Here is a 55,887-nt window from a genome sequence, read left to right on the forward strand (position 1 = left end):
TTCATCGAAGACAGCAAGGCCAGCCTCGGCCTGCGCAACTTCTACATCAACACCGACAACCGCAACGGCCCCGCCTCGCCCAGCAAGCAGGAAGAATGGGGCCAGGGCTTCATGCTCAACTACGCCTCCGGCTTCACCGAAGGCACCGTCGGCTTCGGCGTCGACGCCCTGGGCCTGCTCGGCCTGCGCCTGGACGGCGGCGGCAAGTCCGGCAAGAGCGGCATCGACCGCCAGCCCGGCACCATCTTCCCGCTGGAGAGCGACGGCAGCGCGGTGGACGAGTTCAGCAGCCTGGGCCTGACCGCCAAGGCGAAAGTGTCGAAGACCGAGTTCCGCTACGGCACCCTGCAGCCCAAGCTGCCGGTGGTGGTCTACAACGACGCGCGCCTGCTGCCGATGACCTACGAGGGCGGCCAGGTCACCTCCAACGAGTTCAAGGACCTGACGCTGATCGGCGGCCAACTGACCCACACCAAGGGCCGCAACTCCACCGACTGGCGCAGCATGTCCATCGCCGGCGCCAACGGCAGCAGCGCCAGCTCCCGCGACAGCAACAAGTTCTACTTCGCCGGCGGCGACTACAAGGCCACCAAGGACCTGACGCTGCAGTACTATTACGGCCAGCTGACCGACTTCTACCAGCAGCACTTCCTCGGCCTGACGCACAACTGGGCGGTCGGCCCGGGCACCCTGAAAACCGACCTGCGGGTGTTCATCAGCGATTCCGACGGCAAGAACGGCAGCGCCTCCGGCCGCGCCGACGGCTACGTCAGCAGCGGCTACTACGGCAACAACCTGACCAAGGGCGAGGTGGACAACAACGTCTACAGCGGCCTGCTCACCTACAGCCTCGCCGGCCACAGCATCGGCGCCGGCTACCAAGTGCTCACCGGCGACAGCGACTTCCCCTACCTGAACCGCGGCGACGGCGAAGGCACCAGCACCTACCTGCACACCGACGCCCAGCTGCTGAAGTTCAACCACGCCGGCGAGCGCACCTGGATCGGCCGCTACGCTTACGACTTCGCCAAGCTCGGCGTGCCCGGCCTGACCTTCAGCGTGCTCTACCTCAACGCCGACGACATCAAAACCGGCCGCGGCGACCAGGGCGAGTGGGAACGTGACATCGCGGTGGGCTACGTGGTCCCCGAGGGCACCTTCAAGGGCCTGGGCCTGGCCTGGAAGAACGCCACCATGCGCAGCGGCCTGCCGGTCAGCGGCTCGGGCACGGCGACGCAGCGGGACCAGGATGAGAACCGGTTGATCGTGAGTTATACGTTGCCGTTGTTCTAGGTCAGGTTGGGGGCTGTTGGAGTCAAGAGCCAAGAGCCCCTCTCCCTAACCCTCTCCCTGAAGGGAGAGGGGACCGTTCGGAGTGAGTGGATGTTTCGGCGTCAGCCGGAGATGACGGTTCAGGTTGAAACCATTCCTATCCGCCGGCACGGACAAGCTCCCTCTCCCTTCAGGGAGAGGGAGCGGAGCCAACCCAAGGCACGAAAGCCACCGGGCCGCGCCAGGATGCTCTTCGTAGGAGCGAGCTTGCTCGCGAACCGCATGGCACCGTATTTGTTCGCGAGCAAGCTCGCTCCTACGAGAAGCCGTGCTCGCCAGCAACACCCTCTTGCTGGAGCACACAGTGCGGCAGCAGGTCCAAAGGTATCTGCCCACCCTGAACGACCCGCGCAGCCACTCCCCCATCCTCCATCACCGGCGCTATGACAGCGCCGGGCCGCAGCTGGCGGATACGCGGAAGGTTCCGCGAGTCATTGACCGTCACCACCGTGAGCGCACTGCAGGCGAGCGCCTGCAATGCCCGCAGCACGGCCAGGTTGTGCGAATCGTCGTCGAGCATCGCCAGTATGGCCACCGCTCTCTCCGCGCCCGCCCGCCGGAGCACTTCCACGTCCTGAGGATCGCCCAGCACGGCGTCCGGGGCTGCCGTCGAGGTTCGGCTGGGCAGCAGGCGGATCGCGGCCTGGCCCCTTGCGTTCAGTTCCCGCCAGGCGTTGTAGGCCAGGGCGTTGTCGCCGATGACGATGTAATGCTCAGCGCGCGTCATTCGCCGCGCCCCAGAGCCCGTCGAACGGCAGGAAGTCCAGCCATTCCCCCGCCGCGAAAGTCCTGCCTGCCGGGACTTCCAGCAGGCCGTCGGCCACTGCCGCGCTCAGCAGGGTGCCGGAGCTCTGCCCCGGCAGCAGCAGGGCGACACCGTTCTCGATGCGCACCCGCAGGTATTCCTGGCGGGTACCCGCCGAAGGCCAGTCGAAGCCCGCCGGCAGCGGGTAGCGCCTGGGCCGGACCGCGGCCACGCCCATCCGCCGCAGCAGGTAGGGCCGCACCAGCAGCAGGAAGGTCACCAGGGACGAGCCGGGGTTCCCCGGTAGCCCGATGAAGGGCGTTGCGTCCAGTTGGCCGAAGGTGAACGGCTTGCCCGGTTTGATGGCCAGCTTCCAGAGCAGCACCTCGCCCTGCTCGCGCAGGAGCTGGCCGATGAAATCGGCCTCGCCCACCGAGACGCCGCCGGAACTGAGGATCAGGTCGTTCGCGCGGCCGGCGTCGAGGGCCGCGCGGATCGCCTCGGGGTCGTCTCCCACGCGGCCCAGCTCCACGACCTCGCAACCCAGGCGCTGGAGCAGCGCCCGCAGCAGCGTGCGGTTGCTGTCGTAGATTTGCCCGGGCGCCAGCGCCTGGCCCGCGGCGACCAGTTCATCGCCGGTGGAAAGCAGCGCGACCCGGGGGCGCCGCACGACCGGCGCGCGCTCATAGCCCTGGGAAGCCAGAACCCCCAGGGATACCGGCCCCAATACCCGGCCGGCTTCGAGCAGAGGTTCGCCGGCGGCGATCTCGTCCGCCCGCGGCCGAACGTTGGCGCCGGCCCGCGGCTGGCCTTCGATCAGCACCCGCTGGTCGTCGAGCAGCCTGCAGTTCTCCTGGATCTGCACGCAGTCGGCCCCTTCCGGCAGCGGCGCGCCCGTGTAGATGCGCGCGCAGGTGCCGGGCTCCAGCGGCGCCGGCGCCTGGCCGGCGAAGATCGTCTGGGAGATGCGCAGCGCCCGCCCGTCCAGGTCCGCAAGCCTGAAGGCATAGCCATCCATGGCGCTGTTGGCCCAGGGCGGCGAGTCGGTCCGCGCGAACAGGTCGCGCGCCAGCACGCGGCCATCGGCCAGGGCCAGCGCCAGTTCCTCGATATCGGCGATGGGCGAGCCTTGCGCCAGGTCGAGCAGGCGGCCCAGGGCCTCGTCGACCGGCATCAGCGCCGCGCCCTTCATTGGCGCGGCCCGCAGGCGTTGCCGGGCTTGAGGTGCGCGACGAAGTTGCAGGGGCGGTGCCGCGAATCGAGCTGCTCGACCAGGATGCCCTCCCAGGCCGTCCGGCAGGCCCCGGTGGAGCCCGGCAGGCAGCACACCAGGGTGCCGTTGGCCAGGCCGGCCAGGGCGCGGGACTGCACGGTGGAGCTGCCGATGTCGAGGATCGACAGCGCGCGGAACAGCTCGCCGAAGCCCTCGACCTGCTTGTCCAGCAGGCAGGCGACGGCCTCCGGAGTGCTGTCGCGGCCGGTGAAGCCGGTGCCGCCGGTGATCAGCACCACCTGCACGTCATCGTCGGCGATCCAGGCGGCGACCTGCGCGCGTATCCGGTAGAGGTCGTCCTTGAGCAGCACGCGCGCCACCAGGCGGTGGCCGATCTCGACGCAGCGGCTCGCCAGCAACTCGCCCGACGTATCGTTTTCGAAAGTTCGCGTATCGCTGACGGTCAATACCGCGATGTTCAGCGGAATGAATTCCGTATTCGGTTTGACACTCACGGGGCATCGCTCCAGTTGGAAGTTTCCGTGGAAACTAGAGACAAAGACCGGCGTCGTCCAATCGATATGGCAAACCCTCCGATCGGAGTCTTCTATCGACAAGAAGAGTGTTCCCGATAAGGCGCATCTATCTTCCGGTAAGCATTTGCAATTGGACGCATCCGCTGCAAGTTCTGTAGTTTTCCGCCTTCGATTCCGAGCCTTCGGATACAACGAGCATGAGCACTATCGAAATACCCTGTTCCATACTTCTGCTCGCCGGTGGAAAAGGCCAGAGAATGGGAGGAAAGGACAAGGGACTGATGCTCTTCCGCGGCAAGCCGTTCATCGCGCATATCCATGCCGTGGTGCGCGAACTGACCGACGACCTAATCATTTCCTGCAACCGCAACCAGGCTGTCTACGCGACCTATTCGGACCGCTGCGTGAGCGATTCGGTCGACGGCTATCCGGGCCCCCTGGCGGGTGTGATCGCGGGCCTGGAACAGGCCAGGCACGCGTGGATGCTGGTGCTGCCCTGCGATGCGCCGCTGGTCGACCAGGCGCTCGTCCGCGCCATGCTGGCGCACCTCGGCAAGGGCCTCGGCTACCCGCTGATGCTGCGCCAGGGCAGCCAATGGCAGCCGATGTTCAGCCTGCTGCCCAAGGCCCTGTTGCCGACCCTGGAGGCGGCCTGGGCGGCGGGCGAGCGAAGCCTGCTGCGGCTGCTCCTGGCCGCCCGGGCCAAGGGCCTGCCGTGCTCCTGCCAGGACCTGCGCCTGCAGAACCTGAACAGCCCCGAAGTGCTGCTGGCGGCGCAGAGCGGCACCATCGAAACCCGGCCGTGAAAGCAACTTCCGGCCTGCATCGAATGCGTTGTTTCCGTCATAGAGGAGTCTTATTGACGGATCGGAACAAGCGATTGGACGTTATTTGATCGCCTGCGTAACCTGAAAACAGGCAACAAGACACAAGGTGCCGTGATGGAGCTGATCGACGAAGCTCGAACCGATATATCCGATATCAATGCGCCGCCCGCGCCCGCGCAAACCTATAGTTATGTCGAGTTGGGCGAGAACTGGATAATCGGTGAGGCCGTACTTGCCCGGGAAACGGCATTGGCCATCAGTTATAACGGCATCAACCAGGCGGTGATGATGGTATCGCCGGGTAATATGGAAGACTTCGTCAGGGGTTTCAGCCTGACCAATGAAATCGTCACTTCCCTGGATGAAATCCGCGATATAAAAATCACCGGTTCCGGCGAGTCGTACCTGGCCCAGGTCGAAATAACCAACCGCGCCTTCTGGGCGCTGAAGGACCACCGCCGGCAACTGGCCGGCACCAGCGGCTGCGGCATCTGCGGGGTCGAGGCGCTGGACCAGGCGCTGCCGGCGCTGACCCCGCTGCGCCTCGCGCCGCTGCCGGAAGCGCGCCTGCTGGAGGGCCTGCGCGAGCGCATCAACGCCGCCCAGACGGTCGCCCGCGACAGCGGCGCCCTGCACGCCGCCCTGTACCTCGACGCCCAGGGCGAGGTGCGCCTGTGCCGCGAGGACATCGGCCGGCACAACGCCCTGGACAAGCTGATCGGCGCCATGGCCCAGGCGCGCTTCGAACCCGCCGAGGGCTTCGTCGTCGTCACCAGCCGCTGCAGCCTGGAACTCATTCACAAGGCGGTGCGGGCGCGCATCGGCACCCTGGTCAGCCTCTCGGCGCCCACCGCCCTGACCGTGGAATGGGCGCGCCGCAACCAGCTCAACCTCATCCACCTTCCCCACCACAGCCTGCCCAGGCTCTACAGCCCGGCGCCCTGACCCGCGCGCCCCGGAGTCCCGATGAACCAAGCCCATGAGTCGGCGGCAACGCTGACCCACCTGGACAATCGCGGCCATGCCCGCATGGTCGACGTCACCGCGAAGCAGGACAGCCAGCGCGAAGCCGTGGCCGAAGCCTGGATCAGGATGAAACCTGAAACCCTCGACCTGATCCTCGAACAGGGCCACCCCAAGGGCGATGTCTTCGCCACCGCGCGGATCGCCGGGATCATGGCGGCCAAGCGCACCCATGAACTCATCCCGCTGTGCCACCCGCTGCTGCTCAGCGCGGTCAGCGTCGAGCTCAAGCCGGTGCTGCCGGACTCGGTGCGCATCGTCGCGAGCTGCCGGCTGAAAGGCGCGACGGGCGTGGAGATGGAAGCCCTGACAGCGGCCAGCGTCGCGGCCCTGACGCTCTACGACATGTGCAAGGCGATCGACCGCGGCATGCAGATCGACTGGGTGCGGCTGCTGCGCAAGGCCGGCGGCCGCTCGGGCCTGTACCAGGTGGAGGACGCGCGATGATCCGCCTGCAGTACTTCGCCCGCTACCGCGAACTGCTCGGCAGCGAGGGCGAGCCCCTGCCCTGGCAGCCGGCCCTGGCCACGCTGGGCGACCTCCGCGACCACCTGGCCAGCCGCGGCGGCGCCTGGGCCGAGGTGTTCAGCCAGGGCAACCTGATGTGCGCGCGCAACCAGGAGTTATGCAGCCTGGACGAGCCCCTCGCCGATGGCGACGAAGTGGCGTTCTTCCCGCCGGTGACGGGAGGCTGAATGAGCATCTGCGTGCAACAGCAGGGCTTCTATGCCGGTGAACTCATCGAGCGGCTGCGCGGGCGCTCCGGCGGCGCCGGCGCCCTGGTGAGCTTCGTCGGCTACGTGCGCGACCTGGACGGCGGCGCCGAAGTCAGCGAGCTGTTCCTGGAGCACTACCCGGGCATGACGCAAAGGAGCCTGGAGCAGATCGCCGCGGCGGCGCGGGAGCGCTGGGCGCTGCTCGACCTCGAAGTGCTGCACCGCGTCGGCGCCCTCGCGGCGGCCGAGCCGATCGTCTTCGTCGGCGTCACCAGCCGGCACCGGCGGGACGCCTTCGAAGCCTGCGAATACATCATGGACCAGTTGAAGACCCGCGCCCCGTTCTGGAAGCGCGAACGCACGCCCCACGGCTGGCAATGGGTGGCGGCCCGCGAGACGGACAGCCAGGCCGCCGCGCGCTGGTGAGGGCACGGGTAGCGCCCGGGGTGAGCGCTACCCGTCCGCCCGTCTTCAGGTTCCGGTCTGCTCCGCGTCGGCCGGCGGCGCGGGCGGCTCGGCCGCCGGGGGCTGGGCGCCGCCCTTCTCCAGCGTCACCTTGCCGGCCTCCTTGTCGTAGCCCAGGGCGATGCTGTCCCCGGAAACCACCTTGTCCCCGAGGATTTCCCGCGCCAGGCGCGTCTCCACTTCCTGGCGTATCTGCCGCTTCAGCTCGCGGGCGCCGAACTCGGGCTGGTAGCCCACGTCGACCAGGTGATCGACCAGGGACTCATCGACCGTCAGGGTGATGTCCTGCGCGGCGGCCGTGCGCACTACCCGCTGCAGCTGGATGCGGACGATGGCGCGGATGTCGTCGCGGGACAGCGCATGGAACACGATGATGTCGTCGACGCGGTTGAGGAACTCCGGACGGAAGTGTCCCTTGAGCACGCCCATCAGCTCGTCGCGCAGCGCCTTGTCGTCCATGCGCTCGGCCTCGGAGCGTTCGAGGTTGTCCATGATGATCGAGGCGCCGAGGTTGCTGGTGGCGATGATGATGGTGTTGCTGAAGTCCACCACCCGGCCCTTGCCGTCGGTGAGCCGGCCGTCGTCGAAGACCTGCAGCAGCACGTTGTTGACGTCGGGGTGGGCCTTCTCGATCTCGTCCAGCAGGATCACGCTGTACGGCCGCCGGCGCACGCGCTCGGTCAGCTGGCCGCCCTCGTCGTAGCCGACGTAGCCGGGCGGCGCGCCGATCAGCCGGGCCACGGCATGGCGCTCCATGTACTCGGACATGTCGATGCGGATGATCGCCTGCTCGTCGCCGAACACGCTCTCCGCCAGCGCCTTGGCCAGCTCGGTCTTGCCCACCCCGGTCGGGCCGAGGAACAGGAAGGTGGCGATGGGCCGGTGGGCCTGGCCGAGGCCCGCGCGGGACAGGCGCACCGCATCGCTGACCGCCACCACCGCGTGCTCCTGGCCGATCAGCCGCTCGCGCAGCGTCTCTTCCATCTTCAGCAGCTTCTGGCGTTCTTCCTGGGTCAGCTCCGCCACCGGGATGCCGGTCAGCCGCGAGACCACCTCAGCGATGGACGAGGTGGTGACCTCCAGGGTCTCGGAACCGGTCTTGCGTTCCCAGGCCTCGGAGCGTTCCTCCAGCTGCGTCTGTTTCTCGCCGATCAGCTCCTCGAAGCTCTTCGCCTCGTCGAAGCGCTTGCGCGAGGTCGCGTAGTCCTGCTCGCGCTTGAGCTGGGCGATCTCCGCCTCCAGCTCCTGGATGTCCGCCGGCCGCGAGGTGGCGCCGATGCGCACGCGGGCGGCGGCCTGGTCGATCAGGTCGATGGCCTTGTCCGGCAGGAAGCGGTTGGTGATGTAGCGGTCGGCGAGTTCCGCGGCGGCGACGAAGGCATCGTCGGCGAAGGTCACCTGGTGGTGGGCCTCGAGCTTGTCGCGCAGGCCCCGGAGGATGACGATGGTCTGCTCCACCGTCGGCTCGGGGACGAACACCGGCTGGAAGCGGCGTTCCAGCGCGGCGTCCTTCTCGATGTACTTCTGGTACTCGTTGAGCGTGGTGGCGCCGATCAGGCTCAGCTCGCCGCGGGCCAGGGCCGGCTTGAGCACGTTGGCGATGTCCAGCCCGCCCTCCTCGCCGCCCTGCCCGGCGCCGACGATGGTGTGCAGCTCGTCGATGAACAGCACCAGCTCGTCGTGCTTGGCGGTGACTTCGTCGATCAGCTGTTTGGCCCGCTCCTCGAATTCGCCGCGGTACTTGGCGCCGGCGACCATCGAGTTCAGGTTCACCTCCACCAGGCGCTTGCCGCGCAGCACTTCCGGCACGTCGCCGTTGACGATGCGCTGGGCCAGCCCTTCGACGATCGCCGTCTTGCCGACGCCGGGCTCGCCGATCAGCACCGGGTTGTTCTTCTTGCGCCGGGCCAGCACCTCGATGGCGTTCTCGATCTCCTGGGCCCGCCCCAGCACCGGGTCGAGCTTGCCCTGGCGCGCCAGCTGGGTGAGGTCACGGCCGAACTTGTCCAGCGTCGGCGTGCCGCTGGGGGTATCCACGCGGCCGTCTTCGGCGCCCTTGCCGACGATCTTGACCACCTTCTGGCGCAGCGTCTCGGGGGTCACGCCGTACTTCTTCAGCAGCGTGCCGGCCAGGCTCTCGGGCACCGAGGCCAGGCCGATCAGCAGGTGCTCCGGGCCGACGTAGGAATGCCCCAGGTCCCGCGAGGCCTGGAAGGCCAACTGGAAGGCCTTCTTCAGGCGCGGCGAGATGGTCATGCGGTCCACCGGCGCATCGGCGGAGGCGTTGCCGGTCTGCGCGTGCTGGTCGATATAGCCCTTGATGTCCTCCGGCGACAGCTTCATCTCCTTGAGCAGGGCGACCACCACGTCGGTGTCGGCCAGCACGTACAGCAGGTGCTCGGTGTCCAGCTCGTTGCGCCTGAGTTCGTGGGCCTTTTCCGCGGCGCGCTGGAGAATCTCCAGGGTCTGGGCGCTGAAGGCATCGGTGGCGTCGACCGACTCGCGGGGCACTTCGGCGGCCATGCCGAAACCATCGCCCTCCTCGCCCGCGCCGCCGAACCTGTCGAAGAAGCGTGAAAGCCCGCCGCCTCCGAGCAGCGAGTCGAACGGATTGAGCATGCTCTGGTGCCGCATCAACTGACGGTAGTCGTGGTCGCAGATCGACATCGACTTGCGCTCGCCATTCTGTACGACGGTCACGCGGGCAACGGCGGGTCGCGCATTACAGATTTCACAGAGAGTCGCCATGATGAACTTTCTCCACGCAACAAGTGGGCGCTTGTAATCGAGCGGCCGCATCTCCAGCAGCGCATAGCCATGGATGAGTTCAATAACGAACCCGGAGACTTGGCATGCACTGTTTTTTCGAAACGAAAGAGACAGGAAAACTCGAAAAGCCGGAACGGTTATTACACCGTCCGTTCACCATAGTCCGGGAAGTGGAAGAGCGCCAGACGAAATCGACCACGGCCAAACAACGAAAAACGCTAAGCGGCGGCGCCATAGTTACAAAACAATGACACGCCGGGAAAAAACTCATCGGAATATGCCGGAACAACTTCCGAACAGCGGCGCAATGAGTGAATCGCAGTACGACGGAAGGCCGGAACTATTGCGGCGAAGTGAGTCGACGCAATAGTCCGGGGAAGTTATCGGGAAAATCGCCCGGATAGGGGAAGTTATTCGCCGAGCTGTTCCAGCAGGTCGGCGGAAGGCACGAAGAACAGGCTGCCGGTCACCGCGCGGCTGTAATCCAGCAGGCGGTCGTAGTTGCCCGCCGGGCGCCCGACGAACATGTTCTGCAGCATTTCCTCGATGGGCTCGGGCGAGCGGGCATAACCGATGAAATAGGTGCCGAACTCCCCCGCCCCCGGCCGGCCGAAAGGCATGTTGTCGCGCAGGATCTTCACTTCCTTGCCGTCCTTGACCAGGGTGGTGAGGGAGCTGTGCGAGCAGCTCGGCTTGACCGATTCGTCCAGCTCGATGTCGGACAGCTTGGTGCGCCCGATGATGCGCTCCTGGGCCTCGATGGACAGCCGGTTCCAGCCGGCCATGTCGTGCAGGTACTTCTGCACGATGACGTAGCTGCCGCCGGCGAAGCCGGGGTCTTCGTCGCCGATCAGGGTGAAATGGGCCGCCTCGCGGCCCGCAGGGTTCTCGGTGCCGTCGACGAAGCCGACCATGCTGCGCATGTCGAAGTAGCGGAAGCCCTGGACTTCGTCGACCACTTCCACCGCCTTGCCCAGCCGGGTGACCACCTGGGTCGCCAGTTCGAAGCACAGGTCCATCTGGTCCGCGCGGATGTGCAGCAGGATGTCGCCCGGCGTGGAAACGGCCACGCGCTCACCGGAACCCACTTCGCGGAAGGTGTGCAACGCCGCCGGGCGAGGCGCGCCGAACAGCCTGTCCCAGGCCTCGGAGCCGAAGCCGACGACGCAGGAAAGATTGCCCGCCGGCGCCCGCTTGCCGACCGAACGCACCAGGGCGGCGATATCCCCGCACAGTGCGCGCACGGCATCGCGGTTTTCCTCGCCGGAAACCAGCGTCATCACGAGAAAGATCGCGCTACTGGTGATCGGACTGTCGACTGCCTGGGGATTGGGGAGTTCTTCTGTCATTTTGCTTGGCAACTACCATCACGGTTGGGCGTTCGAGACTACCAGATAATAGCGGGCGCATGACAATCGTCATCGCGCGTGCCGAATGGTTTTATTCCGAACTGCAAGTAAGGCTGAAAAAGAAAGGGGTGCCATTGGCACCCCGGTTATATGTTGGGCAACTTGGCTCAGTTGACTTCCGAGCGCATCACCCGAACCGGCACGGATTTATAGGAGGGCGTTCCGCTGTCGACGTCTATGTAGTCCAGCGGCACCAGTCTATTGGCTTCGGGATAGTACGCGGCGACCGAACCCGCGGCGATCTTGTATTCAATGGCGGTGATCTTCTCGTAACGCAGTTTGCGCCCCGCGGTAATTGTTTCTATATCCACCAGGTCGCCATGTTCCAAACCCCTGGCCGCCAGGTCGTCCGGGTTCATGAAGAGCACGTCGCGCCGCCCGAATACGCCGCGGTAGCGATCGTCCAGCGCATAGATGGTGGTGTTGTACTGGTCGTGGCTGCGGATGGTCACCAGGCGCAGGACGTCTTCGCCCTCCACCACCTTGTCTTCGTGCAGGCCGGGGAAGACGAAGAACTCGGCCTTGCCCGAGGGCGTGTCCCACTTGCGCTCGGTCGGCGGCAGCGGCATGCGGAAGCCGCCCGGGACGCGGATGCGGGCATTGAAGTCGTCGAAGCCGGGCACCGTCTTCTCGATCAGGTCGCGGATGCGGTCGTAGTCGGCGACCAGCTCCAGCCAGGGCACCTTGCTGTCCGGCAGGGTGGCGTTGGCCATGCCGGCGACGATGGCCGGCTCGGAGAGCAGGACGTCGGAAGCGGGCTTCAGCTTGCCGGCCGAGGCATGGACCATCGACATGGAGTCTTCCACGGTCACCGATTGCGGCCCGGTTTCCTGCACGTCCAGCTCGGTCCGCCCCAGGCAGGGGAACAGGAAGCTGTGCTTGCCCACCAGCAGGTGCGTGCGGTTCAGCTTGGTGCCGATGTGCACGCTCAGCTCCAGCTTGCCCATGGCCGGGAAGCACTGGCCGGGGTCGGGCAGCGCCACGGCGAAGTTGCCGCCCAGGCAGATCAGCGCCTTGGCCGTGCCGTCGATCATCGCCTGCATCGCCTGCACGGCATCGTGGCCATGCTGCGCCGGCGGCTTGAAGCCCAGCACCTGTTCGATCTTGCCGAGGAAGGCGCTCGACGGCTTCTCGGTGATGCCCACCGTGCGGTTGCCCTGGACGTTGGAGTGGCCGCGCAGCGGGCAGATGCCGGCCCCGGGCTTGCCGAAGTTGCCGCGCAGCATCAGCAGGTCGCAGATGAGCCGGACGTTGGCGGTGCCCTCGTTGTGCTGGGTGATGCCCATCCCGTAGGTCACGATGGTGGCGTTGGACTTCGCGTAGGCCGCCGCGACCATTTCCAGGTCGGATTTCTTCAGGCCGCTGGCGGCTTCGATGTCCGGCCACTGGGTGGCGTGCAGGTCGGCGACCAGCGCGTCGAAGCCGACGGTGTGCTGCTTGATGAACGCGTAGTCGAGCGCACCGCCCAGGCTGTCCTCGATCTCCAGCAGCGCCTTCATGATGCCCTTGATCGCCGCCGCGTCGCCGCCTGCCTTGACCATGAAGTAGGAGGACGCGATGCGGGTGGAGCCGTAGGTGGCCATCTCGATCATGTCCTGCGGGTCGGCGAAACGCTCCAGCGCGCGCTCGCGCAGCGGGTTGAACACCATGATCGGCACCTTGCGCCGCGACGCCTCGTGCAGCGTGCCCATCATCCGCGGGTGGTTGGTGCCGGGGTTGTGGCCGATGGAGATGATCAGCTCGCAGGCCTCGAAGTCATCCAGCGATACCGTGCCCTTGCCGATGCCGATCGAACGCGGCAGGCCGACGCTGGTGGGCTCGTGGCACATGTTCGAGCAGTCCGGGAAGTTGTTCGTGCCGTATTCCCGGGCGAACAGCTGGTACAGGTAGGCCGCCTCGTTGGAGGCCCGCCCGGAGGTGTAGAACTCCACCTCGTCGGGCTCCAGGCCACGGAGAATCTCGCCGATGCGGGCGAAGGCGGTTTCCCACTCGATGGGCTGGTAGGTGTCCGAGGCGCGGTCGTAGACCAGCGGGTGGGTGATGCGCCCGAGGTCTTCCAGTTCGTAGTCGCTGCGGTGCAGCAGGGAAGCCACCGGGTGGCTGGCGAAGAACTCGGGGGTGACGCGCTTGCTGGTGGCCTCCCAGGTCACCGCCTTGGCGCCGTTCTCGCAGAACTGGAAGGTGGACCTGTGCTCCTTGTCCGGCCAGGCGCAGCCGGGGCAGTCGAAGCCGTCGGGCTGGTTGGTGCGCATCAGGGTGATGGGCGCCTTGAGGGTATCCATCTGTTCCCGGACGGCCGTGGCCGTCGCCTTGAGAGCGCCCCAACCACCAGCGGGACCATCGTATTTACGAACACCAGGTACCTTGCGTCGAATAGTCATGATCGCTCCATATATACGAGCAGGCCGATAGTTGGGCGTGGCTCGACAGTTTTATATGTTCAGACGCTATAGCGATTATCTTTCTCCGCTATAGCGATATTGCCTTGCGCTCTACCCTCCCGAAAAAACAAAACTTCTTTCTTTCAAGAAGAAACCATCGTCGCCAGCCAACGAAAAACTGGCGCCTGTTACATGACTTGCCGGATGAGATCAACAGGAAGTTGCGAGAAAAAATAGCTTGCTCATGCCGCTCGATCGTGTTCTAGAATCTAAGCGGCGCACTTCCGAGATGTCAAGGCAAAGAACGAGAGTTGCACAGGCGCAAGCGCTCACTTAGTTAGCTTGCTTTGTGCCCGACACTCTCCGGCGAACTTTCCCTCCACTCCACAAGGCAGAGAAAGCATGGACACATACAGCTCGACCGCAATTGATCTGGCTCGTCTGCAGTTTGCCTTCACCGTTGGCGTCCATATAGTCTTTCCGGCCATCACCATTGGTCTCGCCAGTTTCCTGACGGTACTCGAAGGTCTTTGGCTTAGAACCGGAAGAGATGTCTACCGGGATCTTTACAGCTTTTGGGTGAAGATTTTCGCCATCAACTTCGGCATGGGTGTCGTTTCCGGATTGGTAATGGCCTATCAGTTCGGCACCAACTGGAGCCGCTTTTCATACTTTGCCGGCGGTATTACCGGGCCCTTGTTGACTTATGAAGTTCTGACCGCGTTCTTTCTCGAGGCGGGCTTTCTCGGTGTGATGTTGTTCGGCTGGGAGCGCGTAGGCCGGGGCCTGCACTTCTTCGCCACCGCCATGGTCGCGCTGGGCACATTGATTTCCACCTTCTGGATATTGTCTTCCAACAGTTGGATGCATACGCCGCAAGGCTTCGAGATCGTCGATGGCCGGGCGGTGCCGGTCGACTGGCTGGCCGTCATCTTCAACCCGTCGTTCCCCTTCCGGCTCGCGCACATGGCCATCGCCGCGTTCCTCGCCACCGCCTTCTTCGTCGGGGCCTCCGGGGCCTGGCACCTGCTGCGCCGGAGCAACGACGAGGCCGCGCGCACCATGCTCTCCATGGCGGCCTGGATGGCGCTGCTGGTCGCGCCCATCCAGGCCGTGGTCGGCGATGCCCATGGGCTCAACACGCTGGAACACCAGCCGGCGAAGATCGCGGCCATCGAAGGGCACTGGGAGAATGTTCCGGGCGAACCTTCACCGCTGATATTGGCCGGCTGGCCCGACATGAAGGCGGAAAAAACCCACTTCGCCATAGAAGTTCCTCTGTTGGGAAGTCTTATTCTCACCCACAGTCTGGATCGCCAGATTCCCGCACTCAAATCATTCCCGCCGGAAGACAGGCCGAACTCCACGGTTATCTTCTGGACGTTCCGGATAATGGTAGCCATGGGACTCCTGATGATACTTACCGGCCTCTGGAGTCTATATCTGAGATGGCGCGGAAAACTCTACGATTCCCGCTTTTTCCTCAAGTTCGTGCTCTGCATGGGCCCTTCGGGACTCATTGCCCTGCTGGCCGGCTGGGTAACTACCGAAATGGGCCGGCAGCCCTGGGTGGTCTACGGATACATGCGCACCGTCGATGCCGCCTCGGCGCAAACCACCGCGCAAATGACCATCAGCCTGGTACTTTTCGTTCTTGTCTACTTCGCACTCTTCGGCACCGGCATCGCCTATATGCTGAAACTCGTACATAAGGGGCCGCAACCCCACGATGCGGAACATCCCATCGAAGGCGGTGCAGGCCAGATGCGTACGCCCGCACGTCCATTGTCGGCATCCGACGACCGTTAAGCGCAAGCACTGCAAACTTGAGGAGCGAATAACATGGGCGTCGATCTCACACTCATCTGGGCATTGATCATCATCTTCGGCATCATGATGTACGTCATCATGGATGGCTTCGACCTGGGCATCGGCATTCTTTTCCTTGCAATAAAGAACAAGGAAGAACGCGACGTCATGATGAATACTGTCGCCCCCGTATGGGACGGTAATGAAACATGGCTGGTATTGGGCGGCGCGGGATTGTTCGGCGCCTTTCCCCTGGCCTATTCGGTATTGCTCAGCGCGCTCTACCTGCCCCTGGTGCTCATGCTGCTGGGGCTGATCTTCCGCGGCGTGGCCTTCGAGTTCCGCTTCAAGGCCAGCGACAGGAACCGCCACTGGTGGGACAAGGCCTTCATCGGCGGCTCCATCGTGGCGACCTTCGCCCAGGGCGTGGCGCTGGGCGCCTTCATCGACGGCATCCCGGTGGCCAACAACGCCTATGCCGGCGGCAGCCTCGACTGGCTGAGCCCCTTCCCGATCTTCTGCGGCTTCGCCCTGCTGGTGGCCTACGCGCAGCTGGGCAGCACCTGGCTGATCATGAAGACCGAAGGGCAGCTGCAGGCGGAGATGTACCGCTATTCCTCCTACTTCATCTGGATACTGCTGTTCGCCATCGCGATCATCAGCATCTGGACGCCCCTGTCGCACCCGCAGATCGCCCAGCGCTGGTTCAGCCTGCCGAACCTGGTCTACTTCCTGCCGGTCCCGGCGCTGCTGCTGTTCAGCTTCTTCGCCACCCTGATCACCCTCGCCCACCGGGCCACGGTGACACCCTTCATGCTCACGCTGCTGGTCATCTTCCTGGGCTACAGCGGGCTGGGCATCAGCGTCTGGCCGAACATCATCCCGCCGGCGGTCTCCATCTGGCAGGCGGCCTCACCGGTGCAGAGCCAGCTGTTCGCCCTGATCGGCGCGCTGTTCATCCTGCCCTTCATCCTGATGTACACGTCCTGGAGCTATTACGTGTTCCGCGGCAAGGTCAAGGTCGGCGAGGGCTACCACCACTGAGCAACGGGTGGCGGCATGGGATGGAATGCGAACCGGCAGGCGACCCCTGCCGGTTTCGGCCAGCCGATCTAGGCAACCGGGGACGCCACGCCCCTGCCCCGCTCCGAGGACGGCAGCGCCCACTGGAAGCAGGACTTGCCCAGGGCCTTGGCGACCAGCATGGCCGAATCCGCGGCCAGGACCAGTTCGTCGGCCTGCCGGCCGTCGCGGGGAAACTCGGCGACACCGATGCTGACGCCGATCTGCAGGGCCGGGAACTCTTCCAGCAGGCTGGCTTTCGCCACCCCCAGCAAGCGTTCGCAGAGCGCTTCGACCTCCGCGCCGGTGGCGCCGGTGATCAGCGCGAACTCATCCCCACCCAGCCGCGCCAGCAGGTCGCCGCCGCGTATGGTCCTGCTCCACTTGTTCGCCACCACCTGCAGCAGGCGGTCGCCCACGGCGTGGCTATGCAGGTCGTTGACCTGCTTGAAGCCATCCAGGTCGAGGTAGAGCAGGGTCAGCGACTTCTTCTGGTGCCCCGCCGCCGACATCGCCTGGCGCAGCGACAGGTCGAAACCACGGCGGTTGAGCACGCCGGTCAGCACATCGTGGCCGGACTCGTATTCAAGGCTCGACAAGAGTTTCGAACGGGTTTTCATGGTGCGGTGCATGCGCACCGCGACCAGTACCAGAAAGAACAGTTGCACCGAACTCAGGCAGGCTCCCAGAACGAAACAGGCGAATGACTTCACACCCAGGGCCTGGCCATGTAGCCAGATGAATATCAATAGCCCGGCCATCGTCGCCCAGGAGAACAGTGATACGCCCAGAAGTGCATTGAACTGATGACGAAGATGGCGAACCAGACTTTCCTGACTAATCTGCAAGACACAACCCCTGGCAAAAATTTTCTACCGCAATGAATCGTCAGCCAATTGAAATACTTGAGCCATACGGACGGACGGCAGTTCCCTGCGTGCACACTAATGGCGCAGCGGAGAAATACCGCCGAAATTCTGGAATAAGAACGCGCGGAAACTCAGTGGCGGGCACTGAATCGGTGATCGAGCGCGGCGCTTTGGCTAACTCTGCGTAAAGTGGTTACTTCTTCTGCAGCCAGGAGTCCACGACATCGCTGCCATATTCCGCCTTCCAGGCCTTCAGAACTTTATGGTTGCCGCCCTTGGTTTCAACGACCTCGCCACTGTGCGGGTTGCGGTAGACCTTGACCGCCCGCGCGCGCCGCTTGGCGCGCACGCCCCGCCCCGCGCGCGCAGGCGCTTCGCCATGGGCCCGGGGGTCGAGGATGGCGGTCACGTCGCCCAGGGACTTGCCGTATGCCTGCATGAGTTCATTCAGTTTCTGCTCGAACTCGATTTCCTTCTGCAGATTGACATCGTTCTTCAGCGACTCCAGGTGGGCCATCTGTTCTGCGAGCGCTTTCTCGACAGCGCGAAACTCTGCCAGCTTGGACATGGGAAACTCCTTCAGCAAAAGTTTTTCCAACCGATGAATATACCGGACAATTTCTGCGAATCCAAACGCCCGAAGTCCTGAAGCCATACATCCGCAAAGGTCTTTCGAACCATAAGGCAGGCCTCCACGGAGTTCACCTCGTTTTCAACGATCATTCCGGGCCCGGTAATTCGATACAGCGATATCGTATATTCGCCCGCGGCTCTCCGCGCTTTATCTGGAGTCCTGGAACATACCTGCCGCTGCGATATCCGGATGCGCTTATAAGCAACTGTCTATTGGGTTATTCCCCTTCGGGCCAGCGCAAGCGCTGTTCGCGATGGAACCGAGAAAACAATGCAGGAACAACTGTCTTGCAGGCCGCGCCGGGGCTCTCTTCGTAGGAGCGAGCTTGCTCGCGAACAGACTCCGCTGCGGGGCTCATTCGCGAGCAAGCTCGCTCCTACGAGAAGCCATGCGCGCTCCTACAGGGCAATACGGACCACCCCGGAACGTAGGGCGTATAACCGTTCGCGGTTATACGCCGCTGGCCGATGCACCAATACTCGACGAAAACGGCATAGGACTGGATCACTCCTCCCCCAACTGCCGCCACATCCGCTGCGTCAGGCGCTGGCGGACATCGCCCCAGGTAGCCCAGGGATCGTCCCCGTCACGCAAGGCCAGGCGCTCGTCGATATTCTGCAGGGTCCAGGCATTGGCCCCCCGCAACCTCTCCAACTCCTCCGGCGCCACCGGCACCGACACCGGCAGGCCCTCGCGGGCGCGCACCGACCAGGCGCACACGGTGCTGGCGCCGCGGCTGTTGCGCAGGTAGTCGACGAAGATCCTGCCGACGCGGTTCTTCGGCCCGGATACGGCGCTGAAGCGCTCCGGCATCCGTTGCGCCATGTGCCGGGTGATGGCGTGGGTGAAATCCCTGACCTCCTCCCAGCCATGGCGGCGCTCCAGCGGCACCAGGATGTGCATGCCCTTGCCGCCGCTGGTCTTGAGGAAGCTGGCCAGCTCCAGTTCCTCCAGCAGCGCGAGGATTCGCCGGGTGGCCTCGATCATCCGCGCCCAGGGCAGGCTGGGGTCGGGGTCCAGATCGAGGACGAAGCGGTCGGGGTGCTCCAGGTCGTCCACCCGCGCATTCCAGGTGTGCAGCTCCACCACCCCCATCTGCGCGGCGCCGGCCAGGGCCCGGGCGCTGGCGATGCGCAGCAGCGGCGCGTGGCCGGGGTCCAGCCCGGGGTCGAGCTGCTCCACGCCGGCCATCTCGGTGTGCGGGGCATGGCGCTGGAAGAACACCTCGCCACCGACGCCGTCCGGGGCGCGCAGCAGCGACACCGGGCGGTCGTCGAGCCAGGGCAGGATGCGTTCGGCGGCCCGCTCGTAGTAACGCGCAAGGTCCAGCTTGCGCAGGCCGCTGGCGGCGTCGATCACCCGCTCCGGGTGGGTGATGACGATACCGGCGACCCGCTCGCCGCGTTCCTCCGGGTCCGTCGCCGGCTTCTTCACCTCGGGCCTCCCGGGCGGCCCTGTTCGCCGGGCAGCGTTCGCCCACTGAGCACGCTTTGCGGCTGCTCGGCGAGGATGTCGTGGCGGGGAAAATCGCGGGCCTCGTCGTCGCGGCCCTTGACCAGGAACCACTGCGGCTTGCGCCCGGCCATGCGGGTGCGGATCAGGCTCCAGCTGCCGTGCAGCTTGCTCCCCTCCAGGCGGAACTTCAGGTGGCCGCTCTCCAGGCCCTGGCGCGGGTCGCCCAGCGGCACCCAGCGGCCGCGGTCCCAGACGATGACGTCGCCGGCGCCGTAGTGCCCCTCGGGGATGTGCCCCTCGAAGCCGGCGTACTCCAGCGGGTGGTCCTCCACCTCGATGGCCAGGCGCTTCACCGACGGGTCCAGGCACGGCCCCTTGGGCACCGCCCAGCTCTTCAGCACTCCATCCAGCTCCAGGCGGAAGTCGTAGTGCAGGTGACTGGCGGCATGCTTCTGGATGACGAAGTCCAGCGCCCGGCCCCTGCGGGACGGGGCTTGCCCGCGAGGCTCCGGCGTGCCGCCGAAATCGCGGCGGCGGGCGTACTCCTCCAGGCTCGACTGATCATTGGCCATCGACGTCTCCATCAACTGGCGGCCCCGTCACTATAGCCGCCCTGCCCCTGCCGCCATGGCGCTGCCGGGCGGCGAGGCGGTTGCCGAAAGGAGCGTTCGCTGGTTGCAGATAAGAAATCGTTATAACGGCAACTCGCTAGCAGGCTACTGTTCATTTCCTGACGTCGGCTTTTCGGCGTGATCGGACGACCGATCCCAGCTTCGCCGTACCCTGCGGACCCGCTTCAATCAAGTCGATAACTCGGGAGCCACCCGATGCAAACCTATTTGCAGGCCAAACGCATTCTCGAAGACAGCTTCACGCCCTACCGCTGCCAGTGCACCCTCGAAGCGGACGGTTCGATGACCGTGCAACTGCTCGCGCCCAACAGCTGCGACGTGGAACTGACCATCCCGCAGATCCCCCGCCACGACTGGGACAGCCTGCGCGCCGTGGCGAAACTGGCCCTGGAGCTGCGCCAGGCGCTGGACATGGCGCTGTCGGAACAGCAGCGGCCGGCCAAGCCCCTGAGCCTGGCGCCCGGCTAGCCACTCTTCGGGCCACCCTGGAGCCCCCGATGCAGGCAACCCCGCCCGGACTCTCCCGCGCCACCGCCTTCACCCTGGCCCTCTGCTGCGCCTTCTCGGTCGCCACCATCTACTACAACCAGGCCATGCTCTCGCTCATCGGCGACAGCTTCGCCCTCGGCACCGCCCAGGTCGGCCAGGTGGCCATGCTCACCCAGGTCGGCTATGCCGCCGGGCTGCTGCTGTTCGTGCCCCTGGGCGACCGCCTGGTGCGCCGCCGGCTGATCCTCGCGCTGCTGGTGGGCAACGCCCTGAGCCTGCTGGCCGCGGCCCTGGCGCCGAGCTTCGCCCTGCTGCTGGCGGCCAGCGCGCTGGTCGGCCTGTCGGCGGTGAGCGCGCAGGTGATCATCCCCGCGGCCACTTCGCTGGCCGCCAGCGAACAGCGCGGCTGGGCGCTGGGGTTGATGGTCAGCGGGCTGTCGGCCGGCGGCCTGCTGGCCAGGACGCTCAGTGGCGGCGTCAGCCACTGGCTGGGCTGGCGCGGCATGTTCCTGCTGGCGGCGCTGCTGGATGCCCTGCTGTTCGCCGCCATCCTGCTGCGCATGCCGCTCACCCGGCCCACCAGCGACCAGCCCTACCCGGCCCTGCTGCGTTCGATCCTCGGCCTGCTGCGCGAGCACCCGGCGCTGCGCTGGTCGTCGCTGGCCGGCGCCCTGACCTTCGCCGCCCTCAACGTGTTCTGGGGCTCCATGGCGGCGCTGCTGGCGCAGCCGCCCTACGGCTACTCCAGCGCCCAGGCCGGGCTGTTCGGGCTCTCGGCCATCGCCGGCATCCTCGCCGCCTCCTTCCTGGGCCGCCTCACCCAGCAGCACGGCATGCGCCTGAGCTACCTGGGCGCCGGCGCGCTGCTGGCGACCTTCACCGGCCTCTACCTGGCCGGTCCCCTGGGCCTGTGGCTGCCGCTGCTGCTCGCCGCCACGCTGCTGGACATCGGCAACCGCGCCAACCAACTGGCCAACCAGGCCCGCGTGCTGGCCCTGGCGCCGGACGCGGTCAGCCGCCTGAACACCGCCTTCATGGTCAGCTATTTCGCCGGCGGCGCGGCCGGCTCGGCCCTAGGCGCGATGGCCGCCGGGCATGCCGGCTGGCACGGCCTGGCCCTGGTCGGCGCGGGCTTCGCCCTGGCCGCGCTGCTGGCGGTGTGGCTGTTCGACCGGCGCAGGTACGCGGAACACGCTGGATGACCTCCGGTCGGCAAAAACAATAACGGCATTTAAATATGCTGAAATTGCCCTTGTAGTGTTATCGACCTGCAAGAGGCTACCGCCATGAACGTCAGGACACTGCTTTTCCTCGGGCTCGCCGCACTCTGCGCCAGCACCGCCCTGCCCACCCAGGCCAACGCCGCCGCCGCGCCCGCCGCGGCCTCGGCGCTGGACACGCGCCTGGCCTTGCGCGACCTGTGGCTGGAACACATCTTCTGGATCCGCGACTACGCGCAGGCCAACCAGGCCGGCGACAGCCGCCAGGCCAAGGTGGCCGGCGAACAGGTGGTGGCCAACGCCACGGCCATCGCCAACAGCATCGCCCCGCTGTATGGCCAGCCGGCCGCCGACCAGTTGCTGAAGCTGCTGGCCGGGCACTGGGGCGCGGTGAAGCACTACAGCGACGCCAGCGTGGCCAAGGACGCCAACGGCCGCAAGGCCGCGGTCAAGGACCTGCAGAGCAACGCCGGAGCCATCGCCCACTTCCTCGCCGGGGCCAACCCCAACCTGCCGGAGAACGGCCTGCGGGCCATGCTCGGCACCCACGGCGCCCAGCACATCGCCCAGATCGACCAACTGGCCGCCCACGACTACGCTGCCGAAGCCAGGACCTGGGCAGCCATGCGCGGGCACATCCTGATGCTCTCCGACGCCCTGGCCAGCGCCCTGGTCAAGCAGTTCCCCGACAAGTTCGCAGCGAGGTAGGCGCATGCTTCAGGGATTGGGCCGCACCCAGCAGGACCTGCTCAGCGCCCTGCTCTACCGCGCGCAGGGCATGAGCATCGACGAGCTGGCCGAGCAACTGGCGGTGACGCGCACCGCCGTGCGCCAGCACCTGGCGGCGCTGGAGCGCGACGCCCTGGTCCTGCGCGGCCCGCTGCGCCCCACCGGGCGCCGCCCGGAGCAGCTGTACCAGCTGAGCCCGCGCGGCCGCGAGCTGTTCCCGCGGCAGTACCAACTGCTGGCCGACCTGCTGATCGGCGAAGTGGCGCAACTCATCGGCCACGACGCCCTGGTAGCGCTGATGCGCAAGCTGGGCGAACGCATGGCCGCGGAACTGGAACAGGCCCCGGTGGACGAGGCCCGCATCGTCGAACACATGAACGCCGCCGGCTACGAGGCGCAACTGATCGCCCGCAGCGGCGGCGAACCGGAGATAATCGCGCACAACTGCGTGTTTCACCACCTGGCCAGCCGCCACCCGGAAGTCTGCGAACTCGACCTGGCTCTGCTCGGCCGCCTCGGCGGCGCCGTCGTCGAGCACCGCGAGTGCATGCTGCGCGGCGGCCAGGTCTGCCGCTTCCAGCTGCAACGCGGCGACTAGCCCCGCTGCGCCGCCAGCGTCCGGCTGGAGGGCTCGATCTCGCCGATCTTCTCCAGCCGCGCGCGCACGATGTTGCGGCTGATGCCCAGCAGGCGGGCGGTCTGCAACTGGTTGCCGTGGCAGTAGTGGTAGGCGGTGCGGAACACGGTTTCCTCGATGTGTTCGTACAGCTCCGGCAGGTTGCGTTCGTAGAGCGCCAGCAACGCCGCATCCAGGCTCGCCTCCCCAGGCGTGGCGGCCGGCGCCGGAAGCTCGGCGCGGGCCGGCGTGGTGCGCAGGTCGGCCAGGTAGAGGTCGCCCGGCTGCACCTGCTGGTTGCGGCATACCAGCAAGGCATGGTGGATGGCGTTTTCCAGTTCGCGGATGTTGCCCGGCCAGTTGTGGCCCAGCAGCTTGCGTTCGGCTTCCGGGCTCAGGCTGGCGCGCTGGTAGCCCAGGCGCTGGCAGTGCTCCTCGAGGAAGAATTCGGCCAGCGGCAGGATGTCCCCGGGGCGCTCGCGCAATGGCGGCAGGCGGATGGTGGCGACGTGCAGGCGGTAGAACAGGTCCTCGCGGAAATGCCCGGCCACCACGGCATCGGCCAGGTTGACGTTGGTCGCCGCCACCAGGCGCACGTCGATGGGAATGGGGTTGCGCGAGCCCAGGCGCACCACTTCGCGCTCCTGCAGCACGCGCAGCAGCTTGACCTGCATGTTCAGCGGCAGGTCGCCGATCTCGTCGAGGAACAGGGTGCCGCCGTTGGCCGCCTCGAACCAGCCGGCCTTGCTGCTGGTCGCGCCAGTGAAGGCGCCCTTCTCATGACCGAACAGTTCGCTTTCCACCAGGGTTTCCGGGAAGGCGCCGCAGTTCACCGCGACGAAGGGCGCCTTGCCGCGCCGGCTGAGCTGGTGGATGTGCCTGGCCACCAGCTCCTTGCCGGTACCGGTCTCGCCGATGATCAGGGCATTGGCCTCGCTGGGGGCCAGGCGTTCGATGCGGCTGAGCAACTCGCGCGAACGCGGGTCCTCGAAGACCAGCACGGTGGCCCGGACCGATTTGCTCAGTTCGCGGGCGTGGGGATGGGTGAGCAGCGACATGGCGGCAGGTCCTTTGGCAGGCAGTGGCCGGATAGTGCCTGAAAATTCTTATTACCAAAAAATCATAAATAGTCATTTCAATATTCCACTTTGCGATTTGCTGCTCCAGCAGCACAGCAGCAGCAACGCCTGCTGCCAGCGCAGACTCGCCAGGGCGCCTCGGCGGCGCCGCCTTATTCAAATAAGGCCTTTTAAATCAATTATTTATATAGATTTTCAGTAAACCGGTACGGTTGTTGCCCTACCCCAGATCGCGCCCCGTCGTTCGGGACGCAGCGGATGCCATGCGCGCCAGCCAACGGACGCACGCACCGTCACTACGACAACGCAGCGCGACGCCGCTGCACGACGTCCGCACTGAATGCCATTGGGGAGCAACATGTTCAAACGCACCGCACTTTCCACCGCCGTCGCCCTGGTCCTGGGGGGCCTGCCAGCACTGACGGCGCTGGCCGATGAAACCGCCGCCTCCGGCAATGCCGAACAGGCTTCCGACGAAGGCGGCTCCACCCTGGCCAAGGTGGTGGTCACCGCGCAGAAGCGCGAGGAAACCGCCCAGGAAGTCCCGTCCTCGATCTCCGTGCTCAGCGGCGACAAGGTCCGCGACGACTCGCTGCAATCGGCCAACGAGGTCACCCGCTACATCCCCAACGCCTCCGCCGGCACCACCGAGGGCCATGGCCGGCCGCGCTGGTGGATCCGCGGCCTGGGCACCGGCGACCAGGGCGCCAATACCGTGAGCCCGGTGGGCATCTACGTCGACGACGTGTACATCGCCAACATCAGCGCCACCGGCTTCCCGCTGTTCGACCAGGAGCGCGTCGAGGTGCTGCGCGGCCCGCAGGGCACCCTGTGGGGCAAGAACACCACCGCCGGGGCGATCAACTTCATCTCGCGCAAGCCCACCTTCGACAAGTCCGGCTACTTCAAGGTGGCCGCCGGCAACTACGACGACCGCGTGGTGGAAGGCGCGATCAGCGACGCCCTGGTGGACGACCGCCTGGCCGCGCGCCTGTCCTTCCGCCACCAGGCCCGCGAGGGCTACAACGAGAACATCGCCGACAACCACGACCGCGGCGGCCTGGAGGACGACGCCGCGCGCCTGCAGTTCCTGGCGCGGATCAACGACGAACTGGAAGCCAACCTCAACCTGCACGCCCGCAGCTACCACGACACCGCCGGCTACAGCACGGTGAACTACGGCCTGCGCCCGGACGGCAGCAACCAGTTCGGCTACCGCATCGACCCCGAGCAGGGCAAGGTCAACTACAACGCCAAGTACCTGGTGCAGATCGACCAGGTGGGCAGCAACCTCAACCTGAACTGGCAGCTTGGCGACCTGACGCTGACCTCCATCAGCGCCTTCGAGCACTTCAGCCGCGACGGCTTCAGCGACTCCGACAACACCCCGCTGGAGCTGCAGCGCAGCTACGCCTACGCCGACAGCCAGCAATGGTCGCAGGAGTTCCGCCTGGCCTCGCCGCGCGAGGACCGCCTGAACTGGGTGCTGGGCTTCCACTACTTCAACGAGGACCTGGACTCGCGCAACGCCAGCGCGGCGCTGGATAACCCGTACGTCCAGCGCTACTACAACAACCTCATCTACAGCCAGGGCACCGAGAGCTACGCGCTGTTCGGCAGCAGCACCTTCCGCTTCACCGACGACTTCAGCGTCACCGCCGGCCTGCGCTGGACCCGCGAGACCAAGGACATCGACCTGCACCGCCTGCAGAACCAGGGCCAGGCCAGCTTCGCCGGCGGCGACTGGTGGAAGCCGGGCAGCGTGACCACGCCGCTGGTGGTCAACGCCGTGCAGGACGAGCGCAACACCTGGAGCGACTGGACCTACGACCTGACGCCCGAATACCGCCTCTCCGACAACGCCCGGGTGTACTTCCGCTATGCCTATGGCTTCCGCTCAGGCGGCTACAACACCGGCGCCACCAGCCAGGCCACGGTGGCCACGGTGGACCCGGAATACCTGACCGCCTACGAGCTGGGCCTGAAGTCGGAATGGCTGGACGGCCGCCTCAACGCCAACGCCGCGCTCTTCTACTACGACTACGAGGACATCCAGCTGAACATCGTCAGCGCGGTGAACAACCAGACCGTCTCGCGCCTGGCCAACGGCGCCCAGGGCGAGGCCTACGGCGCCGAGTTCGAGCTGGAGGCCATCCCGCTGCAGAACCTGCACCTGAACTTCGCCCTCGGCCTGCTGCACACCGAGTTCACCGACTACACCTCCGGCAGCAGCGACTACTCGGGCAACAAGTTCGTCCGCGCGCCCAACGTCTCGGCGGTGATCGGCGCCGACTACCGCATCCCGCTGAACGTCGGCGGCGCACTGATCCTCGGCACCGACTGGAACACCCGCAGCCGCCAGTACTTCTTCTCCAACGACCAGAGCCAGAACATGCGCAGTGGCGGCTACACCCTCGGCAATGCGCGGGTCACCTACGAGCTGCCCGGCGAGACCACGCGGGTCACCGCCTACGTCAACAACCTGACCGACAAGGAATACCGCAACCACACCCTGCCGGGCGGCTTCCAGAGCGCCGGGGTGATGTTCGGCGACCCGCGCACCTTCGGCGTCTCCGTCACCACCGACTTCTGACCTGCCCGCCCGCGGCGCCGGCCGCGGGCCCCTTCGAGGAGAGCACCATGCACGTCCCTTCCCTATCCCGGCTGCTGCGGCGCCTGCTGCTGGTCCCCGCCGCCCTCCTGGCCAGCCAGGCTCCGGCCGCCGAGGCGCCGCAGAGCATCCGTATCGCCACCGTCGCCTACGCCAACGCCGGCAAGGTCACCTTCAACGGCCCGGCCTACGTCATGGACCGCGACAAGTGGCTCGAGCAGGAACTGGCCAGGCGCGGCGTCAAGCTGGAATGGGTACCGGCGGCCACCGCCTCGGTGGGCACCTTCGTCAACGAGGAATTCGCCAACCAGCGCATCGACTTCGCCTTCTACGGCGACCTGCCCTCGATCATCGCCAACGCCTCCGGCGTCGCCACCCGGCTGATCGTCCCCGGCGGCAGCGGCAACAATGTCTACCTGGTGGTGCCGCCGGGCTCGCCGGCGAAATCCATCGCCGACCTCAAGGGCAAGCGCATCGCGCTGCACCGCGGCCGCCCCTGGGAGCTATCCTTCGCCAAGCTGCTGGAGGCCAACCACCTGGGCTTCGACGACTTCCGCATCTTCAACCTCAACCCCCAGGCCGGCGCCGCCGCCCTCAGCGCCGGCCGCGTCGATGCCTTCTTCACCCTCAGCGACGCCTACCTGCTGGAAGACAAACAGGTGGGCCGCATCATCTGGTCCAGCAAGCAGGCGCCGGCCGACTGGAAGATGCGCGCCGAACTCTGGGGCGCCCGCGACTTCGTCGCCCAGCAGCCGGAGCTGACGCAGTTGGTGGTGAACGCCTACCTGCAGGCCGCCCACTGGACCGCCCAGGAAGCCAACAAGGACACCTACCAGGGCTACCAGGCGCAATCCGGCCAGCCGCTGAGCGTGCTGCAGCGCGAGGCCGAGGGCGAGCCCTGGGCGCAGCACTTCAGCCCGCTGTACGACCAGTCCCTGCGCCAGCACTATGCCGACGCCATCGCCTACAGCCTCAAGGCCCGGCTGATCCGCAACGAGGTGAAGGTGGAGGAACTGCTGGAGCCGAAGTTCGTGGAGCGCGGGTTGGAAGAGCTGAAGTTGCAGGGTTACTGGAAGGATGATTCGGCGAGTGTGGCCGGGCGGCCGTGACTGGTCGCGAGGGGTGTTTCCCTGTCACGCATGGTGCATGAGGTTACCTCCGCCCCCTCTCCCCAGCCCTCTCCCTGAAGGGAGAGGGCTGGGGAGAGGGGGCGGTATCGAACCCACACACCTCCATCCCAGTGAGCACCTCCGCGCCAATCTGAGCCATCGACGCCAGGGCAAACCGCAAGCGCTTGTTCGCCTACGCGCCCGGCCGCTTCCTACGGTGCTCCACGACCTCTCCGGCATGAACTGCTATCATTCGACGATAGCATTCGCCGAATGAAGAGCTGTCACGCCAAGACACTGGAAGCCCTCTTTCGCACGCCCACGAGTGCGTCGCTGGCCTTCGCCGACATCGAAGCGCTGGTCCTCCACCTGGGGGGTGAAGTTCAGGAGCGCGAAGGTTCGAGGGTGAGGCTGGCCCTGGATGGCTGTATCTGGCGATGCCATCGTCCCCACCCGGGCAAGGAGGCGAAGAAGTACCAAGTCGAAGAGGCCCGCGAATTTCTTCGCCGGGCCGGAGTTGAGCCATGAATTGCATGACCTACAAAGGCTACACGGCACGTGTCGAATTCGACGACCGCGACGACATCTTCGTCGGCCGCCTGCTCGGTGTCCGTGACATCATCAGCTTCCATGCCGACAGCGTGGCCGAGTTGCACACGGCCTTTCACGCAGCCGTCGAGGATTACCTGGCCGACTGTGCCGAACGGGGCGTGACGCCGGAGAAGCCGGCCTCGGGAAAGGTCATGCTGCGTATCCGCCCCGAGGTCCACGCCGCCGCCAGCCTCGCCGCACAGGCCGAAGGCAAGAGCCTCAACCAATGGGCAGAGAGCGTCTTCGAACGGGCGGCGAGCAAACGCGCCGGTTGATCCGGTCGCAAGCCGCGTATCGCTTCCAGACCGTACAAGTACAAGAAAGCCCTCGTTCGAGGGCTTCTTGCCGAACAGGCCTAAGCTCAGGCCACCGCTTCCAACAACTTCTGCCCCTCCGTCCACAGCCCGGTCATCTTCCATTGCTGTTCCAGCACCCCGGGGCCGAACTCCTTGGAGCCGCCGAACTGCTCGGCCAGGCCCTGGAAGTAGGCGCCCTCCTCGATCAGCAGGATCAGCTTCGACACCTGCAGCAGGTCCGCGCCCCAGAAGGTCGCGCCGCCGTTGGCCTCGAGGATCGCCGGGGTGTGCGGATTCTGTTCGATGCGCTCGACGATGAAGGCGTGCTCGGGCTGGCGGCGGTCGATGTAGATCGGCAGCTCGCGGGCCAGGGTCACGCGCTGGGACGCCGCGTAGCGGATCGGCAGCACCCGGTGGGCACTGGCCCAGCCGCCCAGGTAGGGGGTGTGCACGTGGATCACCACGTTCACCTCCGCGCGCTTCTGGAAGATGCCGGCGTAGCGCTGGCCGTTGCCGCCGGCCTTGCGCCCGCTCAGCGGCGAGGCGCCCTCGGCGGTTTCGTCCAGCACCACCTCGCCGGCGTAGCTGGCGACCACGGCGCGGATGCCCTGGTCGTCGGCCCAGGGGCTGGGGGCATGCAGGGCGATCACCAGGTCGCTGTCGGGCACGCGGATGTAGGCCTGGTAGGTGTTGGTCGCGGTCAGGGTGCGGGTGTCGCGGAGTACGCGGAAGGCCTTGGCGAAATCGCGCCGGGCCTGGTCCAGCTGGGCGAGCAGCGCCGGGGTGAGTCGGTTGGTCATGGTGCAATTCCTCTGTGGTGAGCATCGAGCCTCGGAAAGTCGGGCTGCAAGCGCTCCAGCAGGACTTGTGCCAGCCTGAATACCCATTACGAATCAACAGGTTGCGCACTAAAGACCAAACGAAGGCGGCCGGCGCGAGTCAACCTGCTGCGGCCTCAGCAACGATTGCTGGCGGAGTGTTGCTGGATCAGCAATCGCAGCCGCCAGGACACCTGGGATATCGCCGAAAGCCTTGCGCCACGGGGCCTCCAGGCTTTCGGCACAGGCCTTGCTCCAGTACCGGCAACCCCGAGCGCATGGCGCTGAGGCCACCTTCCACGCAGCCACTGGAGCACAAGCATGAGCACCGAATTCTTCTGGCGCCTCCCCCTGGGGAGCGACGGCCCCTACCTCGCCACCGACAAGAACAACCGCGGCGCCCCCGTCCACCGCCCGGGCAACATCGCCCCCGGGCGCCTGCCCAACGGCGAGCCGGACGGCTTCACCTACATCGACTACATCGCCCAGGTGGCCAAGGCCGCCGAGATCGCCGGCTTCGAGGGGGCGCTGCTGCCCACCGGGCCGGAGCCCTGGATCGCCGCCGCGGCCCTGGCCCGGGAAACCCGCCGGATCAAGTTCCTGGTCGCCTTCCAGGCCACCTGGACGCTGCCGGCCTATGCCGCGCAGCAGGCCGCCATCCTGCAGAACCTCAGCCGCGGCCGCCTGGAGTGGAACATCATCACCGGCGGCAACCCGGCCAGCCAGCGCGCCAATGGCGACTTCCTGGAACACGACAAGCGCTACCAGCGCACCGGCGAGTTCCTCGACATCATCGACGGCCTGTGGAGCCACGAACAGTTCAGCTACCAGGGCGAGATCTACCAACTGGAGAACGGCTCGCTGCCCCCGGGCCTGAAGCACGAACGCAAGCCGGGCATCTACTTCTCCGGTTTCTCCGACGCCGCCCTGGACGTGGCCGCGCGCCACGCCGACGTGTACCTGAACTGGGCCGAGCCGGTCGACAAGCTCAAGCCGCACATCGAGCGCGTCCGCGAGCTGGCCGACAAGCAGGGCCGGCAGGTGCGCTTCGGCCTGCGCATCGACCTGTTCGCCCGCGAGACCGAAGAGGCCGCCTGGAGCGAGCTGCGCAAGCAATACGAGCGCATCGACGCCCGCACCAGCGCCGCCATCAAGCACTTCGCCAGCGGCTCCGACTCGGTGGGCGCGGCGCGCCAGAGCGCCTACCACCAGAACGTCGAGCGCTTCGACGACCTGATCCTCGCCCCCAACCTCTGGGCCGGCTTCGGCAAGGCCAAGCCGGGGCCGACCATCGGCCTGGTGGGCAGCCACCAGAACGTCGCCGAGCGCCTGGCCGAGTACCGCGACGCCGGCTTCTCCACCTTCATCCTGGCCGGCAACCCGCACCTGGAAGAGGCCCTGCGCATCGGCCAGGAAGTGCTGCCGCTGGTCCACCAACGGCACGACGCCCGCGCCGACCAACCCACCGCGCTGAAGGCCAGCGCCTGACCCCGCAAGGAACCGCATCATGAGTCAACCGCTCGACACCCTCTGGTACACCCGCTGCCCGGTACCCACCGGCCTCGGCATCGCGGTACAGAAAGGCTGGCTGGAACAGGCCCTGGGCGACCAGGGGACGCGCATCCAGTCGCTGCGAGAGTCGGACAACCAGGCCGTGCGCGAATCGCACTTCGACCACAGCCTGCAGAACTCGGTACGCCACGGCGGCAGCATCCCGGCCATCTGGGCCCGCGCCAGCGGCCGCGAGACGCGGGTGATCGGCCTGTCGTGGGCCGACGAGGTGCAACTGATCCTCAGCCTGCCCGACAGCGGCATCCGCAACGTCAAGGACCTCGCGGGCCGGCGCTTCGGCCTGCCCGACTGGGCCGGCGCGCAGATCGACTTCACCCGCGCCCAGGCCATCCGCGGCCTGGAGAACGCGCTCAAGCTCGAAGGCCTGGAAGTGAAGGACGTGGAACGGGTGGACTTCCGCCAGGGCGGCACCTTCAGCGACGAGACGCCGCACAGCATCGCGGGCCTCGGCGCCTTCGGCGGGCGCCGCCGCGGCGGGCAGAACCCGGAACTCACCGGCCTGCTGCGCGGCGAGGTGGACGCCATCTTCCTCAAGGGCGCCCACGCCGTGCAACTGGCCCAGCAGTTCGGCCTGCACACGGTGATCGACACCGGCTCCCACCCGGAGCCGCTGATCCGCTCGAACAACGGCACGCCGCGCACCCTGAGCGTGGACCAGCACCTGCTCGACACGCACTTCGACACTGCCGTGGGCATCCTCGGCTCGGTGTTGCGCGCCGAGGAATGGGCCCAGGCCCATCCCGAGGACACCCGCCGCTACCTCGCCCGCGAGGCCAACAGCAGCGAGTACTGGGTGGCCCAGGCCTACGGCGAGGACGCCCACCAGCGCCTGCGCACCAACCTCGACGAGCGCTCCATCGCCGCCCTGCAGGACTTCACCGACTTCCTCCGGCGCTGGAACTTCGTCCCCCAGGACTTCGCCGTGCGCGACTGGATCGACCCGCGCCCGCTGGAAGCCCTGCGCAGCGCCGTCGCCAAGCGCGCCGGCTGAGCGCCGCCCGGCCCCGGTCGCAGCCGGGGCCGACCGCCCACCAGGAAAGGCTCCCTGATGAACACTCCTCTCGATACCCTCTGGTACACCCACAGTCCGGTACCCACGGGGCTCGGCATCGCCGTCGAATCCGGTCGCCTGGCCCAGGCCTTCCGCCCCTGGGGCACGCGCATCCAGGCCCTGCGCGAATCCTCCGACCGCGAGGTGCGCGAGGCGCACTTCGACCACCACCTGCGCAACTCGGTGCGCCATGGCGGCAACATCCCGGCCATCTGGGCCCGCGCCAGCGGCCGCGACACCCGCGTGCTGGGCATGTCCTGGAGCGACGAGGTGCAGCTGATCGTCACCACCGCCGACAGCCCGGTGCGCGATATCCGCGACCTGCGCAACCGCCGCTTCGGCGTGCCCAAGTGGGCCAACGTGCAGATCGACTTCACCCGCGCCCAGGCCATCCGCGGCCTGGAGAACGCCCTCAGGCTGGAAGGCCTGCAGGTCGCCGACGTCGAACTGGTGGACTACCCCTACGGCGGCACCTACAGCGACGACCCGGTGCGCCACGTGCACGGCGCCCAGGTCAGCCTCGGCGGCAACCGCGTGCGGCGGCGCAACAACGAGCTGATCGGCCTGCTGCGCGGCGACATCGACGCCATCTTCCTCAAGGGCGCCCATGGCCTGCACCTGGCCGACGAGTTCGGCCTGCGCGTGGTGGTGGATGTCGGCTCGCACCCCGACCCACTGATCCGCGCCAACATCGGCACCCCTCGCACCCTGACCGTCGACCAGCACCTGCTGGACGAACACTTCGACGCCGCCGTGCTGATCCTCGAAACCGTGCTGCGCGCCGAGCAATGGGCCTGGGCCCACCCCGAGGAGACCCGCCGCTTCCTCGCCCGCGAGCTGAACACCAGTGAGTACTGGGTGGCCGCCGCCTACGGCGAGGACGCCCACCTGCGCCTGCAGACCAACCTGGCCGAGCGCTCCGTCGGGGCCCTGCAGGACCTCACCGACTTCCTCGAGCGCTGGGACTTCATCCCGCGCCGCTTCGACGTGCGCCAATGGATCGAGCCGGGGCCGCTAGAGCAATTGCTGGAGAAGGTCAATGTCGCCATCTAGGCCGCCGGCCTTCCTCGCCGGCTTCATGCTGCTGGCCGCCTTCAGCGGCGCCACCATCGGCATGGCGAAGATCGTCACCACCCTCTACGCCCTGCACATAGGCGCGAGCCCCATGCAACTGGGGGTGATCTCGGCCATGGAGTCGCTGGGCATGGTCCTGCTGACACTGCCGGCGGGCTTCGTCATCGCCCGCTACGGCGCGCGCCGGGTGTACTTCCTGGCCAGCCTCGGGCCACTGCTGCTGAACCTGGCCATCCCGCTGTTCGGCACCTGGCTGTGGCTGGCCGCGGCGCGCCTGCTGATCGGCCTGTGCATCCCCTTCCGCATCGTCGCCATGAACAGCGCCTTCCTCCGCCAGCTACGGCACATCGGCAACGACAAGGCCGGCTGGTACCGCGGCGCCCTGACCCTGGGCATGGGCCTGCTCGGCCCGCTGCTGGGCAACTGGCTCAGCGGCGGCAGCTTCACCCTGGGCTTCGTGGTGATCGGCCTGTGCTTCGGCCTGATGGCGCTGTACAGCCTCGGCTTCTGGGAGGGCGAAGGCCCGGCCGAGGCGGCCGCCGAACTGGACGGCGGCATCCTGGCCCAGGCGCGGACCCTGCTCGGCCACCCGGAGGTCGCCGAGAGCTGCCTGGTGGAGTTGCTGTCCGGCGCCACCGGGGCGTTGTTCGGCACCTTCATCATCGTCCTGGCCATGGAGGTGGCCCAGCTCAGCCAGGAGCGCGCGGTCAGCCTGGTGATGATCCAGGGCCTGGCCGCGGTGCTCGGCCTGTTCGGCCTGGGCCGCCTGGTGGAGCGCGGCGGGCGGCGCCCGGCCCGTCTCGCCGGCCTGGCCCTGGGAGTGGCCGGCCTGCTGCTGCTCGGCCGCGGCCAGGGCTATGCCTGGTTGGCCCTGGGCGCCGTGCTGCTGAGCCTGGCCACGGCGCTGGTGCACCTGGTGAACATGGCGCAGCTGGGCGAGTCGGCCCTGGACAAGAGCAAGCTCTCCGGCCTGTTCAATCTCGCCGGCATGCTCGGCAGTTGCTCCGGCGCTTTGCTCGGTGGCGCCATCAGCCACTGGATCGGCCTGGCCAACCTGTTCCTGGCCTGGATCCCGCTGGTACTGCTGGTCGCCCTGTGCTGCTGGCTGCGCCACCTGCGGCGCGGCGCCGCAGCGATAGCCGTGGAGGGCTGAAGCGATGCGTAGAATCCCCCTGCACCACCTGACCGTGCTGGTCTCGCCCCTGGCGCTGCTGGCCGCGTGGGTACTGCTGGCCGACAGCGGGCGCTTCCCCAGCCAGTTGCTGGTGCCGCCGCGCGAGGTCTGGCAGGCCTTCGTCGAGCTGGCCAGCAGCGGCGAGCTGCGCGAGCACCTGGACAGCAGCCTGTCGCGCCTGGCCCTGGGCTTCCTGATCGGCGCCGGCGGCGGCCTGGCGTTCGGCACCGCCATGGCCCTGTCGCCCAACGTCGAAGCCTACTGCGGGCCGCTGTTCCACACCCTGCGCCAGGTGCCTTCCATCGCCCTGATCCCGATGTTCATCCTGTTCTTCGGCGTCGAGGAGACCTTCAAGATCCTCATCGTCACCAAGGCCACCTTCTTCCCCGTGGCCCTGGCCACCTGCGAGGGCGTGCGCGGCATCCCGCGCAGCTACTTCGAGGTCGCCCAGGTCTACCGCCTGCCGCTGCCGACGCTGCTCGCCGAGGTGGCCTTCCCGGCCGCCGCGCCGCCGATCCTCACCGGCCTGCGCATCGGCCTGAGCCGCGCCTGGATGGTGCTGGTGGCGGCCGAGCTGCTGGCCGCCGACAGCGGCCTGGGGCAGATGATCGAGATGAGCCGGCAGATGCTGCGCATCGACGTGGTGATGGTCGGCGTGCTGGTGACCGGCGTCATCGGCTTCGTCCTGGACTATGGCTTCCGCCTGCTGGAGCGGCGCGTGCTGCGCTGGAAACCGCTATGAAGAGCCTCGTTTCACTGTTGCGCCGCGGCCGTGGGCTGGTCCTGCCGCTGCTGCTGATCGCCGCCTGGGAAGCCGCCTCGCGCCAGGACGCCAGCCACGCCTACGCCTTCGTGCCGCTGCGGCGCATCGGCGAAGGCCTGGCGGAACTGCTGGCCAGCGGCGAACTGTGGCTGAGCGTGGCGGCCAGCCTGCAGCGCACCTGCCTGGGCCTGCTGTTCGGAGTGGCGGCGGGCTTCGTCCTGGGCGCCGCCATGGCCCTTTCGCGCAGCGCTGGGCGCCTGCTCGCGCCGCTGTTCCACGGCCTGCGCCAGGTGCCCATCCTCGGCCTGATCCCGCTGCTGGCGCTGTGGTTCGGCAGCGGCGAGGCGACCAAGGTGCTGATCGTCTCCCTGGCCGCCTTCTACCCCATGGCGCTCAATGCCCATGAAGGCTTCAGCCACGTCGAGAAGCGCTACCGCGAAGTCGGCCGGCTATACGCGCTGTCGCCCCTGCAGCAGTTCACCCAGGTGCTGCTGCCCGGCGCCCTGCCCAGCCTGTGCAACGGCGTGCTGCACGCCCTGGCCTTCGCCTGGGTCAGTTCGGTGGGCAGCGAGCTGTTCCTTTCCACCGGCCTGGGCCTGGGCAACCTGATGATGAACGCCGAGACCGGCTCGCGCATGGAGATCATCGTGATCGGCGTGCTCTGCATCGGCCTGCTCGGCTACGCCATGAACCAGCTGTTTTCCCGCCTCGCCCGCCACCTGCTGCGCTGGCGCGCCCTCCGTCGATAGGTGACCGCATGACCGCACTGCTCAATCCCTCCCCCGCCTACGCCCTCGGCCAGCCCGGCGCCCTGGAGATCCGTGGGCTGAACAAGCACTACCGGATCGATGGCAAGCCGCTGCAGGTGCTCAGCGGCATCGACCTGCAGGTGCTGCCCGGCGAGTTCGTCTGCATCGTCGGCGCCAGCGGCTGCGGCAAGTCCTCGCTGCTGCGCCTGATCGTCGGCCTGGAGCAGGACTACGAAGGGCTGATACGCCTGGACGGCGAGATCGTGCGCGGCACCAGCCTGGACCGCGGCCTGGTGTTCCAGGACCACCGCCTGTTCCCCTGGAAGACCGTCGAGCAGAACGTCGCCCTGGCCCTGAAGAACCAGCGCCTGGGCAAGCGCGAGAAGGTCGAGCGCGTCGCCGAGCACCTGGCCCTGGTCGGCCTGCAGGGCTTCGAGCAGGCCTATCCGCACCAGCTTTCCGGCGGCATGGCGCAGCGCGCGGCCATCGCCCGGGCGCTGATCACCCGGCCCAAGCTGCTGTTGCTCGACGAGCCCTTCGGCGCCCTCGACGCCCTCACCCGGGTGAACCTGCAGCGCGAGCTGCAACGCATCTGGCTGCAACAGCGCAGCAGCGTGATCATGGTCACCCACGACGTCGAGGAAGCGCTCTACCTGGGCGACCGGGTGATCGTCATGGACGCCCGCCCCGGGCGCATCCGCCATGAGGTTCGCGTCGAGCTGCCGCACCCGCGCGAACGCAACGCGCCACGCCTGCACCGGTTGCGCGACGAGCTGCTCGCCGAGCTCACCGGCCAATGACCCCGGCGGCGGCTATCCTTCGCACACGCCGCCTCCGCCTTTGTTTGATCCCGGCCAAGTTCCCGCGCCGCGGTTCGTGCCTCAATGGCACCAACGCCGGAGCCCGGCGTGCATCCATCCCCCTGCCGGCACGGGAGCGAGCATGGCCATGGAAAAGCACCATCAATGGAACCTCGGCTATTTCGTCGTGGCCTTCGTGGCCATGCTGCTGGTGCAGAACTGGCTGGGCGAGTACTCGGCCGAGGCGCCGATTCCCTACAGCGAGTTCCAGCGTCTGCTGGACGCCGGCAAGGTCAGCGACCTGCGCGTCGACCAGGAGCGCATCAGCGGCACCCTCAAGGAGCCTATCCAGGGCCGCACGCGCTTCACCACCAACCGCGTCGAGCCGCAGTTGGCGGCGGAGCTGGAGAAAGCCCAGGTCGACTTCTCCGGCGTCACCCAGAGCGGCCTGGCCAAGCTGCTGGGCTGGCTGCTGCCAGTGCTGCTGTTCTTCGGCCTGTGGGTGTTCTTCTTCCGCGGGCTGGCCGAGAAGCAGGGCTTCGGCGGCATGGTCAGCGTCGGCAAGTCGAAGGCGCGGGTGTTCGTCGAACGCGACACCGGGGTGACCTTCGATGACGTCGCCGGCATCGACGAAGCCAAGGCCGAGCTGCAGGAGGTGGTGTCCTTCCTCAAGGACCGCCCCACCTACAGCCGCCTGGGCGCGCGGATTCCCAAGGGCATCCTGCTGGTGGGCCCTCCCGGCACCGGCAAGACGCTGGTGGCCAAGGCGGTGGCCGGCCAGGCCGGGGTGCCGTTCTTCTCCATCTCCGGCTCGGAGTTCGTCGAGCTGTTCGTCGGCGTGGGTGCTGCGCGGGTGCGCGACCTCTTCGAGCAGGCGCGCAAGGCCGCGCCCTGCATCATCTTCATCGACGAGCTGGACGCCCTGGGCAAGATGCGCGGGCTGGGCGCCTTCGGCGGCAACGACGAGAAGGAGCAGACGCTCAACCAGCTGCTCGCCGAGCTGGACGGCTTCGACCCGCGCGAAGGCGTGGTGCTGCTGGCCGCCACCAACCGCCCGGAAGTGCTCGACCCGGCCCTGCTGCGCGCCGGCCGCTTCGACCGCCAGATCCTCATCGACCGCCCGGACCGCCGGGGCCGCGAGGCCATCCTGCGGGTGCACCTGAAACGCGTCAGCGCCGCCGCCGACCTGGACTGCGGGCAGATCGCCGCCATCACCACCGGCTTCACCGGCGCCGACCTGGCCAACCTGGTCAACGAGGCCGCCATCGGCGCCACCCGGCGCGGCGCCGAGGCGGTGGGCATGGCCGACTTCACCGTCGCTGTTGAGCGCATCGTCGCCGGCGCCGAGCGGCGCAGCCGGCTGCTGCTGCCGCAGGAGCGCAAGGTGGTGGCCTACCACGAGATGGGCCACGCCCTGGCCGCGGCCTCGTTGCCGCGCATGGACCCGGTGCACAAGGTCTCCATCGTCCCCCACGCCATCGGCGCCCTCGGCTTCACCCTGCAGCGGCCCACCGAGGACCGCTTCCTGATCGGCCGCCAGGAACTCAAGGACCGCATGGTGGTGCTGCTGGCCGGGCGCGCCGCCGAGGCCCTGGTGTTCGACGAGATTTCCACCGGCGCCGCCGACGACCTGGCCAAGGCCACCGACATCGCCCGCCAGCTGGTGACGCGCTTCGGCATGAGCGAGCAACTCGGCCAGGCCGTGCTGGAGCGGCAGAGCGCACCTTATCTCGCGGGCGACAACGGCCACCTGGCGGGGCTGCGCGAAAAGGACTACTCGGAGCAGACCGCCCGCGAGGTGGACCTGTGCGTGCGCGAGCTGATCGACGAGGCCTTCCGCCGCGCCGGGGCCCTGCTGGAGCAACGCCGCAGCGACCTGGAGGCCGGCGCGCAACTGCTGCTGGAGCGGGAAACCCTCACCCCGGAGGATTTCCCCGCCCTGGCCGGCGCGCCGGCGCCTTGAGCGGGCCTGCTTCGAACCCATGGCTATTTGCAGCGCCGCGCATATGCCGGGGAACTCATTGACAGATTGGCGCCAGACAAGTGTCATGGGCGTTGTCGTCCGGCGCGGTCGAGGTGTGGCGCCGGGATTGCGTGGTCCGTTTGCGTGTTTCCTTATCCCCCGCACAGGAGCCGCCGGCATGTACGACTCTGCACCCAGGGCCTCGGGGCCCGCGGAGGAAGATTTCCTCTTCACCTTCGAGACCCACGTCCTGCAAAAGGCCCTGCCCGCCTTCGAGGAAGCCAGCCGCTTCGCCCGCGACCGCGGCCTGGATTGCCAGGTCGAGTTGCTGATGGACGAAGACGATCACCTGCAACTGTGCCTGTTCGCCCGCCTGGGCAGCAGCCAGCAGCCGAGCTTCTACCGCATCGTCGCCGATACCGAACTCCAGGGCCTGGTCCACGAGCAGTACGCCACCCATGGCCAGCGCATGCGCCGCCTGGGCGCGCAACTGGACTCGCTGGACGGCGAGGTGCTCGACGAACAGCTCGCCGAGTTTTTCCAGCTGGCCTTCGGCATGCACCTGGACGAGCCGGGGCACCGACGAGTCAGCGGCTTCTAGCAGCCGCCCCCTTTTGCCTTGCCTGCCGTTCCTCGCCTCGCCTCGCCTTGCGCGGGCGGGTTTTCGCGCGACACTGTGCGCATGAAATGGATCGCACGCGTCCGCCTGCGTGCGGTCCGAGCAAAGGTAAGGGCCGTGATGCCCATTGCAGGAGTGCCCCTATGAAAAGCCCCGTGGATACCCCGCACCCCGATCCGGTGGTGACCAGGGAAGCCGACGAACTGGAAGAACTGGTGGAGCTGGACCCGGTCGACAGCGGCCAGGAGCCGCACCTGTCCGCCGCCCACCAGGAAGGCGTGATCGACGAGCAGCACTGAGCTTGCATTCTGCCGTACAGGCTTCGTGCAATCGTGCGAAATGCACGGATATGCCTCTGTCGCCATCGACTAACTGACTGATTCAAAAAGAGAAAATTTTCAAGCGAAGCTGGAACGCATGCTGCAACGGCTCTCCCATCGGCTTCACGGATATTCAAGGGAGAGCGTCATGCACAACGATCGCAACCAGGCCCCGCAACTGCTCGGCGAACAATTCAGCGACTACCGCGTCGACCTCCAGCAGCGCCCGGACGGCGGCCTGCTGCTGAGGCTGCGCGACAACCAGAGCCGGCGCCTGCTGACCACCTGGGCGATCCCGGCCAGCGAGTGGCGCGACCCGGCGCGCCTGAACAGCTTCATCGAACGCATCCGCCGCGACCTGCTGACCGCCGAGGGCCAGCCCCTGCAGGAGGACCAGGTGGACTGCTTCCGCAAACGCATCGAGCTGCAGACCTTCAACCCCGGCCAGGGCCGCCACCGCCAGCGCAAGATCGTGGTGGCCGGCGAGCGCCTGCGCGCCCTGGCGGCCAACGCCTGAGTCAGTCCGCGCCCTGGCGGAACTGCCCGGGGGTCATGCCGCTCCAGCGGCGGAAGGCCTTGGCGAAGGCGCTCTCGTCGGAGAAGCCCAGGCGCTCGGCCACTTCCGCCAGCCGCGCGGGGCCTTGCAAGAGCTGCTCGGCCATGGCGTGCAGCACCCGCTCGCGCAACAGCTTGAAGCTGCTGCCCTCCTCGGCCAAGCGCCGGTTCAGGTGCCGGCCGCTGAGGCCCAGGCGTTCGGCGATGCGTTCCTTGCCCCACTGCGGGTGCTCGCGCAGCAGGCCCTGCACCTGCGCCGCCAAGCTCTGCGCGCCCAGGCGCTGCAACTGGGCGTCGGCGAGTTGGCGCAGGTGCTCGCGCATGGGCGCATTGGCCTGGATCAGCGGCACTTGCAGGTCGTTTTCGGCGAACAGCAGGCCATCCTCGTCGGCACTGAAGTCGGGCAGCAGGCCCAGCAGTTCGCGGTAGCTGCCCGCTTCGCCACGGGCTGGGTGGCCGATGCGCACCGCCCGCGGATGCACGCGCTCGCCGGTGATCCAGGCGCTCAGCCGCACCAGGCTGGCCAGCACCGCCTCCACCCGCGCCTCGCGGCGCACGCGGTAGCTGGGGCGGTAGACCAGGGCCACGCCGCCGGCTTCGCGGCGCAGGGCGAACTCGCTGCCCTCGGCGATGATCGGGTAGTACTCCAGCAGCGCTTCCAGGGCTTCGCCGAAGCTCTCGCAGCTCATCAGCAGGGCGCCGACCATGTCCAGGTGGCCGACCTGCAGGGCGCTGCCCAGGCGCAGGCCCAGCAACGGGTCGGCGCTGGCGGCGCACAGGCCCTCCCACAGCTCGTCCTGGCGCGCCAGCGGGATGCGCGCCTCGCGGCCCAGTTCGCGCAGTTCGGCGGGCAGCTGCAGGCCCAGGCGCGCAGCGGCCTGGAGGATGCCCTGGGCGTAATGCACGGTGATCGAGGGGTTGTTGGGCATGGTCCCGAAATAACCGGAAAAAGTCCTGATTGAGCCATCAAAGCGCGGCACGGGGCGGGTATCCTTGCCCATTACAACGAGAAATACAAACGAGCCGCGCATGCCTTGCAAACCGTGCCCCGCGCCCCTTCGGGAGGCGCGCTGATGCCCACCGTCCACCTGGAATTCGCCGGCGCCTCGATGCTGGCCCTGAACGCGATCATCGCGCTGATGATGTTCGGCGTCTCCCTGGAACTGCGCCGCGAGGACTTCGCCCGCATCGTCCGCGCGCCCAAGGCGCCGCTGATCGGCATGCTCATCCAGTTCCTGCTGCTGCCGGCCAGCGCCTGCCTGCTGGCCAACCTGCTGCCGATCGACCCGCAACTGGCCCTGGGCATGCTGCTGGTGGCCACCTGCCCCAGCGGCAGCTTCTCCAACGTCATGACCTGGCTCGCGCGCGGCAACGTCGCGGTGTCGGCCAGCGTCACCGCGGTGTCCGGGCTGTCCGCCGGGTTCTTCACGCCGTTCAACTTCGCCCTCTACGCAAGCCTAACGCCGGATACCCGCGCGCTGCTCACGCAGATCCGCATCGACCCGCTGGAACTGCTGGCCACCGTGCTGCTGGTGCTGGTGGCGCCGATGCTCGCCGGCATGGCCCTGGGCCGCCGTCGCCCGCAACTGGCGCGGCGCCTGGAGAAACCCATGCGGGTGTTCTCGCTGCTGGTGCTGGCGGCCTTCGTGGTGATGGCCTTCATCAAGAACTACGCGCAATTCGTCGCCTACTTCCACCTGTTCTTCTGGCTGGTGGCGCTGCTCAACGGCGCGGCCCTGGGCCTGGGCTACCTGTGCGCGCGGGTCTGCCGGCTGGGCGAGGCCGACGTGCGCGCGGTGACGCTGGAAAGCGGCATCCACAACTCGGCGCTGGGCATGGCGCTGATCCTCACCTTCTTCCCCGAGGCCGGCGGCATGCTGCTGATCGCCGCCTTCTGGGGCTGCTGGCAACTGCTCACCGGGCTGGGCCTGGCGCTGTTCTGGTCGCGCCGCGCGCCGCTGCCCAAGCTCGCGGCGAGGCTGCCATGAGCTACGTGGCCCCTGCCCTGGGCAGCTTCATCCTGCTGGCCTACACCCTGGAAGCGGTCACCGGCTTCGGCAGCGTGGTGCTGGGGCTGTCCCTCGGCGCCCTGCTGCTGCCCATCGAGCAACTGCTGCCGGTGCTGGTGCCGCTGAACGTCGGCCTGACCAGCTACCTGGCCTGGCGTCACCGGCGCCTGGTGCAGTGGCGCCTGCTGCTGGCCACCCTGCTGCCGGGCATGCTGCTGGGCATGGTGGCCGGCTACCTGCTGCTGCCCTGGCTGGACCCGCAACTGCTCAAGCGCGGCCTCGGCCTGCTCATCCTGTGGTTCGCCGTCCGCGAGCTGCAGCGCAGCGCCAAGGGCACGCCCAGGGGCCAGGTGCCGGCCTGGGCGATGCGCCTGGCCACCGGCGCCGCCGGCGTCTGCCAGGGCCTGTTCGCCTCCGGCGGGCCGCTGCTGGTCTACGCCCTGGCCGGCCAGCAGCTGGACAAGTCGCGCCTGCGCGCCACCCTGGTGTGCGTCTGGTTCAGCCTCAACGGCCTGCTCACCCTGGCCTTCCTGCTCGACGGCCGGCTGCGCCCGGCGCTGCCCCAGGTGCTGGCCTACGCGCCACTGCTGCCGCTGGGCCTGTGGCTGGGCGAACACCTGCACCGGCGCTGCCCGGAACGCCACTTCCGCCTGGCCATCCACCTCCTGCTGCTGGTCAGCGGGGTCCTGCTGCTGTCTCCCTGGAGCCTCCTGTGAGCTACGACATCATCGTCAAGAACGGCCTCTACTTCGACGGCAGCGGCGCCCCCGGCGCGCTGCGCCATCTGGGCATCCGCGCCGGACGCCTCGACACCCTCAGCGCCTCGCCGCTGGACGAGAGCGGCTGCCCGCAGGTGCTCGACGCCGCCGGCAAGTGGGTGACCCCGGGCTTCCTGGAAATCCACTCGCACTACGACGCCGAGGTGATAGCCGCGCCGGCGCTGAAGGAATCGGTGCGCCACGGCGTGACCACGGTGGCCCTGGGCTCCTGCTCCATCAGCATGGTGCTGGGCGAGGCGGAGGACTGCTCCGACCTGTTCACCCGCGTCGAGGCGGTGCCGCGCGAGGTGGTGCTGCCGATCCTGCGGGAGAAACGCACCTGGCGCGACGCCGCCGGCTACCGCGCCTTCTACGAGCAATTGCCGCTGGGGCCGAACCTGTGCTCGTTCCTCGGCCATTCCGAGCTGCGCGTGGCGGTGATGGGGCTGGAACGCGCCACCAGCGGCGCCAAACCCACCGAGGCCGAGCTGCAGCGCATGGAGCAGTTGCTCAACGAGGCGCTGGACGCCGGTTGCTTCGGCCTTTCGGTGATGACCACGCGGCTGGACAAGATGGACGGCGAGCGCGCCTGGTCCAGCCCGCTGCCCTCCACCTTCGCCAGCTGGAAGGAGTTCTCCCGCCTGTTCGCGGTGCTGCGCCGGCGCGGCGCGCTGATGCAGGGCGCGCCCAACGCGGTGACCAAGATCAACGTGTTCGCCTTCCTCTGGCAGGCTCACGGCTGGTTCCGCCGGCCGCTCAAGTGCAGCATGCTCACCGCCCTGGACCTCAAGTCGCAGCCCTTCATGCACCGCATCACCCGCGCCTCCGGCTGGCTGGCCAACCGCGTGCTGCGCGGGCGCTTCCGCTGGCAGACGCTGCCGGCGCCGTTCAACGTGCGCATCGAGGGGCTGAACATGAACGGCTTCGAGGAGTTCGGCGCCGGCGAAATCCTCCGCGACATCAAGGACCCGGAAGAACTCTACGCGCGCATCCAGGACCCGGTCTTCCGCGAGCGCTTCCGCAAGGACATCAAGGCCACCCTCAGCCTGGGCCTGTGGCACCGCCGCCTCTCCGACTGCTGGGTGCGCGAATGCCCGAACGCCAGCCTGATCGGGCGCAACTTCGAGGATATCGGCCAGCAGCAGGGCAAGGATGCGGTGGACGCCTTCTTCGACCTGGCCAGCCAGTACCGCAACGCGCTGAAGTGGACCACCTGCTACGGCAACCACCGCCCGCAGGTGATGGCCAGGCTGCTGGCCAGCCCCTGGACGCAGCCGGGCTTCGCCGACTCCGGCGCGCACCTGGCGTCCCACGCCCAGTACAACTTCCCGCTGCGCCTGCTCAAGTACGTGCGCGACGCCGAACTGGCCGGCCAACCGTTCATGGACGTCGGCCGCGCGGTGCAGCGTCTGACCGGCGAACTGGCCGACTTCGCCGGGCTGGACGCCGGCTACCTGCGCGTGGGCGACCGCGCCGACCTGGTGATCGTCAACCCCGAGGGGCTGACCGACGAGCTGGACGAAGTGAGCGAAGCGCCCATGGAAAACCTCGGGCTGGTGCGCCTGGTGAAGCGCAACGATGCGGCGGTGGAGGCCACGGTGATCAATGGGCGCGTAGCGTACCGGCGGGAGGCTGGCTTCGCCGAGGAACTGGGCAAGGAACGCGGCTTCGGACGCTTCCTGCCGGGCCGGGAAGTGGTGCCGGCGTAGCGCGGATGAATCCACCCACGCCATTCCCCTGTAGGAGCGCGCCCTGCGCGCGATTTCGCGGGCAGGGCCCGCTCCTACAGGTTTCCGGGAGGCACGGCATGTCCCCGTAGGAGCGGACCTTGTCCGCGATAGCCGGAACCACCGGCGCGGTTCGCGGATAAGATCCGCTCCTACGCTGCCCCACCCACGCCATTCCCTGTGGCACGAAGCGCGGACGGAGTCCGCTCAGGCACGCTCCGCCTGTTCACGCACCAGGCTCGCGCGATAACTGCCGCAGCCCTTCCACAGCAGCCCGATGGTCAGCAACGCAGCCACCGCGGAAACGATGGCGATGGACGCCCCCACCGCTGCCGGGTCGCCGAACACGCGGTCGGTGATCAGCGCCACCAGGGTGGTGCCCAGGCCCACCGCCAGCAGGTTGCTGACCAGCAGGAAGATCGCCGAGACCTGCGCGCGCACCTGGTTCGGCGCCAGGTTCTGCATGGCCGTGGTGGAGGTCGGCAGGGGGAAGGAAGCGAAGAACATCGCCGGCACCAGCAGCGCCAGGGACAGCCACAGCGGTTCGACCACGGCGAACAGGGCCACCGGCACGAGCATGCCGATAGCGCCGATCACGCCCGTGCGCATGGCCGCGTCGCCGTGGCCGCGGCGGGCCAGCAGGTCGGTCAGCCAGCCGCCGCAGTACACGCCGGCGGTGTTGGCCAGCAGCAGCACCACGCCCAGGGTGTAGCCGGTGCTCACCGGGTCCAGGCCGTGCTTGCGCATGTACAGCGCAGGGGTCCAGCTGAGCATGGCGTACAGGGCCATGGCGTAGCAGGAGAAGCCCAGGTACAGGCAGGTGAAGGTCAGCCGGTGGCGGCCGAGGAAACGCACGCCGTCGCCCGGCGCCACGGCCTTGGCCTGGCCGCTGGCGTCGCGGCTCAGGCCCTGGCGCTGCGGGTCGCGCACGGTCAGCCAGATCAGCAGGCCCACCAGCACTCCGGGCAGGCCGACGATGAAGAAGGTCAGCTGCCAGGCCTTGACCTCGCCCAGCACCGGCAGCACCAGCGCCTGGGTGTCCTTGAGCAGGTCGATGACGTAGCCGCCGACCAGGAAGGCCAGGCCGCCGCCGAGGAAGGAGCCGATGGAGTAGATGCCCACCGCGCGGCCCAGCTTCTCCCGCGGGAACAGGTCGCTGAACATCGAGTAGGCCGCCGGCGACAGCGCCGCCTCGCCCACGCCGACGCCGATGCGCGCCAGGAACATCTGCAGGAAGTTCTTCGACAGCCCGCAGGCGGCGGTGGCCAGGCTCCAGAAGACCACGCCGACGGCGATGATCCGCGGCCGCGAGAAACGGTCGGCCAGGTAGGCGATGGGCCAGCCCATCACCGCGTAGAACAGCGAGAAGGCCAGCCCGTGCAGCAGGCTGAACTGGGTGTCGCTGAGCTGCAGGTCGGCCTTGATGGGCTCGATCATCAGCGCCAGGATCTGCCGGTCCACGAAGGAGAAGATGTACGCCACCATGCACAGGCTGACGACGTACCACTCGTAGGCGTAGCGCTTGCGCGCCGGGCGCGCCGCGCAGGCGTCGATGGCGGCTGGAGCCGTGCGCGGGGCGCGGCACGAGGAGGAAGGGTTCATGGCGAGGTCTCTTGTCGTTATGGGCAGGCGTGTCGCTGCAAGGCGCCCTCGCCCTCGAAGGGCGGGGCCAGGGGCACCTTAGGGGATGGGCCCCGGGGCGGACCATACGGGGAAACGGCCTCGGCATGGGGGTAGGCTCCCGTAGGCATTGGGGATTTCCTTAGGCGGAAAATCCGTCCCGGCGCCTCACCCATGCGCAGGAATATGCAAGACGCCCGCGCCCCGGGCCCCTAACCTGGCCGCTCGATGATCCAGGAGCTGAAACATGCCGCAAACATCCCCACGCCCCTACCAGCCGGTCAACCTCGCCGCCAAGCTGGCGGCCATCCACGAGCAGTGGCAGCCGCGGGTGGTGGCCGAGATGAACGACTACCAGTTCAAGCTGGTGAAGCTGGAAGGCGAGTTCGTCTGGCACAGCCACGCCGACACCGACGAGACCTTCATCGTGCTCGACGGCGAGCTGCGCATCGATTTTCGCGACGGCGCCGTGCAACTGCGCGCCGGGGAGATGTACGTGGTGCCCCGCGGCGTAGAGCACAAGCCCTTCGCCGCGCGGGAGGTGCAGGTGCTGCTGATCGAGCCGCGCGGCGTGCTCAACACCGGCGACCAGGGCAGCGAGCGCACCGCGCCCAACGACGTGTGGGTCTGAGCCCGCGCCTCAGGCCAGGCGATACCAGGCCACGCCCTGCTCGTCCTCGCTGGCCGTCACCCGGCCGCGCTGCACCAGGTAGTTGAGGTTGGCCAGGCACTCGCCGGTGGCCAGGGCCAGCAGGTCCTGGTCGATGCGCCGGGCGAAGAGCGCGCCGAACAGGTCGATGGCGCGTTTCGGGCCTTCGCCCAGTAGTTCCTGCAGGCGTTCCAGGCCGCGCTGGTGGCCGCGTTCCAGGTGCTCCAGGCGCGCGTGCAGGGGCTGGAAGGGTTCGTTGTGGGCCGGCAGCACCAGCACGTCGTCGGGCACCTCGCGGCGCACCTTGGCCAGGGACTCCAGCCACTGGCCCAGCGGGTCGGCCGCCGGCTCCGTGGGGAACACCGAGACGTTGGGCGAGATGCGCGGCAGCACCTGGTCGCCGGCGACCAGCAGGCGCAGGTCGGGGCAATGGAAGCTGGCATGCTCGGGTGAATGTCCGGAACCCACCACCACCCGCCAGTCGTGCGCGCCGATGCGGATGCGCTCGCCGTCGCGCAGGCGCCGGTAACTTTCCGGCAACGGCCAGATGAACTTGCCGAAGCCGCCGAAACGCGACCGGTAGTGGGCGATGGCCGCTTCGTCCCAGCCGGCGCGGCGGTAGAAGCGCACGCCCTCCGGCGGCGCCTCGCGGCCGCTGTCGGCGGCCAGCACGCGGCAGTTCATGTACTCGCCGAAGGTCATCCAGAGTTCGCAGCCGTACTCGCGGGTGAGCCAGCCGGCCAGGCCGACGTGGTCCGGGTGCATGTGGGTGACGAACAGCCGCGTCGGCCGCCGCCCGCCCAGCGCGCCGCCGGGGGCCAGCAGCGCGCGCCAGGCGTCGAGGGTGGCCTGGGTGTGCATGCCGGTGTCGAACAGTGCCCAGCCGTCGCCGTCTTCCACGGCCCACAGGTTGATGTGGTCGAGGCTCAGCGGCAGGGGCATGCGCAGCCAGTGCACGCCCGGGGCGATCTCGCGGCTGGCGCCGGGGTCCGGGGCGGGGCCGCAGGGGTAGTTCAGGGGGATGCGGTCGGGTTTCATGGGGTTGCCTGGGTTGGTGTTTTGGTCATGTGGGGTGGAGTGTATGGGGTCGTTTGTGGGCGTTGGTCCTTTGCACTCAACTTAACCCCCGTCATTCCCGCGAACGCGGGACGCGGCTCCATCGCGAACAGCGCTTGCGCTGGCCCGAAGGGGAATAACCCAGAGACGTCTTGTTTGGGTGTGACGCGCCGCTCCGAGTGCGTTGATGTCTCTCGTTTCGCCCCCTCGGGCGAGTCCCTTTTGTCAAACGGTGGAAGGCCACCCCCGCAAAAAGGAACCAAAAAGGCTTGCCCCGCATACGGGCCCGACAAAGCCGGGCTACCCTCACGAACTCCCCCGCCACGGAGGCCCGCCCCGAGGGTACGTCCCTGTAGCCCGCGGGGCTCTCGCGACATCCATGTCGCATGACCTCCTGAGCGGGGGTTTCGCTCGGCCTTCTGAAGGGGCGTTTCGGTGCGCGCGGATGCTTCCCTGGAAGTCCAAGAGCAAAAGCCAGAGCGAACGTGCTTTTGCTCTTCGTAGGAGCGAGCTTGCTCGCGAACCCCGCAGTCACTGGGTTATTCCCCTTCGGGCCAGCGCAAGCGCTGTTCGCGATGGAGCCGCGTCCCGCGTTCGCGGGAATGACGGGGTGGAAGGATGGTGCCGGGCTTCCAGGCCACTCAGGACAGCCCCCTCTCCCTTCAGGGAGAGGGCTGGGGAGAGGGTTGCGGACTCCGCCCCCACACCTCTGCCAACCCTGACTCCGCTCCCCCGCAAGCGTGAGAGGGAACCGTCTGGCATGAAGCGCAATCACGAAGCTCCCTACCCCCCGTCTAGCCAAACCCATCGCGGACGGAGTCCGCTCCTACGCTTCCAGGACGCACGGGCGTAGGAGCGGACTTTGTCCGCGATTGGATTCACCGGCACCGCCGAACGCTCCGGTGGCACGGCCAGCGGCGTATAACCGCGAACGGTTATACGCCCTACGAACCTGCCAGCTGACACTGCGTTATCCACCCACACCGAACGACCCCCTCTCCCTCCGGGAGAGGGCTGGGGTGAGGGCAACGGACTCCGCACACACACCTCTGCCAACCCTGTACTCCGCTCCCCTCCCCATCCGCAACTCCCGACAATACTGCGTCAAACACTCCCCCTCCGCCCCACCCACACAGACTATCCGGCCACGAAATGGCACATATGCCCTCGGCAAAGTCACAGCTGCCGGCCCCCAACGTCACCGGAGGCTCGCCGTCAGCCGGCGCCTGCGCTATCGTCGCCGCCGGCGCCCGCGGGCTTCCTGCTTCGATTCCAGAGAGGACTGACAAGAAATGAGCACCCAAGACTCCCCCATCCGCAAGATCGGCGTGATCGGCGCCGGCACCATGGGCAATGGCATCGCCCAGGTGTGCGCCGCCGCCGGGCTGCAGGTGGCGATGGTCGATGTCTCCGACGCCGCCGTCGAACGCGGCCTGAAGACCATCGACGGCAACCTCGAACGGCTGATCAAGAAGGACAAGCTGGCCGCCGCCGACAAGCCCGGCATCCTCGCGCGCATCCAGGGCGGCACCGACTATGCCGCGCTGAAGGACGCCGACCTGGTGATCGAGGCCGCCACCGAGAATCTCGAACTCAAGCTGCGCATCCTGCGCCAGGTCGACGAGCTGGTCGGCCCCGACTGCGTGATCGCCAGCAACACCTCGTCCATCTCCATCACCCAGCTGGCGGTGGTGGTGCGCAACCCGCAGCGCTTCATCGGCCTGCACTTCTTCAACCCGGTGCCGGTGATGGGCCTGCTGGAAGTGATCCGCGGCCTGCAGACCGCCGACGAGACCCACGCCCGCGCCATGGCCTTCGCCGGCCTGGTCGGCAAGACCGCGGTGAGCGTGAAGAACGCCCCGGGCTTCGCGGTCAACCGCATCCTGGTGCCGATGATCAACGAGGCCATCTTCGTGCTTCAGGAAGGCCTGGCCAGCGCCGCCGACATCGACGCCGGCATGCAGCTGGGCTGCAACCACCCGATCGGCCCGCTGGCCCTGGCCGACCTGATCGGCCTGGACACCCTGCTGGCGATCATGCAGGTGCTCTACGACGGCTTCGACGACTCCAAGTACCGCCCCGCTCCGCTGCTCAAGGAAATGGTCGCGGCCGGCCGCCTGGGTCGCAAGAGCGGCCAGGGCTTCTTCAGCTACTGAACCGCCCTCGCGGAAGGGGCCTCGCGCCCCTTCCGTCAGGCAAACGCCACTAGATCGCCATCACGGAATCCACAGCGCCAGGCTCTAGCACGCGGCTTCCAGTCGTAGGAAATTTCCGACGAATGACAACCCGGTCACTGGTGATAGCACGAAAAACTGCTAAAACCTGAAAGTTGGAAACCAAAGGAGCTATATCCATGAGGATCATGAAACGCCACGCGCTGGCCTTCGCCGTGATGGCCGCAGGCGCCCAGCTGGCCCAGGCCAGCGCCCAGGACGAGTCGAAGGGATTCATCGAGGACGCCAGGCTCGACCTGCTGCTGCGCAACGTCTACTGGAACCGCGACTACAAGGACCACACCAACGACGCCAAGGTCTGGGGCCAGGGCTTCATCGGCACCTTCGAGTCCGGCTTCACCCAGGGCACCGTGGGCTTCGGCGTCGACGCCTACGGTCTGCTCGGCGTCAAGCTCGACAGCGGCCGCGGACGCAACTACACCGGCATCTTCAACGAGCACGACGACGGCAAGCCGGTGGACAGCCTGTCCGAGGCCGGCGGCGCGGTGAAGCTGCGCTTCTCCAATACCGTGATCAAGTACGGCAACCAGTTCCCCGACCTGCCGGTGCTCTCCCGCGACGACTCGCGCATGCTGCCGCAATCCTTCACCGGCGTGCTGCTGAGCGGCGAGGAGATCAAGGGCCTGCAGCTGAACGTCGGCAAGTTCACCGCCGACAGCCCCATGGGCAGCCCGGCGCGCGACCCCAACCACCTGGACGAGATCTACCTCTACGGCGGCAGCTACGCGGTCACCGACGACCTCAGCGTGGCGCTCTACCACAGCGACGTGCGCGACGTCTTCGCCAAGACCTACGCCAACCTCAACTACACCCTGCCGCTGGCCGCCGAGCAGGCGCTGAACTTCGACTTCAACATCTACCGCACCAAGTACGACGACGGCTCCCAGGCCGCGCTGGACTTCGGCGGCGACGGCGACAACGACCGCAACACCATCTGGAGCCTGGCGGCCAAGTACAGCGTCGGCCCGCACGCCTTCATCCTCGCCCACCAGCGCAGCAGCGGCGATGCCGGCTATGCCTACGACTACGGCGACGGCGGCGGCACCATCTACCTGGCCAACTCCTACTACGCCGACTTCAACCTCAAGGACGAACGCTCCTGGCAGGCCAGCTACGAGCTGGACTTCGGCGGCTACGGCGTGCCCGGGCTGACCTACAAGATCGCCTACGTGCGCGGCGACAACATCGACACCGGCGGCGATTCCGACGGCACCGAGCGCGAGCTGTTCAACCAGGTCAAGTACGTGATCCAGAGCGGCCCGGCCAAGGACCTGTCGTTCAAGCTGCGCAACTCCATCTACCGCGCGGACAACGACGTCGGCCCGGACCTCAACGAGGTGCGCGCCTTCATCGAGTACCCGCTGAGCATCCTCTGATGCCCCGGGCCCGCGGCGTCGGCCGCGGGCCCTGCCCTCTACCGTTCGTCGCTGCGGCGCCAGCCACGCGCCTTTGCGGCCCTGCCGGCGGCAGCCACGGCCGCTGCGCTTCCCAGCCCGACTGCCATTTTTTCGCCAGTATCCCGACCGTGCATTGGCCAGTACGGTGACACCATTGCGCCCCCCTGGCGCTGAACTATGTTGGTCAACAGACCTTCGGCCCGTCTGGGCAATCGGGTTCCCGCAGTCCCGCATCAAGGCCTGACCTCGCAGCAAGGACGCGATCCCCCATCTCCCCTTCCTGCCACGCCGGGCATCGATGCCCGTCTTCCCGATCGCGTGCTGTCCTGCAGTCCGCATCGTCCCCTGTGCACCGAGTAGTTCCATACCCGGTCCGCCGCCGTTCCGCCGAGACCGGACTTCAGAGTGATTGCTGAGGAGTTCCGCTCATGCCGTCCAACCTCACCTATCCCGGCGTCTACATCGAAGAAGTACCCAGCGGCGTGCGCAGCATCACCGGCGTCGCCACCTCCATCACCGCCTTCGTCGGCCGGGCCCTGCGCGGCCCGGTGAACCGCCCGGTGCGCGTGCAAGGCTTCGCCGAGTACAGCCGGCTGTTCGGCGGCCTGTGGCAGCCCAGCACCCTGGGCTACGCGGTCATGCAGTTCTTCCAGCATGGCGGCAGCGACGCGCTGATCGTCCGGGTGTTCAACGGCGACCTCGACGACGACACCGCCACCCTCACCCTGGCCACCGCCGGCGGCAGCCTGGTGCTCGCCGCCGCCAGCCCCGGCGCCTGGGGCAACCGCCTGCGGGCGACGGTGGACCACGCCACCCGCGACACGACCGACACCCTGCTGTTCAACCTGCTGGTGGAGGAACTGGACCGCCCCGGCGGCACCACCACGCTGGCCTCGGAAGTGTTCCGCAACGTCTCGGTGGACCCGCTGAGCCCGCGCTTCGTCGACACCCTGCTCAAGGAACAGTCAGCGCTGGTCCGCGTGCTCACCTCGGCGCCGACCACCGAAAGCCCGACCGACGCCACCGTCGCCGTGGCCAACGAGGACGGCACCGCCACCGCCGCCGGCACCCTGGGCGACGACGGCGGCGACCTCGACGACGGCGACATCACCGGCGACCAGGACCTGCGCAGCGGCATCTACGCCCTGGAAGCGGCCGACCTGTTCAACCTGCTGTGCATCCCGCCGCTGACCCGCGAGGCCGACCTCGACCCCGCCACCTGGGCCACCGCCGCCGGCTACTGCCAGGAACGCCGCGCGGTGCTGATCATCGACGCGCCGGCGGACTGGACGGCCAACCCGGGCAGCGCCATTAGCGACGCGGAAACCGGGGTCAACGCCCTGCGCGCCAGCGTCGGCAACGACGACGCCATCAACGCCGCGGCCTACTACCCGCGCCTGCGCCTGGCCGATCCGCTGGCGGAGAACCGCGCGGCCGACTTCGCCCCCTGCGGCGCGGTGGCCGGGATCATCGCCCGCACCGACGTGCAGCGCGGCGTGTGGAAGGCGCCGGCGGGCCTGGCGGCATCCTTCTCCGGCGTGCAGGCCCTGACCTACGCCATGACCGACCGGCAGAACGGCGTGCTCAACCCCCTGGGCCTGAACTGCCTGCGCAGCTTCCCGGTGGCCGGCCACCTGGTGTGGGGCTCGCGCACCCTGGCCGGGGCCGACCTGCTGGCCTCGGAATGGAAATACCTGCCGGTGCGGCGCCTGGCGCTGTTCCTCGAGGAAAGCCTATTCCGCGGCACCCAGTGGGTGGTGTTCGAGCCCAACGACGAGCCGCTGTGGGCGCAGATCCGCCTCAACGTCGGCGCCTTCATGCAGGACCTGTTCCGCCAGGGCGCCTTCCAGGGCAGCAGCCCGCGCGAGGCGTATTTCGTCAAGTGCGACCGCGAGACCACCACCCAGAGCGACATCAACCGCGGCGTGGTGAACATCCACGTCGGCTTCGCCCCGCTCAAGCCCGCCGAGTTCGTGGTCATCAAGCTGCAGCAGATGGCCGGCCAGGTCGCCGTCTAGGGAGGAACCTTCCATGGCACAGTTCAGCGTCAACGCCCAGCGTTTCGATCCGTACAAGAACTTCAAATTCCGCGTGAAGTGGGACGGCCGCTACGTCGCCGGCATCAGCAAGGTCGGCGCCCTGAAGCGCAGCACCGAACTGGTCGAGCACCGCGAAGGCGGCGACCCGTCCACCTCGCGCAAGTCGCCCGGGCGCACCAAGTTCGAGGCCATCACCCTGGAGCGCGGGGTGACCCACGACACCGAGTTCGAGCGCTGGGCCAACAAGGTCTGGAACTTCGGCGCCGGCCTTGGCGCGGAAGTGTCGCTGAAGGACTTCCGCAAGGACCTGATCATCGAGGTGTACAACGAGGCCGGCCAGCTCGCCCTGGCCTACAAGGTGTTCCGCTGCTGGGTCTCGGAATACCAGGCGCTGCCGGACCTGGACGCCAACGCCAACGCGGTGGCCATCCAGACCCTCAAGCTGGAGAACGAAGGCTGGGAACGCGACTACGACGTGACCGAGCCGACCGAACCCAGCTACAACGAGCCGGCCTGAGGCCATGGCCGCGCTGAGCTGCGCGCAGCTGCTGGCGCTCTGGGAACAGGGCGCGCGGCGCCACCCGCTGGACCGCGCCCTGCTGCTGTTCGCCCAGGCCGCCCCGGAACGGCCGCCGGAAAGCCTCGCCGACGCGCCCCTGGGCGCCTGCAACGCCGCGCTGATGCGCCTGCGCCGCGAGACCTTCGGCAACCGCCTGCCGCTGTGGCTGGACTGCCCCGGCTGCGGCGAACGCCTGGCCTTCGAACTGGAGCCGGCGCAGCTGCCGCCGCTGCAGGCGCCGCCGGAACAGGTCGAGGTGCAGGGCCTGCGCTTCCGTTGCCCGGCCAGCCGCGACCTGGCCGCCATCGCCGGCCTGGCCGACACCGAACACGCCGCCAATCAACTACTGCTGGCCTGCGCGGAAGACGCCACGGCGCTGCCACGGGACGAACAGGCCCTGGGCGAACTGCGCGAAGCCCTGGAAGCCGCGCTGGAGGCGGCCGATCCCTGGGCCGACCTGGCCCTGGCCTACCGCTGTCCGGCGTGCGGCGCGGAGGGTGAGGCCAGCCTAGACGTCGCCGCCTACCTGTGGGAGGAAATCGACGGCAGCGCGCAGCAGTTGCTCGACGAAATCCATCTGCTGGCCCGGGCCTACGGCTGGAGCGAAGCGCAGATACTCGCCCTGGGCGATGCGCGCCGCGCCGCCTACCTCGCGCGGGTGGCGCCATGAGCGGGCTGCTGCGCCGCCTCGCCGCCCAGGCCGGCGGCCAGCGCGGCGTCACCCTGCACGCGCCGGCGCGCCTGCCATTCCAGCCGGCGCCCGAGCGGCTGGAGAGTGTCGAGTCGCTGCCGCCGACGGCCTTGCCCGGCGCAGCGGCACCCAGCCTCATGGAGCGACCCGTACCTTCGGTCGTCGCGCCCGCACCTGCCGCGCCGCCAATACAGCCACGCGCGGCCAGGCCGGAGATGCCGGGTGAAATGCCACCGGCTTCAGCAGCGCGGGCCGAAGAACAACCGCCAGCGCTGGAACCCATGCCACCCGAGCCACTGCTGGCAGAGCAGCCGCTGAATCTGTTCGTCCAGGTGCCGAACAATCCAGACATCCCCGTGCAGGAAACGGCCGCGCCGCCCACGGGAAGCCGTCCGGCAGTGCCCCGCCACGAAGCCCCGGCAAGGGCCGATGCAACACCGCCCTCGCCCGCCACCCCGCGCCTGCCGCCGCTGCTCGCCCCCATGGCGCCAGCGATCGCGCCCCAGCCCAGGGTTGCGCCGACCCAGGCCGAGCCCAAGTCAAGGCAGCCCGACGAGGTGCATATCCATATCGGCCGCATCGAGGTCACCGCCATCCAGGAAGCCGCGCCCGCCCGCCGCGAGGCGCGCAAGGGCCCGCCGCCGCTGTCGCTGGACGACTACCTGGCGCGGCGCAACGGAGAGCGGCCATGAGCAGCGCCCTGGCCATCGCCGGCGTCACCGCCGTGCTGCGCGACCGCCTCAACGACGGCCTGGTCAACCACAACGTCGCCGGCACCCTGGGCACCACCGTGACCGTCAGCGTGCTGCCGCCGGACCGCGTGGTGCCGGCCGACGGCACCGAGGCCAGCCAGCTCAACCTGTTCCTCTACCAGGTCACGCCCAACGCCGCCTGGCGCAGCCAGGGCCTGCCCGGCCACAGCGCCGACGGCCGCCAGCGCCTTGGCAACCCGCCGCTGGCGCTGGACCTGCACTACCTCCTCTCCGCCTACAGCGGCGGCGACCTGCACGGCGAAATCCTCCTCGGCTACGCCATGCAGCTGATGCACGAATTCCCGGTGCTCACCCGCGAGA

52 protein-coding genes and 1 pseudogene (1 of these 53 only partly in view) are annotated in these 55,887 nt (G+C 67.7%); 39 read left to right on the plus strand and 14 right to left on the minus strand.

Annotated features, from left to right (window positions below; translation table 11 throughout):
* Positions 1-1,293 (plus strand): OprD family porin (locus tag BM060_RS15375; RefSeq protein ID WP_074979716.1); only part of this gene is annotated, 1,293 nt, incomplete at its 5' end.
* Between the two features lie 295 nt (positions 1,294-1,588).
* On the opposite strand, the gene BM060_RS15380 is transcribed toward BM060_RS15375, so the two are convergent.
* Genes BM060_RS15380 through moaB form a run of 3 tightly spaced genes read right to left on the minus strand, consistent with a single transcriptional unit; the run spans position 1,589 to position 3,805 of the window.
* Complete coding sequence (locus BM060_RS15380; RefSeq protein ID WP_074980826.1) at positions 1,589-2,059, minus strand: NAD-binding protein; 471 nt, start codon at positions 2,057-2,059, stop codon at positions 1,589-1,591.
* Positions 2,046-3,251, minus strand: coding sequence for a molybdopterin molybdotransferase MoeA (locus tag BM060_RS15385; protein ID WP_116424571.1), 1,206 nt, complete (start codon positions 3,249-3,251; stop codon positions 2,046-2,048). Before BM060_RS15385 ends, BM060_RS15380 begins: the two co-directional genes overlap by 14 nt.
* A 14-nt stretch (positions 3,252-3,265) precedes the next feature.
* Positions 3,266-3,805: a molybdenum cofactor biosynthesis protein B gene (moaB, locus tag BM060_RS15390; RefSeq protein ID WP_074980828.1), complete on the minus strand. Its 540-nt coding sequence runs from the start codon at positions 3,803-3,805 to the stop codon at positions 3,266-3,268.
* A 218-nt stretch (positions 3,806-4,023) separates the two neighbouring features.
* Between moaB and mobA the strand changes: the two genes are divergently transcribed.
* The 5 genes from mobA (at position 4,024) to BM060_RS15415 (ending at position 6,818) form a co-directional block, all read left to right on the plus strand.
* On the plus strand, positions 4,024-4,632 hold the full coding sequence (mobA, locus tag BM060_RS15395) for a molybdenum cofactor guanylyltransferase MobA (protein ID WP_074980829.1): 609 nt from the start codon (positions 4,024-4,026) through the stop codon (positions 4,630-4,632).
* A gap of 135 nt (positions 4,633-4,767) precedes the next feature.
* On the plus strand, positions 4,768-5,598 hold the full coding sequence (gene fdhD, locus BM060_RS15400; protein WP_074980830.1) for a formate dehydrogenase accessory sulfurtransferase FdhD: 831 nt from the start codon (positions 4,768-4,770) through the stop codon (positions 5,596-5,598).
* 21 nt (positions 5,599-5,619) lie between these two features.
* Entirely contained in the window at positions 5,620-6,123 is a 504-nt protein-coding gene (moaC, locus tag BM060_RS15405; RefSeq protein ID WP_061561790.1) for a cyclic pyranopterin monophosphate synthase MoaC, read from the plus strand.
* Entirely contained in the window at positions 6,120-6,371 is a 252-nt protein-coding gene (locus BM060_RS15410; protein ID WP_043272850.1) for a MoaD/ThiS family protein, read from the plus strand. Before moaC ends, BM060_RS15410 begins: the two co-directional genes overlap by 4 nt.
* A complete protein-coding gene (locus tag BM060_RS15415) occupies positions 6,372-6,818 on the plus strand; it encodes a molybdenum cofactor biosynthesis protein MoaE (protein WP_074980831.1) in 447 nt (148 codons plus the stop codon).
* A 45-nt stretch (positions 6,819-6,863) separates the two neighbouring features.
* On the opposite strand, the gene BM060_RS15420 is transcribed toward BM060_RS15415, so the two are convergent.
* On the minus strand, positions 6,864-9,608 hold the full coding sequence (locus BM060_RS15420) for an ATP-dependent Clp protease ATP-binding subunit (protein ID WP_425352181.1): 2,745 nt from the start codon (positions 9,606-9,608) through the stop codon (positions 6,864-6,866).
* Between the two features lie 101 nt (positions 9,609-9,709).
* Here BM060_RS15420 and BM060_RS32970 point away from each other — a divergent pair, with 101 nt between their 5' ends.
* Positions 9,710-9,877: a hypothetical protein gene (locus tag BM060_RS32970; protein WP_159458821.1), complete on the plus strand. Its 168-nt coding sequence runs from the start codon at positions 9,710-9,712 to the stop codon at positions 9,875-9,877.
* Positions 9,878-10,036: 159 nt separating this feature from the next.
* Here the strand turns inward: BM060_RS32970 and BM060_RS15425 are convergent, their stop codons facing one another.
* Together BM060_RS15425 and BM060_RS15430 are read right to left on the minus strand one after the other, a co-directional pair.
* Positions 10,037-10,975: a Dyp-type peroxidase gene (locus BM060_RS15425; protein ID WP_074980832.1), complete on the minus strand. Its 939-nt coding sequence runs from the start codon at positions 10,973-10,975 to the stop codon at positions 10,037-10,039.
* Positions 10,976-11,142: 167 nt separating this feature from the next.
* Complete coding sequence (locus BM060_RS15430; RefSeq protein ID WP_074980833.1) at positions 11,143-13,416, minus strand: FdhF/YdeP family oxidoreductase; 2,274 nt, start codon at positions 13,414-13,416, stop codon at positions 11,143-11,145.
* Between the two features lie 402 nt (positions 13,417-13,818).
* On the opposite strand from BM060_RS15430, the gene BM060_RS15435 reads away from it, so the two are divergent.
* The gene (locus tag BM060_RS15435; RefSeq protein ID WP_064583156.1) at positions 13,819-15,225 is read left to right on the plus strand and encodes a cytochrome ubiquinol oxidase subunit I; all 1,407 of its coding nucleotides are present in this window, start codon (positions 13,819-13,821) and stop codon (positions 15,223-15,225) included.
* Between the two features lie 33 nt (positions 15,226-15,258).
* Positions 15,259-16,269 (plus strand): cytochrome d ubiquinol oxidase subunit II, encoded by a 1,011-nt coding sequence (cydB, locus tag BM060_RS15440; protein WP_074980834.1) that lies wholly within the window; start codon positions 15,259-15,261, stop codon positions 16,267-16,269.
* A 68-nt stretch (positions 16,270-16,337) separates the two neighbouring features.
* Here cydB and BM060_RS15445 read toward each other — a convergent pair whose 3' ends face one another.
* The 3 genes and pseudogenes from BM060_RS15445 to ligD all read right to left on the minus strand — a co-directional run bounded on the left by BM060_RS15445 (position 16,338) and on the right by ligD (position 19,817).
* Positions 16,338-16,955 carry a GGDEF domain-containing protein gene (locus BM060_RS15445; protein WP_074980835.1) on the minus strand — a complete coding sequence of 206 codons (618 nt, stop codon included), beginning with the start codon at positions 16,953-16,955 and terminating at the stop codon, positions 16,338-16,340.
* A 394-nt stretch (positions 16,956-17,349) separates the two neighbouring features.
* The gene (locus BM060_RS15450; protein ID WP_043272859.1) at positions 17,350-17,724 is read right to left on the minus strand and encodes a histone-like nucleoid-structuring protein, MvaT/MvaU family; all 375 of its coding nucleotides are present in this window, start codon (positions 17,722-17,724) and stop codon (positions 17,350-17,352) included.
* Positions 17,725-18,294: 570 nt separating this feature from the next.
* Positions 18,295-19,817: pseudogene (gene ligD, locus BM060_RS32160) on the minus strand (non-homologous end-joining DNA ligase).
* A gap of 255 nt (positions 19,818-20,072) precedes the next feature.
* Between ligD and BM060_RS15465 the strand changes: the two are divergent.
* The 4 genes from BM060_RS15465 (at position 20,073) to BM060_RS15480 (ending at position 22,913) form a co-directional block, all read left to right on the plus strand.
* Complete coding sequence (locus BM060_RS15465; RefSeq protein WP_009621889.1) at positions 20,073-20,345, plus strand: DUF1652 domain-containing protein; 273 nt, start codon at positions 20,073-20,075, stop codon at positions 20,343-20,345.
* 29 nt (positions 20,346-20,374) lie between these two features.
* Complete coding sequence (locus tag BM060_RS15470; RefSeq protein WP_074980837.1) at positions 20,375-21,568, plus strand: MFS transporter; 1,194 nt, start codon at positions 20,375-20,377, stop codon at positions 21,566-21,568.
* A gap of 84 nt (positions 21,569-21,652) precedes the next feature.
* Positions 21,653-22,294, plus strand: a complete 642-nt coding sequence (locus BM060_RS15475; RefSeq protein ID WP_074980838.1) for a hypothetical protein — start codon at positions 21,653-21,655, stop codon at positions 22,292-22,294.
* A 4-nt stretch (positions 22,295-22,298) separates the two neighbouring features.
* Positions 22,299-22,913, plus strand: a complete 615-nt coding sequence (locus BM060_RS15480) for a helix-turn-helix transcriptional regulator (RefSeq protein ID WP_074980839.1) — start codon at positions 22,299-22,301, stop codon at positions 22,911-22,913.
* Here the strand turns inward: BM060_RS15480 and BM060_RS15485 are convergent.
* On the minus strand, positions 22,910-23,989 hold the full coding sequence (locus BM060_RS15485) for a sigma-54 interaction domain-containing protein (protein ID WP_074980840.1): 1,080 nt from the start codon (positions 23,987-23,989) through the stop codon (positions 22,910-22,912). The two genes, BM060_RS15480 and BM060_RS15485, sit on opposite strands and share 4 nt — an antisense overlap.
* 379 nt (positions 23,990-24,368) lie before the next feature.
* Here BM060_RS15485 and BM060_RS15490 point away from each other — a divergent pair, with 379 nt between their 5' ends.
* The 4 genes from BM060_RS15490 (at position 24,369) to BM060_RS15505 (ending at position 28,596) form a co-directional block, all read left to right on the plus strand.
* Positions 24,369-26,603 carry a TonB-dependent receptor gene (locus BM060_RS15490; protein WP_074980841.1) on the plus strand — a complete coding sequence of 745 codons (2,235 nt, stop codon included), beginning with the start codon at positions 24,369-24,371 and terminating at the stop codon, positions 26,601-26,603.
* Positions 26,604-26,650: 47 nt separating this feature from the next.
* A complete protein-coding gene (locus BM060_RS15495; protein WP_074980842.1) occupies positions 26,651-27,730 on the plus strand; it encodes an ABC transporter substrate-binding protein in 1,080 nt (359 codons plus the stop codon).
* Between the two features lie 273 nt (positions 27,731-28,003).
* On the plus strand, positions 28,004-28,258 hold the full coding sequence (locus BM060_RS15500; protein WP_074980843.1) for a type II toxin-antitoxin system HicA family toxin: 255 nt from the start codon (positions 28,004-28,006) through the stop codon (positions 28,256-28,258).
* Entirely contained in the window at positions 28,255-28,596 is a 342-nt protein-coding gene (locus tag BM060_RS15505; protein ID WP_069864930.1) for a type II toxin-antitoxin system HicB family antitoxin, read from the plus strand. The genes BM060_RS15500 and BM060_RS15505 overlap by 4 nt, the downstream gene beginning before the upstream one ends.
* Positions 28,597-28,682: 86 nt before the next feature.
* Here the strand turns inward: BM060_RS15505 and BM060_RS15510 are convergent, their stop codons facing one another.
* Positions 28,683-29,417: a class II aldolase/adducin family protein gene (locus tag BM060_RS15510; protein WP_074980844.1), complete on the minus strand. Its 735-nt coding sequence runs from the start codon at positions 29,415-29,417 to the stop codon at positions 28,683-28,685.
* Positions 29,418-29,756: 339 nt separating this feature from the next.
* On the opposite strand from BM060_RS15510, the gene BM060_RS15515 reads away from it, so the two are divergent.
* The 11 genes from BM060_RS15515 (at position 29,757) to BM060_RS15560 (ending at position 40,037) form a co-directional block, all read left to right on the plus strand.
* Positions 29,757-30,923, plus strand: a complete 1,167-nt coding sequence (locus BM060_RS15515) for an LLM class flavin-dependent oxidoreductase (RefSeq protein ID WP_074980845.1) — start codon at positions 29,757-29,759, stop codon at positions 30,921-30,923.
* 19 nt (positions 30,924-30,942) lie between these two features.
* The gene (locus BM060_RS15520; protein ID WP_074980846.1) at positions 30,943-31,998 is read left to right on the plus strand and encodes an ABC transporter substrate-binding protein; all 1,056 of its coding nucleotides are present in this window, start codon (positions 30,943-30,945) and stop codon (positions 31,996-31,998) included.
* Positions 31,999-32,055: 57 nt separating this feature from the next.
* On the plus strand, positions 32,056-33,111 hold the full coding sequence (locus BM060_RS15525) for an ABC transporter substrate-binding protein (RefSeq protein ID WP_074980847.1): 1,056 nt from the start codon (positions 32,056-32,058) through the stop codon (positions 33,109-33,111).
* A complete protein-coding gene (locus tag BM060_RS15530; RefSeq protein WP_074980848.1) occupies positions 33,098-34,285 on the plus strand; it encodes an MFS transporter in 1,188 nt (395 codons plus the stop codon). The genes BM060_RS15525 and BM060_RS15530 overlap by 14 nt, the downstream gene beginning before the upstream one ends.
* Positions 34,286-34,289: 4 nt before the next feature.
* Positions 34,290-35,048 (plus strand): ABC transporter permease, encoded by a 759-nt coding sequence (locus BM060_RS15535; RefSeq protein WP_074980849.1) that lies wholly within the window; start codon positions 34,290-34,292, stop codon positions 35,046-35,048.
* Entirely contained in the window at positions 35,045-35,818 is a 774-nt protein-coding gene (locus BM060_RS15540; protein WP_074980850.1) for an ABC transporter permease, read from the plus strand. Before BM060_RS15535 ends, BM060_RS15540 begins: the two co-directional genes overlap by 4 nt.
* Positions 35,819-35,826: 8 nt before the next feature.
* Positions 35,827-36,618, plus strand: coding sequence for an ABC transporter ATP-binding protein (locus BM060_RS15545; protein ID WP_074980851.1), 792 nt, complete (start codon positions 35,827-35,829; stop codon positions 36,616-36,618).
* Positions 36,619-36,766: 148 nt separating this feature from the next.
* A complete protein-coding gene (ftsH, locus tag BM060_RS15550) occupies positions 36,767-38,581 on the plus strand; it encodes an ATP-dependent zinc metalloprotease FtsH (RefSeq protein ID WP_074980929.1) in 1,815 nt (604 codons plus the stop codon).
* 178 nt (positions 38,582-38,759) lie between these two features.
* On the plus strand, positions 38,760-39,182 hold the full coding sequence (locus BM060_RS15555) for a hypothetical protein (protein WP_074980852.1): 423 nt from the start codon (positions 38,760-38,762) through the stop codon (positions 39,180-39,182).
* Positions 39,183-39,343: 161 nt separating this feature from the next.
* The gene (locus BM060_RS32975) at positions 39,344-39,499 is read left to right on the plus strand and encodes a hypothetical protein (protein ID WP_009621884.1); all 156 of its coding nucleotides are present in this window, start codon (positions 39,344-39,346) and stop codon (positions 39,497-39,499) included.
* 169 nt (positions 39,500-39,668) lie between these two features.
* Complete coding sequence (locus tag BM060_RS15560) at positions 39,669-40,037, plus strand: DUF3509 domain-containing protein (protein ID WP_074980853.1); 369 nt, start codon at positions 39,669-39,671, stop codon at positions 40,035-40,037.
* 1 nt (position 40,038) lies between these two features.
* Here BM060_RS15560 and BM060_RS15565 read toward each other — a convergent pair whose 3' ends face one another.
* A complete protein-coding gene (locus BM060_RS15565) occupies positions 40,039-41,004 on the minus strand; it encodes an AraC family transcriptional regulator (protein WP_074980854.1) in 966 nt (321 codons plus the stop codon).
* A 144-nt stretch (positions 41,005-41,148) separates the two neighbouring features.
* Between BM060_RS15565 and BM060_RS15570 the strand changes: the two genes are divergently transcribed.
* Genes BM060_RS15570 through BM060_RS15580 form a run of 3 tightly spaced genes read left to right on the plus strand, consistent with a single transcriptional unit; the run spans position 41,149 to position 44,551 of the window.
* Positions 41,149-42,063, plus strand: coding sequence for a bile acid:sodium symporter family protein (locus tag BM060_RS15570; RefSeq protein ID WP_074980855.1), 915 nt, complete (start codon positions 41,149-41,151; stop codon positions 42,061-42,063).
* Positions 42,060-42,800 (plus strand): sulfite exporter TauE/SafE family protein, encoded by a 741-nt coding sequence (locus tag BM060_RS15575; protein WP_074980856.1) that lies wholly within the window; start codon positions 42,060-42,062, stop codon positions 42,798-42,800. The genes BM060_RS15570 and BM060_RS15575 overlap by 4 nt, the downstream gene beginning before the upstream one ends.
* Positions 42,797-44,551, plus strand: coding sequence for an N-acyl-D-amino-acid deacylase family protein (locus BM060_RS15580; protein WP_074980857.1), 1,755 nt, complete (start codon positions 42,797-42,799; stop codon positions 44,549-44,551). The genes BM060_RS15575 and BM060_RS15580 overlap by 4 nt, the downstream gene beginning before the upstream one ends.
* A 225-nt stretch (positions 44,552-44,776) precedes the next feature.
* Here the strand turns inward: BM060_RS15580 and BM060_RS15585 are convergent, their stop codons facing one another.
* The gene (locus BM060_RS15585; RefSeq protein ID WP_058489826.1) at positions 44,777-46,171 is read right to left on the minus strand and encodes a spinster family MFS transporter; all 1,395 of its coding nucleotides are present in this window, start codon (positions 46,169-46,171) and stop codon (positions 44,777-44,779) included.
* 265 nt (positions 46,172-46,436) lie between these two features.
* On the opposite strand from BM060_RS15585, the gene BM060_RS15590 reads away from it, so the two are divergent.
* Positions 46,437-46,820 (plus strand): cupin domain-containing protein, encoded by a 384-nt coding sequence (locus BM060_RS15590; RefSeq protein ID WP_074980858.1) that lies wholly within the window; start codon positions 46,437-46,439, stop codon positions 46,818-46,820.
* 9 nt (positions 46,821-46,829) lie between these two features.
* Here BM060_RS15590 and BM060_RS15595 read toward each other — a convergent pair whose 3' ends face one another.
* Positions 46,830-47,876: an MBL fold metallo-hydrolase gene (locus tag BM060_RS15595; protein ID WP_074980859.1), complete on the minus strand. Its 1,047-nt coding sequence runs from the start codon at positions 47,874-47,876 to the stop codon at positions 46,830-46,832.
* A gap of 1,310 nt (positions 47,877-49,186) precedes the next feature.
* On the opposite strand from BM060_RS15595, the gene BM060_RS15600 reads away from it, so the two are divergent.
* The 7 genes from BM060_RS15600 to BM060_RS15625 all read left to right on the plus strand — a co-directional run.
* Positions 49,187-50,050 carry a 3-hydroxybutyryl-CoA dehydrogenase gene (locus tag BM060_RS15600; protein WP_074980860.1) on the plus strand — a complete coding sequence of 288 codons (864 nt, stop codon included), beginning with the start codon at positions 49,187-49,189 and terminating at the stop codon, positions 50,048-50,050.
* A gap of 197 nt (positions 50,051-50,247) precedes the next feature.
* Complete coding sequence (locus BM060_RS15605) at positions 50,248-51,504, plus strand: OprD family porin (RefSeq protein ID WP_135499779.1); 1,257 nt, start codon at positions 50,248-50,250, stop codon at positions 51,502-51,504.
* A 449-nt stretch (positions 51,505-51,953) separates the two neighbouring features.
* Positions 51,954-53,543, plus strand: a complete 1,590-nt coding sequence (locus tag BM060_RS15610) for a phage tail sheath family protein (protein ID WP_074980861.1) — start codon at positions 51,954-51,956, stop codon at positions 53,541-53,543.
* Between the two features lie 13 nt (positions 53,544-53,556).
* Positions 53,557-54,081, plus strand: coding sequence for a phage tail protein (locus tag BM060_RS15615; protein ID WP_074980862.1), 525 nt, complete (start codon positions 53,557-53,559; stop codon positions 54,079-54,081).
* Positions 54,082-54,085: 4 nt separating this feature from the next.
* Entirely contained in the window at positions 54,086-54,793 is a 708-nt protein-coding gene (locus tag BM060_RS15620; protein WP_074980863.1) for a hypothetical protein, read from the plus strand.
* A complete protein-coding gene (locus BM060_RS32480; protein WP_135499777.1) occupies positions 54,790-55,506 on the plus strand; it encodes a hypothetical protein in 717 nt (238 codons plus the stop codon). The genes BM060_RS15620 and BM060_RS32480 overlap by 4 nt, the downstream gene beginning before the upstream one ends.
* On the plus strand, positions 55,503-55,887 hold the 5' end (the start) of the coding sequence (locus tag BM060_RS15625; protein ID WP_074980864.1) for a Pvc16 family protein. 926 nt of this gene lie beyond the right edge of the window; only the first 385 of its 1,311 coding nucleotides appear in the window; its start codon is at positions 55,503-55,505; its stop codon lies off the right edge, out of view. The genes BM060_RS32480 and BM060_RS15625 overlap by 4 nt, the downstream gene beginning before the upstream one ends.

This window comes from Pseudomonas citronellolis, from assembly GCF_900112375.1.
GTDB lineage: Bacteria > Pseudomonadota > Gammaproteobacteria > Pseudomonadales > Pseudomonadaceae > Pseudomonas > Pseudomonas citronellolis.

What these genes read in the sequence shown, in the direction of transcription:
- BM060_RS15585 (WP_058489826.1), bottom strand. Translation starts at nt 46,171, where the DNA reads ATGAACCCTTCCTCCTCGTGCCGCGCCCCGCGCACGGCTCCAGCCGCC.
- cydB (WP_074980834.1), top strand. Translation starts at nt 15,259, where the DNA reads ATGGGCGTCGATCTCACACTCATCTGGGCATTGATCATCATCTTCGGC.
- BM060_RS15545 (WP_074980851.1), top strand. Translation starts at nt 35,827, where the DNA reads ATGACCGCACTGCTCAATCCCTCCCCCGCCTACGCCCTCGGCCAGCCC.
- BM060_RS15615 (WP_074980862.1), top strand. Translation starts at nt 53,557, where the DNA reads ATGGCACAGTTCAGCGTCAACGCCCAGCGTTTCGATCCGTACAAGAAC.
- ftsH (WP_074980929.1), top strand. Translation starts at nt 36,767, where the DNA reads ATGGAAAAGCACCATCAATGGAACCTCGGCTATTTCGTCGTGGCCTTC.
- BM060_RS15385 (WP_116424571.1), bottom strand. Translation starts at nt 3,251, where the DNA reads ATGCCGGTCGACGAGGCCCTGGGCCGCCTGCTCGACCTGGCGCAAGGC.
- BM060_RS15485 (WP_074980840.1), bottom strand. Translation starts at nt 23,989, where the DNA reads ATGTCGCTGCTCACCCATCCCCACGCCCGCGAACTGAGCAAATCGGTC.
- BM060_RS15475 (WP_074980838.1), top strand. Translation starts at nt 21,653, where the DNA reads ATGAACGTCAGGACACTGCTTTTCCTCGGGCTCGCCGCACTCTGCGCC.
- BM060_RS15560 (WP_074980853.1), top strand. Translation starts at nt 39,669, where the DNA reads ATGCACAACGATCGCAACCAGGCCCCGCAACTGCTCGGCGAACAATTC.
- BM060_RS15465 (WP_009621889.1), top strand. Translation starts at nt 20,073, where the DNA reads ATGCAAACCTATTTGCAGGCCAAACGCATTCTCGAAGACAGCTTCACG.
- BM060_RS15565 (WP_074980854.1), bottom strand. Translation starts at nt 41,004, where the DNA reads ATGCCCAACAACCCCTCGATCACCGTGCATTACGCCCAGGGCATCCTC.
- BM060_RS15535 (WP_074980849.1), top strand. Translation starts at nt 34,290, where the DNA reads ATGCGTAGAATCCCCCTGCACCACCTGACCGTGCTGGTCTCGCCCCTG.
- BM060_RS15435 (WP_064583156.1), top strand. Translation starts at nt 13,819, where the DNA reads ATGGACACATACAGCTCGACCGCAATTGATCTGGCTCGTCTGCAGTTT.
- BM060_RS32480 (WP_135499777.1), top strand. Translation starts at nt 54,790, where the DNA reads ATGAGCGGGCTGCTGCGCCGCCTCGCCGCCCAGGCCGGCGGCCAGCGC.
- BM060_RS15520 (WP_074980846.1), top strand. Translation starts at nt 30,943, where the DNA reads ATGAGTCAACCGCTCGACACCCTCTGGTACACCCGCTGCCCGGTACCC.
- BM060_RS15610 (WP_074980861.1), top strand. Translation starts at nt 51,954, where the DNA reads ATGCCGTCCAACCTCACCTATCCCGGCGTCTACATCGAAGAAGTACCC.
- BM060_RS15470 (WP_074980837.1), top strand. Translation starts at nt 20,375, where the DNA reads ATGCAGGCAACCCCGCCCGGACTCTCCCGCGCCACCGCCTTCACCCTG.
- BM060_RS15605 (WP_135499779.1), top strand. Translation starts at nt 50,248, where the DNA reads ATGAGGATCATGAAACGCCACGCGCTGGCCTTCGCCGTGATGGCCGCA.
- BM060_RS15575 (WP_074980856.1), top strand. Translation starts at nt 42,060, where the DNA reads ATGAGCTACGTGGCCCCTGCCCTGGGCAGCTTCATCCTGCTGGCCTAC.
- BM060_RS15500 (WP_074980843.1), top strand. Translation starts at nt 28,004, where the DNA reads ATGAAGAGCTGTCACGCCAAGACACTGGAAGCCCTCTTTCGCACGCCC.
- BM060_RS15525 (WP_074980847.1), top strand. Translation starts at nt 32,056, where the DNA reads ATGAACACTCCTCTCGATACCCTCTGGTACACCCACAGTCCGGTACCC.
- BM060_RS15570 (WP_074980855.1), top strand. Translation starts at nt 41,149, where the DNA reads ATGCCCACCGTCCACCTGGAATTCGCCGGCGCCTCGATGCTGGCCCTG.
- BM060_RS15380 (WP_074980826.1), bottom strand. Translation starts at nt 2,059, where the DNA reads ATGACGCGCGCTGAGCATTACATCGTCATCGGCGACAACGCCCTGGCC.
- BM060_RS15600 (WP_074980860.1), top strand. Translation starts at nt 49,187, where the DNA reads ATGAGCACCCAAGACTCCCCCATCCGCAAGATCGGCGTGATCGGCGCC.
- fdhD (WP_074980830.1), top strand. Translation starts at nt 4,768, where the DNA reads ATGGAGCTGATCGACGAAGCTCGAACCGATATATCCGATATCAATGCG.
- BM060_RS15595 (WP_074980859.1), bottom strand. Translation starts at nt 47,876, where the DNA reads ATGAAACCCGACCGCATCCCCCTGAACTACCCCTGCGGCCCCGCCCCG.
- BM060_RS15450 (WP_043272859.1), bottom strand. Translation starts at nt 17,724, where the DNA reads ATGTCCAAGCTGGCAGAGTTTCGCGCTGTCGAGAAAGCGCTCGCAGAA.
- mobA (WP_074980829.1), top strand. Translation starts at nt 4,024, where the DNA reads ATGAGCACTATCGAAATACCCTGTTCCATACTTCTGCTCGCCGGTGGA.
- BM060_RS15415 (WP_074980831.1), top strand. Translation starts at nt 6,372, where the DNA reads ATGAGCATCTGCGTGCAACAGCAGGGCTTCTATGCCGGTGAACTCATC.
- BM060_RS32975 (WP_009621884.1), top strand. Translation starts at nt 39,344, where the DNA reads ATGAAAAGCCCCGTGGATACCCCGCACCCCGATCCGGTGGTGACCAGG.
- moaC (WP_061561790.1), top strand. Translation starts at nt 5,620, where the DNA reads ATGAACCAAGCCCATGAGTCGGCGGCAACGCTGACCCACCTGGACAAT.
- BM060_RS15515 (WP_074980845.1), top strand. Translation starts at nt 29,757, where the DNA reads ATGAGCACCGAATTCTTCTGGCGCCTCCCCCTGGGGAGCGACGGCCCC.
- BM060_RS32970 (WP_159458821.1), top strand. Translation starts at nt 9,710, where the DNA reads ATGCACTGTTTTTTCGAAACGAAAGAGACAGGAAAACTCGAAAAGCCG.
- BM060_RS15590 (WP_074980858.1), top strand. Translation starts at nt 46,437, where the DNA reads ATGCCGCAAACATCCCCACGCCCCTACCAGCCGGTCAACCTCGCCGCC.
- BM060_RS15505 (WP_069864930.1), top strand. Translation starts at nt 28,255, where the DNA reads ATGAATTGCATGACCTACAAAGGCTACACGGCACGTGTCGAATTCGAC.
- BM060_RS15540 (WP_074980850.1), top strand. Translation starts at nt 35,045, where the DNA reads ATGAAGAGCCTCGTTTCACTGTTGCGCCGCGGCCGTGGGCTGGTCCTG.
- BM060_RS15430 (WP_074980833.1), bottom strand. Translation starts at nt 13,416, where the DNA reads ATGACTATTCGACGCAAGGTACCTGGTGTTCGTAAATACGATGGTCCC.
- BM060_RS15530 (WP_074980848.1), top strand. Translation starts at nt 33,098, where the DNA reads ATGTCGCCATCTAGGCCGCCGGCCTTCCTCGCCGGCTTCATGCTGCTG.
- BM060_RS15495 (WP_074980842.1), top strand. Translation starts at nt 26,651, where the DNA reads ATGCACGTCCCTTCCCTATCCCGGCTGCTGCGGCGCCTGCTGCTGGTC.
- BM060_RS15620 (WP_074980863.1), top strand. Translation starts at nt 54,086, where the DNA reads ATGGCCGCGCTGAGCTGCGCGCAGCTGCTGGCGCTCTGGGAACAGGGC.
- BM060_RS15555 (WP_074980852.1), top strand. Translation starts at nt 38,760, where the DNA reads ATGTACGACTCTGCACCCAGGGCCTCGGGGCCCGCGGAGGAAGATTTC.
- BM060_RS15510 (WP_074980844.1), bottom strand. Translation starts at nt 29,417, where the DNA reads ATGACCAACCGACTCACCCCGGCGCTGCTCGCCCAGCTGGACCAGGCC.
- BM060_RS15490 (WP_074980841.1), top strand. Translation starts at nt 24,369, where the DNA reads ATGTTCAAACGCACCGCACTTTCCACCGCCGTCGCCCTGGTCCTGGGG.
- BM060_RS15480 (WP_074980839.1), top strand. Translation starts at nt 22,299, where the DNA reads ATGCTTCAGGGATTGGGCCGCACCCAGCAGGACCTGCTCAGCGCCCTG.
- BM060_RS15410 (WP_043272850.1), top strand. Translation starts at nt 6,120, where the DNA reads ATGATCCGCCTGCAGTACTTCGCCCGCTACCGCGAACTGCTCGGCAGC.
- BM060_RS15425 (WP_074980832.1), bottom strand. Translation starts at nt 10,975, where the DNA reads ATGACAGAAGAACTCCCCAATCCCCAGGCAGTCGACAGTCCGATCACC.